The following is a 57671-nucleotide window of genomic DNA, read 5'->3' as shown; positions in this document are numbered from 1 at the left end:
TGTCATCACCGGTTTCCCGGGCCGTTGCCTGCAGATTGAAAATATCCGGCTGACCGCTGACGTTACCCTCGCCGGACACGGTAATGGTGTCGCGCTCTCCGGTGGCGGTGCCGCTGTCCGTGCCGCAGGCGCTCAGCCCCAGAACGGCCAGAGCGACGACGAAAAGAGCCGGTTTGTTGCGCATTGTGATACTCCCTTATTCATTGGTTATGAGGTAATTCCGGTTGCGACCTTGGTTGTGTTACCGGGGAACTTTATCATTCCTGGTTCATCATCAGGAGGTTCCATGGCGGAAGTCGAACAGGCGGTTAGACAGGTTCTTGGCGATTTGATCCCGGAAGATTTGCAAACCGACCTGATCAGCGCCGGCGCCCTGTCGGCGCTGCGGGTGGATCAGGATCAGGTGCGGCTGGAGATTACCCTGGGCTACCCCTGCGCATCGGTGCTGCCGGCGCTGCGCGAGCGTATTCGTGCCGCGGTGGAGGAGGTGATCGAAGGGCGTCGTCTGCTGCTGGCGGTAACAGTGGCGATCAAGCCGCACCGCGCCCAGGGTGGCATGCCGGCCATGGCTCAGGTGACCAATGTGATCGCGGTGGCGTCCGGCAAGGGCGGGGTGGGCAAATCCACCACCGCGGTGAATCTGGCTCTGGCACTGAGCCGGGAAGGCGCCCGCGTCGGTATTCTCGACGCCGACATCTTCGGCCCCAGCCAGCCGCTGATGCTGGGGCTGCCGGAGGGCACGCGGCCACAGGTGCGTGACGGCAATCGGTTCGTGCCGGTGGAGGCCCTCGGCCTGCAAAGCATGTCCATGGGCTACCTGATCACCGAGCAGACACCGGTGGTCTGGCGTGGCCCCAAGGCCAGCGGCGCGCTGACGCAAATGATGCAGCAGACGTTGTGGCACCAACTGGATTATCTGATCGTCGATCTGCCGCCGGGCACCGGTGACATCGTGCTGACGCTGGCGCAGAAGGTGCCGGTGGCCGGCGCAGTGGTGGTGACCACCCCCCAGGATATAGCCTTGCTGGACGCCACCAAGGGGGTGGAGATGTTCCGCAAGGTGGATGTGCGGGTATTGGGCATCATCGAGAACATGGCGGTGCACGTGTGCAGCCAGTGCGGCCACCAGGAGCATGTGTTCGGGGAAGGTGGCGCGCGGCGGCTGGCGGACCGTTATCACACCGAGGTGCTGGGGGCATTGCCGTTGTCGCTGAAGATCCGCGAGCAGGCCGATAGTGGCCGGCCCACCGTGGCGGCCGAGCCCGACGGCCCGGAGGCCGCGCTGTATCTGGCGGCGGCCCGGCGTCTGGCGGCGCGGCTGTCGCTCACCGAGGAAGGCAAACGAGGTTTCCCGAAAGTGGTCACCCAGCATTGAGGCCGAAGGGACTCCTTCTGTACCATTGGCCGATTCACCCCATCACTGGACAAGGCTTGTCATGAGTATTAAATCCGATCGCTGGATCTCCCGCATGGCCCGCGAGCAGGGCATGATCGAACCGTTCGAGGCCGAGCAGGTGCGCGTCGATGGCGAGGGCAACAAGCTGATTTCCTATGGCGTGTCCAGTTATGGTTATGACGTGCGCTGCGCCGACGAATTCAAGGTCTTCACCAACATCCATTCGGCCACGGTGGACCCGAAGCACTTCGACGAGAAGAGCTTCGTCGATATCAAGGGCGATTCCTGCATTATTCCGCCCAACTCCTTCGCGCTGGCGCGGACTGTGGAGTATTTCCGCATTCCCCGTAACGTGCTGACCATCTGCCTGGGCAAATCCACCTATGCCCGTTGCGGCATCATCGTCAACGTCACGCCGCTGGAACCGGAATGGGAAGGGCACGTGACCCTGGAGTTTTCCAACACCACCACGCTGCCGGCGAAAATCTACGCCAATGAAGGGGTGGCGCAGATGCTGTTCCTGGAATCCGACGAGGAGTGCGCGGTGTCCTACATGGACCGCGGCGGCAAGTACCAGGGCCAGCGCGGCGTGACGCTGCCGAAGGCCTGATGTTTGAAGTTCACCCTTTCCCCTCAAGGGAGAGGGTGAAAAAACGGTCAAATCCGGCGGAGCCTCAATTCCCGTAGTCGATCATGATCAGCTCGCCGCGCAGTAGCGTGCTTTCAATATGGCGGGCTTTCACCACCATGTAGTCCTTGGCCGGTGCCACCCAGAACAGGGTGCGGCGTTTCTCCTTGCGGTCGCCTTTGCGGCGCTTCTCCACGATCAGCGTGTCCAGTTCCCCCATGGGGGTGTCCAGGGTTTCCCGGTCAATGACGATGAAATGATGCTGGCGGATACGATCGCCGTAGACGCTGGTGGCGGTGTATTCCTTGTCGCCGGTGGCGAACACGCAACGGGCCCGCAGTAACATGGTCAGCTCGTCCAGGGCATCGGCGGGGATATCGAAACTCTCCTTGCCCTCCTTACTGTCGCTGTTGACCGCTCTGGGCGGCGACCAGGAAAAATCGGTGTGGTGATAGCGGTGCTTGCCGAATCCCTGGAACTCATGCACGTAACGTTCGGTGCGCGGTTCACAGTCGTTCCATTCGAACCAGCTCTCCTCGGTATTGGTGAGCATGAAGGAGTCCGCTTCGAACAGCATGCGGTAACGATCTTCTCCCGGCGCGGGTTCCAGCACCAGGGTCGCCTTGATGGGCGTCGGAATCTTGTTGACGTGGATGCGGTATTCGGCGGCGAACGGTGCCAGCGGCTCGGCCAGAGCAGCACCGCCAGGTAATGCCAGAGCCAGTGCCAGGAGCGCGGCACGCATCATGGTAGCGCTCCCTGCAGGGTCATCACGTGGCGGCCGTCCTCGTTTTCCTGCACCAGTTGCACCAGCGTATAGCCGTATTCCGGTGCGAACCACAGCCAGGTCTGCCGGGGGCTGTTGCCGCTGCGGTCGCGGCGTACCTTGACCGTGGTGACAGGCTTGCCGTCCAGACTCAGAGTTTCCTCGCCTTCGACCAGATAATGCTGGCTTTCCAGTTCCCGCTCATCGGCCACATGCAAGGTCAGATCCCGTTCGCCCCGGGCCAGCCGGCACTGCAGGGCCAGGGTCAGGGAAATTTTGTCAGTGACCGCCGCCGCCGGCACCGGGTATTGGCGATCCGCCTTGCCACTGCGCTTGGCGGTGGCGGTGGCGCCGCCGGCCGGGATACGGACTTCGGCTTCCTTGAGCTGGCCGAGTCCCTTGCGCCGGTAACCGTAGAAACGGCTCACCGGCGTGCACTCGTTCCAGACGAAACGGGAGGTCTCGCGAATTTCGCCGAGCACATTGCTGGCCACCACGTCCATCTGCCATTGTCCGTCGCCGAGGGCTTTCAGCGTCCGGTTGGCGGTGACCGCGAAGGGAATGCCCTGGGCCTTGAGCCGGTATTGCAGCTGGAACGGAGTGATTGGTGGTTCGGCGGCGATGGCCGGGACCGTCGCCAGGGTCAGCAGCGCCAGCAGGGCGCTAGTGAGAAGCCTCCGGCGCCCATTGCCGGCCTTGTGGGGGTAGGATTTCGCCATCCAGTGCCACTCCCTGTGTGGTCAGACGCAGACGACCGGCGGCCCGCCATTGCAGGACCTCCGGATAAAGTCCGTGCTCGTATTCCTGTACCCGTTTGGACAGGGTTTCCGGGGTATCGTTCGCCAGTATCGGTAAGCGCGCCTGAGCAATCAACGGGCCGCCATCCAGTTCCTCGGTGACGAAGTGGATCGAACAGCCGTGTTCACGATCGCCGGCTTCCAGCGCCCGGGCATGGGTGTGGAGCCCGCGGTGCAGTGGCAGCAGCGAAGGGTGGATGTTGATCAGCCGGCCGTCATAGTGCCGCACGAAGTCACTGGAAAGGATGCGCATGAAACCGGCGAGCGCCACGGTATCGGCGCCATGGGCATCCAGCTCGCGGATCATGGCGTGATCGAACGCGGGCCGGTCCGGGTAATCGCGATGATCGATCACCGCCGTGTCCACGCCAGCCCGGCGCGCCCGCTGCAGGCCGCCGGCATCGGCCCGGTTACTCAGCACCAGAGTAACGCGGGCCTCCAGGGAACCGGCGTCGATGGCGTCCAGAATGGCTTGCAGGTTGGTGCCGGAACCGCTGATCAGCACCGCCAGACGGTGGGTCACGGAGTGAGCCCCTCCATCACCACTTCCGGAGCGCCGTCGTGGGAACGGATGTCACCGATCAGAATCGGCTGTTCGCCGGCGGCTTCCAGCTCGGCCACCGCCTGATCCACGTGGTCGGCGGGCACCACCACCACCATGCCGATGCCGCAGTTGAAGGTGCGGTACATCTCCATTTCCGGCACTTGCCCTTGTTCCCGCAGCCACTGGAATACCGGCGGCCAGGTCCAGGTATTGGTGTCCACCACCGCGCGCGTGCCGTCCGGCAGCACCCGCGGCAGGTTTTCCGGCAGCCCGCCGCCGGTGATGTGCGCCAGAGCGTGCACCGGCACGGACTTGATCAGGGCCAGCAGGCTCTTCACGTAAATGCGGGTGGGTTCCAGCAGATGCTCGATCACCGGCTTGCCGTCCAGATCGGCGTTGGCGTCACCCTGTTCGAGAATGCGGCGTACCAGGGAGTAGCCATTGGAGTGAGGGCCGGAGCTGGCCAGACCGATCAGCTTGTCGCCGGCCTGGACGCGGCTGCCGTCGATGACGCCGTCGCGCTCCACCACGCCGACGCAAAAGCCGGCCAGGTCATAATCCTCGCCCTGGTACATGCCGGGCATTTCCGCGGTTTCGCCGCCCACCAGGGCGCAACCGGCCTGCACGCAGCCTTCGCCGATGCCTTCCACCACCCGGGCGGCGGTGTCCACATCGAGCTTGCCGGTGGCGTAGTAGTCAAGAAACATCAGCGGTTCGGCGCCGCCCACCACCAGATCATTCACGCACATCGCCACCAGGTCGATGCCGACGCTGTCATGGCGGTCGTGATCCATGGCCAGACGCAATTTGGTGCCGACGCCGTCGGTGCCGGCCACCAGCACCGGGTTCCGATACCCTTCCGGCAGAGCGCAAAGAGCGCCGAAGCCTCCCAGACCGCCCATCACTTCGGGCCGGCCGGTGCGCTTGGCCACCGGTTTGATTCGTTTTACCAGCTCATTGCCGGCATCGATGTCCACGCCGGCGTCGCGGTAGGTCAGCGGCCGTTTCTGTTCGCTCATGGGGCACTCCAGATGGTGAAGGCGCGTATTCTAGCAATCGCGGACCAGGAGTGGAAACGGGCCGACGGACGGTTCGCCAGCAGCGTTCGGATAGGGGATAATGGCGCGCCCAATCGAGGCCCGCTGGACCGAACTGATGACCCGATTACTGTGCTGCGTACTGTTATTGCTGGCCCTGGCGCCGGGCGCGGGGGCCGATACCCTGGGGCAGGTGTCGCTGCCCGTGAACGATGGGCCCGGTGGTGAGGCGCCCGGCGACGAGGCGCTCCGTGACGGACTGGAAAGACTGACCCGGCGCCTGACCGGCCGGGCCGAGGTGGCCGACCTGCCTGGCGTGGCCGGGGCTCTGGCCACACCGGATCGCTGGTTGCAGGCTTACCGCTATCAGCAGGCGGGCGATGCCACCCGGCTGGAACTGGAATTCGACGGCGCCGCCCTGCGCCGTTACCTGGCCAACCAGGGCGCGCCGGTGTGGCGGGGGGAGCCGCCCACGGTGCTGGTGTGGATGGTGGCGGGCAGCGGGCGTGGCAACGTGGTCAGCGCCGGTGATGATCTGGCCGATGCGATGACGGACGTGGCGGCGCAACGCGGCGTGACGCTGCGCTTCCCGGCTTGGGACGAACAGGACCGCGAAGGGCTCTCGGTGGCGGATATTCGTGGCCGTTTCGATGAGCCGGTGCTGGCGGCGTCGCGCCGTTACGGCAGTGATTGGGTAGCCACCGCGGTGCTGTACGACGGCCGCCAGGAGACTCTCAACTGGCGTTTGATGGAAGGCCGCGAAACGGTGACGCAGGATCGTGACAGTGGTGAACGCGGGGCCTTGCTCTCCGGCATGGTGACGGCGGTGGCCGATACCCTCAATGAGCGCTATGGCGATGAGATCCGCACCGCCGACGGCCAGCAAAAGGATCCGCCGACCGCGTTGCCCACCACGTCCGTTGGCACTGGGCCGGCGGTGGCCGGTGGCCCGGCGCCGTCCGCCACCGGGCCGGACAGTTTCGACGACATGACGTTGCTGGCGGTACGCGGTGTCAGCTCCCTGCGTGACCTGACCGCTTTGCGTCAGGCGCTGTCCCAGGCACCCGGCGTGGCGTCGGTGGAGGTTCGTTCCCTCGACGGCGATCAGGTGTTGATTCAATTGAGCCCCGCGGGGCTGGCGCCGGCCCGCGATGTGGCCGGCCTCAGCGAATGCGGGGAAAGTCAGGGGCGTGCCCTGTATTGCTGGCAACCATGACCAACCAGTTACCGCTGGCCCTGCAATTGCGCGAAGGGCATGACCTGGACAATTTTCACGCCGGTGATAACGGCCTCGCCCTGGCCTCGGTGAAAGCCGCGGCTCAGGGTGAGGAAAATCAGGTATTGCTGTGGGGCGGCGAGGGCCAGGGCAAGAGCCATCTGTTGGAAGGCGCGGTGCGCCACGCTCAGGCGCTGGGCCGTTCCGCCTGTCTGCTGCCGGCCAAGGAGTTGTTGCCGCTGGTGCCCGATGTCTTTGACGGCATGGAACAATTCACTCTGCTGGCGCTGGACGACGTTGACCGTTTCGCCGGCCAGCCGCGCTGGGAAGAAGCCCTGTTCCACCTGTATAACCGCGTCATGGCCGGTGGCGGCGTGCTGCTGTTTACCGCTTCCGCTTCACCGGCGGCCACGCCCTGGCAACTGCCGGATCTGGCCACGCGGCTGGCGGCGGGACCGGTGATCCGGCTGCAACCTTTGGATGAACAGGCGCTGACGGAATTGGTGGTGCGGCGCGCCGGCGAGCGTGGTCTGCGAATCAACGGTGAAGCCGCCCGTTATCTGGCCATGCGTAGCGAGCGCTCACCTGCGGCGCTGCTGGAGCGGCTGGCCACGCTGGATCACATGGCGCTGGCCCGTCAGCGTGCGCTGACCATCCCTTTCATCAAGGATGTTTTTGATTGGTGACCCCGGCAGGGATCCGCCTTTTTTCCTATACTAGCGAAACAGCACCGAACACCCTCGCGTGATCTCGTGATCACCACCAAGTCGATAAGGAGACGCTATGGATATCAGTTCCGGTTGGGATCTAGTCATCATCGGCAGTGGACCGGCGGGGGAGGCGGCGGCGATGCAAGCGGCCAAGGGCGGTCTGCGTGTTGCCATGATCGAGAGCCAGAACCGGGTTGGCGGTAACTGCACGCATTGGGGCACGATCCCCTCCAAGGCGCTGCGCCACCAGGTGCGTCAGGTGATCCGCTCGCAACGCAATCCGTTGCTGCGTGGCCTGATCAATCCGCGTCAGGTGCAGTGGCAGGACCTGATCCGCCGCAGCGGGGAAGTGATCGACTCCCAGGTGCAAGTGCGCACCGACTTCTATATTCGTAACCGGGTACGTTTATTTTCCGGGCTCGGTTATATCCAGGGGCCGGGCGAAGTGCGCGTGGACGATCCGGTTGGCCGTCAGTGGCTGTTGCGTACCCGCAATATTCTCATCGCCACCGGCTCGCGGCCTTATCATCCGGCGGACGTGGACTTCGACCATCCGCGCATATACGACTCCGACACCATCCTCAACATGGCGCATACACCCCGCAACATCATCGTCTATGGCGCTGGCGTGATCGGCTGCGAGTATGGCTGCATGTTCACCGGCCTGGGCATGCGCGTGGACCTGGTCAATAACCGGCAGCATCTGCTGGATTTCCTCGACACGGAAATTTCCGATGCGCTCAGCTACCACCTGCGGGATCAGGGGGCCACGATCCGTCACAGCGAGGAATACTCGCGGATCATCGCTGACGACGACGGCGTTACTCTGGAATTGCAGTCCGGTAAACGGCTGCGCGCGGATGCGCTGCTATGGTGTAACGGCCGCTCCGGCAACACCCAGGATCTGGGTATCGAGAATCTGGGGCTGGAAGCCAACAGCCGGGGGCAGTTGAGTGTGGATGAGCGCTACTGCACGGCGGCGGAGAACGTTTACGCGGTGGGTGATGTAGTCGGCTGGCCGTCCCTGGCCAGCGCCTCCTACGACCAGGGACGGTTCTGTGCCGAGGGTATCGTCACCGGCGGCCCGGTGAAGCAGGTGGAAAATGTGCCCACCGGTATTTACACCATCCCCGGTATCAGTTCGGTGGGGCAGACCGAGCAGGAACTCACGGAATCGAAGGTGCCCTACGAAGTGGGGCAGGCGTTCTTCAAGAATCTGGCCCGGGCGCAGATCACCGGTGAGCGGGTCGGCATGCTGAAAATTCTGTTCCACCGCGAGACCCTGGCGGTGTTGGGGATTCACTGTTTCGGTTACCAGGCGATGGAAATCGTGCATGTGGGGCAGGCGGTGATGCGCCAGCCGGCGCCGAACAACACCTTGCATTATTTCGTCGACACCACCTTCAACTATCCCACCATGGCCGAAGCCTACCGGGTGGCGGCGATCAACGGTCTGAACCGGGTAAGGCGGTGAAAAAAGCCGGAGGCCACTACGAAGCCGCTGTGGGAGCTTGCCTGCAAGCGAATCTTGGGGCCCGGAAGCCCACTCGCTTGCAGGCAAGCTCCCACAGCGACTTCGTAGCTCCTTCTGTGCCAGCGGTCGACCCGCCTACCTCTGCGCGCGGCTGCGCTCGTAGAAAAACTCCCGGTTTTTCTGTCGCGCGTCGCTGCTTTTCTTCAACAGCGCCAGGGTGACGCCGGCGCCGCCCTGATTCTGCGGCGCGCTATGGAAGGCCAGCACTTCCGGATACTCGGCCAGCCAGTGCAGCACGTAGCTTTTCAGCAGGCCGGGGCGTTCGCTGTGCTGGCCCTTGCCATGGCTGATTTGCACGGTGCGTAACCCCTGCGCCTGAGCCTCCTGGAGAAAGCGGAATACCTGCTCGCGGGCATCGAGCAAACGAACCCGGTGCAGGTCCAGATGGGCCTGAGTTTCGTACTTGCCCAACCGTAGTTTCCGGAACACCCCTTCCTGCACACCGTTTTTCTTCTGCCCGACGATGTCGTGGGGGCCGGCTTCCCGAACAAACTCCGGCAAGGTTAGCGGATTGCCGTCCCGGGCGGCCCGGGCGGTGGCGGCGGCGCGGCGTTGCTGCTGGGCCAGGCTGGGGGGCTGAGGGCGGCTGAGGCGCACGCGGCCATCGTCCTTGAGCGGTGCCACACCGGTCATTTCTTTGCGAAATAAGTCGTCGCGAAACAGATCGTCGTCATGGTCGTTCATGGCACCCTCCGGACACGGAACTTTATGGGGATAGTACACAAAGTAGGGGGCCGTGGCAGTGGCTGGATGGTCGTCGGCGATGGAGGCGCGTAGGGCGGAATTCGGGGAAAAGCACCACAGGGGGTATGCGAGCATACCCCTTGAGGACCGGGAGAAAAGGTCGATCAGTGCGAGGGACGCGGTGATCGGGGGCGACCGGGGGCTTCCAGAGCCTCGTCATCGGTTTGATGGCGATGCTTCTTGGCGTCCCGCTTGCGACGTTCCTTCGCTACCCGACTATGCTCTTCTTGCCATTCTTTGGCGTCGTAGTCATCAAAGTGGCGACGACTCATGTTCTGTACTCTCAAAAAAGATCCGTAATACAAACACTCGTAGTAACAGGCGCGGCAAAGCCGCAACACCTATATATCACTGAACCCGGCGGCGGAGAAGAGGCGCAACGCAATATTCATACGACCCTGTTCATACTGCCCGGGGCGCGGTATCGGGTTCCTGGTAGGCGTAATCCAGGTATTCCAGGATCGAAGCCGATTCATAACGCTCCTCGCCGGTGTTCGGATCCACCAGATACGGGATCGCCACCATGTCGGTGATGGTGATCAGACGCCGCCGGTTGCGCTGGCTGGGCCGGTAATTCAGGTTCAGGCGGTCGCGTACCGCCGGCAGCACCCAGTCCATCCACTGGTCCCGGCCGCACTGCCGGATCAGATACGGCAGTTGCATCTCACACAGCCGTTCCCGCACCAGGCGCGCGAACGGGCTGGCCTCGAAGGAGTACAACTCCAGCGGCCGTTCCGCCAGGCCCGCCGGGCGGGCGCGCAGTCCACGGCGGCCTCGGGGCACCGATGCGGTGAACGACGAGACGAGTCGCAAGCGGGAGGCCAGCCCGCGCCCGGGCGGCAGGCGGTCGCCGTATTCCCGGTGCAGGTAATCGATAATATCCTCGGACTCATAGAGCGCCGCGCCGGTGTTTGGATCCATCAGGAACGGGAAGCGGGTTTGTCCGCCGAGATTTTCCACCAGAGGTCGGTAACGGTTGCCGCCTTTGGGACAAGGGAAAATCAGTACGTCCAGATCCAGCTCGGTGAGCGTTTCACGCACCAGCCGGCAATAGGGACAGGCTTCGATGTCGTACAATTCCAAAGGCTCTTCCGGCTGCTTGTCACGCGGGCGGGTGGCAATGCCCCGGCCATTTTGCGCGGCGCTGGAAGCCAATGAGCGGACGATATCCAGATATGACATAAGGCTCCTCCTTGTTCCGCTCTACCTTGGCCATGACGCCACGGCGGAACAATGGCCCTGGCGCCGGTAGGATCATGAACAGGCTAAGGGGCGCCAGGAGCGATGCCGCCATCAGGCCGATTGTTGCCGCGGTGCCTGGGTCAGCGCTTCTTCGTACAGCCGGTTCACGTAGGGCCAGTTGACCACTTTCCACCAGGCGTCGATGTAGTCCGGGCGCTTGTTCATGTAGGTGAGATAGTAGGCATGCTCCCACACATCACAACCCAGAATCGGCGCACCGCGCACCTCGGCGGTGTCCATCAGCGGGTTGTCCTGATTACCGGTGGCGCTGATCGCCAGGTCTCCCTCCCTGGTAACCAAAAGCCAGGCAAACCCGGAGCCGAACTGATTGATGCCGGCGTTGGCGAAAGCCGTTTTGAACTCGTCGAAGGAACCGTACTTGGCCAGCAGAGCGTTCGCCAGCGCGCCCACCGGATCGCCGCCGCCATCCGGTGACATCACATTCCAGTACAGGGTGTGGTTGTAATAGCCGCCGCCGTTGTTGCGCACCGCCGGCGGGTGTTGGGAAACGCGGGCGAAAATGGTCTCCATTGGTTGTTGTTCCAGGTCGCTGCCACGAATGGCGGCAACGAACTTATCGTAGTAAGTACGGTGGTGGCGGGTGTGGTGCACGCGCATCGTGGTCTCGTCGATCACCGGCTCCAAGGCGTCGTAGGCGTATGGTAAGTCGGGGAACTCATGAATCATGATAACTACCTTCTAACGTTAAAAGACGTGTGGCGTCCTCCAGTGCCCGCTGCTGATGTGGATCGAGCGGTCCGGCGCCGGATTGATGCAAAGCCAGCAACCGTATTCTCAACCGGCCAAACTCGCCCAGCGCGCAGCCGCCGATACCCCGCGACAACGCTCCGCTCATCCACAGGGCCAAATGCAGGCAACCTTCCAGCAGGACATCCCGGATCAGCTCCGGCCGTTCGCGCCGGGCGTGGGTGTCGGCGAGGTTCTGAATGGCGATGGAATACATAATCAGGGCGTGGGTGTCGGCGGGGCGCCGGCATTGGAGGGCGGTTGCCAGGACGCTGATGGCCTGGCGGTAGCGGTCCTGAGCTTCGGCGTAGCGTTGCGTGGCGAAGGCTTCGTTACCTAGCCGGAGCAGGGCTTTGCTGTCCATTCCATAAATAGTAATGCGAATTACTATCATTTAAAAGCATGAAGAAAAGCAAAATGCTGTCTTTTTCGCTCAGCATCCGTGATCGCTCCCGTCATTGTGGCCGTTCCGGCCCTCGGGCACTCTGTTCGCCTCAATATCTGTTCACCTCAATAATTATCGTTACCCCGGAACGCCGAGCCTGCTCAGGCCGCGAGGGCGAGAGGAACGCTTACATGACCGAAGCCTATATTTACGATGCCATCCGCACCCCCCGTGGGCGCGGCAAGAAGGATGGCTCCCTGCATACCGTCAAACCTCTGGATCTGGTGGTGGGGCTGATCGATGAATTGCGCGATCGCTTCCCCAACATGGACGTCAACCGCATTGACGATGTGTTGCTCGGCGTGGTCTCGCCGGTGGGGGACCAGGGCGCCTGTATCGCCAAAACCGCGGCCCTGGCCGCTGGTCTGCCGGAAACGGTGGCGGGCTATCAACTGAACCGGTTCTGTGCGTCCGGCCTGGAAGCGGTTAATACGGCGGCCCAGAAAGTGGCGTCCGGTTGGGATGATCTGATTCTGGCCGGCGGTGTTGAAGCCATGAGCCGGGTGCCGATGGGCTCCGACGGCGGCGCCTGGGCCATGGATCCGATCACCAACTACGAAACCGGCTTCGTGCCTCAGGGTATCGGCGCCGATCTGATCGCCACCATCGAAGGCTTTTCCCGTCGCGATGTGGACGAATTCGCCGCCGAATCCCAGGCCCGTGCCGCCAATGCCTGGGAAAAAGGCTATTTCCAGCGCTCCGTGGTGCCGGTGAAGGACCGCAATGGCCTGGTGGTGCTGGACCGGGACGAGCATGTGCGCGCGGGCACTACCGCCGATGTGCTTGGCAACTTGAATCCGTCGTTTGCCGTCATGGGCGAAATGGGCGGCTTCGACGCCGTGGCGCTGCAGAAATACCACTGGGTGGAGAAGATCGATCACGTGCACACCGGTGGCAACTCCTCCGGCATTGTCGATGGCGCTTCGCTGGTGGCCATCGGTAACGCCCAGGTGGGCAAGGATTTCGGCATGACGCCGAGAGGGCGGGTGGTGGCCACCGCCATCAGCGGCGCTGATCCCACCATCATGCTCACTGGCCCGGCGCCGGCCTGCCGCAAGGTACTGAAGAAAGCCGGCATGACCATCGATCAGATCGACCTGGTGGAAATCAACGAGGCCTTCGCCTCCGTGGCCATGCGTTTCATGAAGGACATGGGCCTGAGTCACGACAAAGTGAACGTCAACGGCGGTGCCATCGCCATGGGCCACCCGCTGGGGGCCACCGGTGCCATGATCATGGGCACCGTGCTGGATGAGCTGGAACGCCGTGACCAGAAGTACGGACTGTGCACCCTCTGCGTGGGCGGTGGCATGGGGATCGCCACCATCATCGAGCGCCTGTGAGCCGGACGGAGAGAAAAGAATCATGAATGAGCAAACCTCTAACGACAAAGAAAGCACCATCCGCTGGGAACAGGGCGCGGACAATATCGTCACCCTGGTCCTGGATGATCCCAAGCAATCCGCCAATACCATGAACGAGCGCTATATGCGTTCCATGGCCGCCACCGTCGAGCGGCTGGAAAAAGAAAAGGACAACATCACCGGGGTGATCATTACCTCGGCGAAGAGCACCTTCTTTGCCGGCGGCGATCTGAACGATCTGATCCAGGTAACGCCGGAGCGGGCGGCGGAATTTTCCGCCGGTGTGGAAACCGCCAAGGCACAGCTGCGCACCCTGGAAACGCTGGGGATTCCGGTGGTGGCCGCGTTGAACGGCACCGCCCTGGGCGGTGGTCTGGAAATCGCCCTGGCCTGTCATCGCCGTATCGCACTGAACAATCCGAAGGCGGTATTCGGGCTGCCGGAAGTCACTCTTGGGCTGCTGCCCGGCGGCGGCGGTGTGGTACGCACCGTGCGCATGCTGGGGATTCAGAACGCTCTGATGCAGGTTCTGCTGCAAGGCCAGCGCCACAAGGTGGACAAGGCCAAGGCACTGGGGCTGATCGACGAAGTCGTGGATACCCCGGAAGCGATGCTGGAACAGGCCCGTGCCTGGATCAAAGCCAATCCCAAAGCCAAACAACCCTGGGACGAGAAGGGCTACAAGATTCCCGGCGGGGCGCCGAACAACCCCGGTTTCGCGCAGAACCTGCCGGCGTTCCCCGCTAATCTGCGCAAGCAGCTCAAAGGCGCCAATTATCCGGCACCACGCAATATTCTGGCGGCGGCGGTGGAAGGCGCCCAGGTGGACTTCGACAACGCCATCAAGATCGAGGGCCGTTACTTCGTTGAGCTGGCTTGCGGTCAGGTGGCGAAGAACATGACCACCGCCTTTTTCTTCAATCTGCAGGCCATCAACGCCGGCGCCAGCCGTCCCAAGGATGTGCCGAAATACACAGCGCGGAAAGTGGCGGTGCTGGGTGCCGGCATGATGGGCGCGGGGATCGCCTACGTTACCGCCCGTTCCGGTGCCGAGGTGGTGCTCAAGGATGTCTCATTGGAGAACGCGGAGAAAGGCAAGGCGTACTCCGAGAAGCTGTTGGACAAGGCGGTAGCCAAGGGCAAGATGAGCAAGGAAAAGAAAGAAGAAATCCTTTCCCGTATTACGCCCTCCGCTGACGTTAAAGATCTGCAAGACGTGGACTTCGTTATCGAAGCGGTGTTTGAAAACACCGAACTGAAGCACAAGGTGTTCCAGGAAATCGAGGACGTGGTCAACGCGGACGCGGTACTGGGCTCCAACACTTCGACGCTGCCGATCACAGGCCTGGCGGAAGGGGTGAAGAAACAGGACAACTTTATCGGCATCCATTTCTTCAGCCCGGTGGACAAAATGCCGCTGGTGGAAATCATCCGTGGCGAGAACACCAGCGACGAAGTGCTGGCCAAGGTGTTCGACTACACGCTGCAAATCAACAAGACCCCGATCGTGGTCAACGATTCCCGTGGCTTCTTCACCAGCCGGGTGATCGGCACCTTCATCAACGAGGCCATCGCCATGGTCGGCGAAGGGCAGAACGCCAACTCCATCGAGCAGGCCGCCACCCAGGCAGGCTATCCGGTGGGCGCGCTCAAGCTGATCGATGAGATCAACATGAAACTGTCCCTGAAGATCGCCGGTGAGTACAAGCAGGCGGCGCAGGCGCAGGGTGACAGTCCCCAGGCTCATCCCGCGCTGGCGGTGATGGAGAAAATGGTCAACCAACTGGAGCGCCCCGGCAAGCTGGACGGCAAAGGGTTTTACGACTATCCGGAAAATGGCAAGGCGCATCTCTGGGCTGGTCTGAAGGAGCAGTTCCCGGCCCGTGAAGCGATTCCGTTCAAGGATATGCAGGAGCGGATGTTGTTCGCCGAAGCCCTGGAAACGGTCAAGTGCTTCCAGGAAGGGGTGATCGAGTCTGTTGGCGACACCAACATTGGTTCCATCTTCGGCATCGGTTTCCCGGCCTGGTCCGGCGGTGTGGTGCAGTATATGAACCAGTACGAGGGTGGCCTGCGCGGCTTCGTGGCCCGTGCCGAGGAACTGGCCGACCGCTACGGGGAGCGTTTCAATCCGCCGCCGCTGCTGGTGGAAAAAGCGGAGAAAGGTGAGATCTTCAAATAGCCCGCTTTTGCGTGAGACACCAAAGCCCGGGTCGTTTGATCCGGGCTTTTTGCGTTATGGGGGCGGCGGTGCGCTCGATAACCATTCTGGTTGCGATTCGTTTCTCTGCTACCTGTAATCTAACTCTTTGAATTAAATGAAAAAATCTTCGGCGGGGCTGGCGCGCCGCAACAGGGCGCGTCATACTGCGCGCGTATTCCGGCTAGCTGTAATTCGAGGAGTTTTCCATGAAAGGCCACCCTGATGTGATCAAGTGTTTGCAGGAGCTGCTGCGCGGTGAGCTGGCCGCCCGCGATCAGTATTTTCTGCATTCACGCCAGTACGAGGATCAGGGGTATGGCCGTCTCTATGAGCGCATCAACCACGAGATGCAGGAAGAGACCGAACACGCGGATGCCATTCTGCGGCGGCTGTTGTTCCTGGAAGGCGTACCGGATATGACGCCCCACGCCATGTCTCCGGGCCGTACCGTCATGGAGATGCTGGAGGCGGATCTGCGTCTCGAATACAAAGTGCGGGAGGATCTGGCCAAAGCCATGGCATTGTGCGAGTCGGTGGGGGATTACGTGACCCGCGAAATGCTGCGCCAGCAATTGCAGGACACGGAAGAGGATCACACCCACTGGCTGGAGCAACAGCTCCGTTTGATCAAGCACATCGGCGAGGAAAACTACCGCCAATCGCAGATGTCCTGATCCGGCGTCATCGGATCGCCGGGCGGTGCCACGGCGATCGCTCGCTTCCTAATATTTGCACAAAGTCGGCACGGTGTTTGCGCATTACCGGCCCATCCTGGTTCCATCAAGAGGAAACAGGAGCCGACCATGAAAAGCCGCAAAACTCTCGCTCTCGCCCTTGTTGGCAGCTTGCTGCTGTCGTCTTCTCTGGCTTGGTCGCAGCCGGGTAAAGGACCTGATCAGCGGGCCCCCGCGGGCCATCACGGGCCGGCTAAGCAGGCCCATCAAGGTCCTTCCCATGGTGGTGAGCATCGTCCTCGCCACGCCGACTGGAAGGGAAAGCCGTTGCCCAAGCGCTACAGCGAACCTCGTTACGTGGTGAAGGAATACGGCCGTTATGGACTGCCGGCACCGAAGCCGGGCCACCACTGGGTAAAAGTGGATAATGACTTTCTGCTCACCGCCATCGCTACCGGCGTCATTGTCTCCATCATCGCCGGCTCGTAAGGGCCGGTTTGTCACCACTCCCCTGTTAATGGAATGATGTTAGTATTGTTCCATTAACTTGTGCTGAGGGTGGAAAAGGATGGCGGCAGCAAGGAAACCCACGCGTCGTAAAAAGAGCAAAGCGGAAGAGATTTCCGGAACCAAATTGGAGTTGACGCTGGCGGCGGAGAAGGTTTTCGCCATGAATGGGGTGCAGGGGGCTTCTCTGCGCCAGATTCGTGAGGAAGCCGGGCAGAAAAACGAATCGGCGATCCACTATTACTTTGGTTCCCGGGAAGCGATCATTGAGTCCATTCTGGCGATGCGCTCCAAGCCGATAGACGCGGACCGCCATGCCATGTTCGAGGAGGCCCGCCGTCAGGCGGCCGGTAAGCCTCTGTCCACGGAACAGATTATGCGCTGCGGGATGATGCCCCTGGCCCGTTATTTGTTTGGCACACAGGAACCCGGATATTACCTGCGTTTTTTGGTGCAATTGCGTATGGAGCGGAGTACCTGGCTTCACTTTAACGAAATGTATGGCGCGGGTATGGAAAAGTGTCTGGATGCGCTTAAGGAGGCCAAACCCTATTTGCCCAAGGCGATCGTCGAGCAACGTTTCCTCAGTATGTTATTCATGCACACCAATGGCATGGCGACGATTGAGCGGATTCAGTCGGAAAAAGGCGAGAGCTTTCGTCGCGAGGAGGCTTGGATTCGGATTGAGGACATCATTGCCTGCAGCGCTGCCATGTACGATGCGCCGTTATCGCCGGAAACACTGGAAGCGATTCGTGGAGCCTCCGAGTTGTATGACCTGCCTTCCTATACGGACATCGCCATGATACAGAAAGCCGGCACCGGCGACGATCAATAACGCCGCCGGTATCCCTACCCGTCAACCAATACCAACCCGGCGGCCGGGATAACCCGGGTCACCATCGTCGCCCAGCGCCTTTAGTGAGGCATTGGCGGCATCGGTAAAAATGCCTCTGGCCATCAGCGAGGTCTCCGCTTTGGCCCGTTCCTGATTCACCGCCGCGCGAACCCGGTGAGCCTCCTGATTATCCGGTTCCGCGCGCACCGCCATTTCACTGAGGTGGCCGGCCAGGCGCAGATCACCCTGGTCAAGGTATCTGGCCGCGGCCTGCGTCAGCGCTTGTGCTCCACCACAGAGCTCCGCCAGGGCGCCGCTTAACGTGTCCGGATGCGCTGGTTTCAGATGCGCCGGATTGCCATCATACCAACCGCCGTACAACCGCCAGACGTTGCGAATCAGAAACTCGGGGTCGTCGTAGGTGGGATGCAGGTAGGGTCTGTCAAGCAGGCCCTCGGGCAGAGTGACCTGTTGCACGATATCGGCCAGGGGCAAGCCCTGGTTCATGCCCTCCAAAGTCTGGTCATGGATGGTCTCCAGGAAAGTGGCGGTGTCGTCCAGTAACGTGGCGACACGGTCGGCACCGAACACCGCCGGTCCGTGGCCGGGCACCAGCACTTCCGGCTTCTTTGCCGCCATGGCGCGCAAGGCCTGCGCCCATTGGTGGGCAAAGCGCTGAACCTTTTGCGGGTTGCCGGCATTGGGCGCCGCCCAGATGATGAAATCCCCGGTGATAACGGTGCGATCTTGCGCAATCCAACTCCAGGTATGGTCGTCGGTTTCGCCCATGCCGTGGTTGAGTTCCACCTGGCAGTCGCCACATTCCAGAATCATCTGCTCTTCATAGAAGCGGTCCGGGTAGCGGTATTCTTCCGGCCAATGGAAGCCCGCCACCTTGAACTGCCGGCCGTTGATGCGTGCATTCCATCCAGCGCTGTTCTGATAGCGCTCGAAACGGCGGCGGATGTTGGCCTGGCCGATGACCTCGGGTTTGGGTTCCCCGGCCTGTTGCGCTTCCTGGTCGAACAGTGGTGTGCCAAAGGCGTGGTCCAGATGGCCGTGGGTATAGACGACATGACGGATGGGCTGGTCCGACCAGGCGCGGATCGCCTTATGAATGGCGGCGGCGGTATTGCGGCTGCCGCTGTCGAACACCACCAGGCCCTTTCCGGTATTGAGAACGGTAACGTTGCCCACCACGCCTTTGGACGCGATGTAAGCCAGGTGGTCGTTGATCGGTATGACCTGACTGCCATGCAGATGACGGTTCCAGTCGCGGCCGAAATCAAACCGCTCCCAGCAGGCATCGCCGATGGTTCTTAGTTCTTCGTTGATCACTTGAGGTCTCCTCCGAGGGTGAAAATCAGGAACAGAGTGTTACCTAAAGTAATGCCGGAACATTAGAAAAGATAGACAGAATTCATGTTCCCACATTATTTTTTTGGAGGGACGGCTTCAATCCAAAGGATAAAGACATGAGTCGAGATGCCTTCGAGGTGTGATTTTACGCGCCGACACCTGTGCGTTACAGGTGTCTTGTTATGTGGTTAAACTCAATAAAAACAGATGGTTATGGTTCGAAGGAAATGAGAATTTACATCTTGAACGGCCGTTCACCGATTCCTGAGGGAGTAGAATAGGGCAATGAATAAATTGTCATTCTTTCTGCGGTGATAACGACTATCTAATTGACAGTCATTAATTGGGCATGATCTGATGAGCACACAACAAAACCAAGGCGGACTTCGATGTCCGCGGGAGAGGGAGAGTGCTCACAGATTCAAGTCGTCGGCTTGGCCTGGCGATTGCCGTGGCTCTGGCCGCCATCAGTATTTATACGTCTCTTTTCGGAATCTTTGATCCGAGCTATCAGCGTCCGTTGACGTTCGCTGCGTGTATTCTCGTCGCCGTACTGGTCAAGCCGCTGGTGGTGGTGAATCCGCCACGTACCGCATTGATTCGCACCTTGTTCTGGCTCATCGACCTGGTCCTGGTCGGTGCGATTCTGTTGGCGGTTGCCCGTTTCCTGGCCTTCGCCGGTGATATGGAAAACATGCTGGTTGACTACAGCCGCACCGATCAGTTGATCGCACTGGTGGGCGTGGTGGCGGTCATTGAACTGACCCGACGGGAGTTCGGCCTCGGACTGTCCTTGTTCGCCGGTGTGACCTTGCTGTATTGCCTGTGGGGTGACCTGTTGCCTGACGCCTTGCGCCACGCCGGTTTTTCCCTGGATCAGATCATGCAGGGAATGTGGTACGGCTTCAGCGGCGTATTCGGCACGCCGGTGGCGGTGATGATCGAGTTGCTGTTCATCTACATCATCTTCGGTGTCATGCTTGAGGCTACTGGCGCCGGACCGGCGCTGGTGCGTATGTCCATTCGCGTCACTGGCCGTCTGCCCGGTGGTCCGGCCCACGCCGCGATCTTTGCCAGCATGCTGTTCGGCACCATGTCAGGCAGTGTCACCGCCAACGTGGCGGGGACCGGCGCGTTCACCATTCCGATGATCAAGAAACGCGGTTTCAGCCCCGCCTTCGCCGGTGCCGTTGAAGCCGCCGCGTCCACCGGTGGGCAGGTGATTCCGCCGGTAATGGGCGCCGCCGCGTTCATGATGGCGCAGCTTACCGGCACGCCTTATCTGCTGATTTGCGTGGCGGCGTTATTGCCGGCGGCGTTCTACGTGATCGCTCTGTTCGCGGCGGTGTACTACGAGGCTCGCCGGCTTGGCATCAAGCCCACTCCGGAACATGAATTACCGGTGCTGACCAAGGACGATTGGCTGCGGTCGTTGATGTTCGTGGCGCCGGTGCTAACGGTGATTCTGGTGTTGGCCGCGGGCCGCTCACCGGCCATGGCCGGGGTGTGGGCGACGCTGGTGGCAATGGTCTTTGGCTTCCTCAATCCGGAGATTCGCCGCCGTCCCTGGGCATTGATTGGCGCCTTGGCAAAGGGGGGCGTGGCCGGCTCGCGCATCATGATCGCGGTGGGGGCCATTGGTATCGTCATCGCCGGCATGGACCTCACAGGTCTGGGACTGAGCTTCGCGCAAGCGGTGGCCGGGCTGGGCGAGAGCAGCTTGCTGTTGAGTCTGATATTGACCGCCTTGGGCTGCCTGGTTCTCGGTATGGGCATGCCGACCTTGCCGGCCTACCTGATCATCGTTTTGGTCATGGGGCCGGCGCTGACCAGCTTTGATGTGCCGCTGCTTTCCGTGCATCTGTTCGTTCTTTATTTCGGGGTGCTATCCGCCATCACGCCGCCCGTGGCCCTGGCGGCCTTTGCAGCGGCGCCATTGGCCGAGGCCAACCCGATGAAAGTGGCCATGCTCTCCGTACGTCTGACTCTGGTCGGATTTCTGGTGCCGTTCCTGTTCGTATTCAATCCGTCGCTGCTGTTGATCGTGGAGGGCTTTGATCCATTGGATCTGGCCTGGGGCGTGGTGCGCCTGACTCTGGTGGTGTGGGCGGTAACCACGGGATTCGCAGGGTTTGGCGGTGAGCGGCTGGGCATGCTGGCGCGGATTCTGAGACTGGTGGTGGCGGCATTGCTGATGGCGCGCGGCACCTCGGTGGAACTGGTTGGTCTGGCTCTGGCGCTGCTTATCCTGTTGTTTGATTTCATGCCGCACCGCAGGCCGCGTTGGCTTGGTTGCGCACCGGCGGATAAGTGAAAGACAGATAAGTAGAAGAGAGAGGGGCTCGGAGTCCCTGGAAGTAAGGGGCTCAGCAGAGCCCCCAAAAGGAGAAAAGAATGTTTGGATTGAGAACGATAAAACGGGCGGCCTGTGTACTGACCGCCACCCTGGCGCTGGGCCAAGCCGCGCAGGCGCAGGAGAGCCATCTGCGTATGCAGACCGCCACGCCCGGCTCGGGATACTACGTTTTCTCCGTTACCTTGCAGTCGGTTCTGCAGAAGAAACTGCCGGTGAAGATCAATATGACGGCCGGCGTTACCGGGCCGCGTTCGCCGCTGGATGCGGCGCGCGGGCAGACGGATCTGTTTATCAGCAGCCCGTCCATCAATCATTTCATGCGCACCGGCACGGGTATGTTCGCCAAAATGAAAACGGCGCCAGAACTGTACAAGAACGTCAGACAGATCATGACGTTCCCGGCCGGTCCCTACCATATCGTGGTCCACGAAAAATCCGGTATTCGCTCCCTCGAGGACATCAAAGGGCGTCGTATCTTTCTCGGCGCGCCGGGTGGCGCGGCTACTCTGGTGGCCATCTCCATTGTCGAAGGCGCCACCGGCTATGAGGCTGGCACGGACTATGAGCTGGCAAAACTGGATTGGAACTCTGGTCTGCAGGCTTTCCAGGATGGACATGTGGACATGTTGGTAATGCCAACGCAGCTACCGTCCGCTTCGATGGAGCAGATGGCATTGCTTGAGAAAGTCCGTTTCCTGGGGATTCCCGATGACGCGTTCGAATCCGACCAGATGAAGAAAATCATGGCCCTTCCCGGGCGGACCCGGGCCACCATCCCCGCCGGTATTTACGGTGCAAATCAAACCAACGAGACGGACGTAAGAACCATCGGTTCCTGGGCTGGCCTGGGTACCCGCAAGGAGCTGGATGAAGAGCTGGTGTACCAGATCACCAAAACCTTGTTCGAGAACCTGTCTGCTTTCCATGGCGCCGCGAAGTTCATGGAAGAGATCACCCTGGAGAATGCTCTGACGGAGATGAGAACCCCGTTGCACGCCGGCGCGGTTCGTTATTACCGGGAGGCCGGCGTTGACCTTCCGGATCACTTGATTCCACCGGAGGCACGTTAATGAGCGCAGTATCAGAACACACTATCGAAGATCTGGATCGTCTGTTCCGGCCCCGCTCGGTGGCGGTCATCGGCGCCAGCGCCACGCCGACGAAAATCGGCGGCCTGCCGATCGCGTTCCTGCTCGCCCAAGGCTTCGAAGGGCCGATTTTCCCGATCAACCCGAAGGCCTCGGAAGTGCAGGGGCTTAAGGCCTACGCCCGCATCGGTGAAGTAGCCGGGCAAGTGGATCTGGCCATCGTCGCGGTGCCGGCGGCGCTGGTCGATCAGGCTGTGGACGAAGCCATTGCCGCCGACGTCAAAGGTATTGTCCTGTTTTCATCCGGCTTCGCGGAGATCAGCGAGGAAGGGCGCCTGGCACAGGAAGCCCTGATGGCTCGTGCCCGCGCGGCCGGTGTTCGTATTCTTGGACCGAACTGTCTCGGTTTCATGAATCTTTCCGAGAAAGTGTTCGCGACGTTCTCACCCGTGGTGGGGCAAGGCGTGACGCCAAAAGGGCGTATCGGCCTGATCAGTCAGAGCGGTGCCTATGGCGCCTATGCCTTTACCTTGGCCCGTCAACGCGGTTTGGGGTTGAGCTACTGGATCACCACCGGCAACGAAGGCAACGTGGATTTCGCCGATTGCCTGAGCTGGCTGGCGCGGGATCCGGACACCGATGTGATCCTGGGCTATATGGAAGGTTGCCGCGACGGCTGGAAACTGGAAGCCGCCCTGGCCGAGGCCCGCGCCGCTGGCAAGCCGGTGGTGATGACCAAAGTGGGGCGCACCGATATCGGTGCCCAGGCCGCCGCGTCTCATACCGCCGCGCTGGCCGGCGAAGATGCGGTCTTTGATGCGGTGTTCCGCCAGTACGGCGTGTATCGGGCTTATTCCATCGAAGAGTTTTTCGATGTGGGCTACGCCTTTTCCGTGGCGGGTATCCCGGGCGGGGAAAACCTCGGTGTGTTCACGGTGTCCGGCGGTGCCGGCGTGCTGATGGCGGACGCCGCCGCCGATGAAGGGCTGGCGCTGCCAGAGCTTAACCAAAAAGCTCAGGACCGCATCCGGGAATTGGTTCCGTTCGCCGCGCCACGTAATCCGGTGGACATCACCGGACAGATCACCAACGACATCGGTCTGTTCGAGACCAGCCTCGACATCATGCTCGAGCAAGGTGATTACCATCTGGTCGCCGCCTTCCTGGCGGCGGCTGGTCAAGGCCCCATGGGCGAGCACATCGCCGAGCAAATCGGCCGGGTTCGCGACCGGTATCCGGATCGGGTGTTCTGTGCCGTATCGGTATTCAAGGAGCCGGTGCGCGCCTTGCTGGAACGTAATCGCTGTCTTGCCTTCGAGGACCCGACCCGTGCGATTCGCGCGCTGTCCGCCCTGGCCTGGTTTGCCCGGCAACAGCAAAAACCGGCGGTGCCGGTGGATTCGCGCGGGGCCAGCGTAACGTTGCGCACCGGCAGTTATTCGGAGGCGGACAGCTTCCAACTGCTGGCCGACTTCGGAGTGCCGGTGCCGGAATCCCATCTGGTCGCCGATGGGGCCGAGGCCCAGGTCCGTGTCGCACAAGACTCCCGCGTCTGGGTGGCGAAAATCGCTTCCCCCGACATTCTGCACAAATCCGACATCGGTGGTGTGCGCCTGAACCTGCGTGGCGCCGAGGCCGTTGGCCAGGCCAGCGATGAGGTGCTCGCCGCGGCTCGCCGCGCCTGCCCGGAGGCACGCATCGATGGCGTGCTGCTCTCGCCTATGGAAGAACAGGGCGTGGAATGCATCGTCGGCGTGCAGCGGGATCCTGCCTTTGGACCAGTGGTGATGCTGGGGCTCGGCGGCGTACTGGTGGAAGTGCTCAAGGATGTCAGCTTCCGCAGCGCGCCGCTGAACCGGGACATGGCCATGGACATGATCAACGAGCTGCGCGGTAGAGCGATTCTTGACGGTGTCCGCGGGCAGCCGCCGGCGGACATCGGCGCCCTGGCCGATCTGCTGGTTAAAGTGTCGCACTTCGCCGTGGCCGCCGGGGACAGTCTGGAAAGTCTGGACATCAATCCGGTGCGCGTGCGTGCCGAGGGGCAGGGCGTGGTGGCATTGGATGCCCTGGTCATCGGGCGCTGATATAGGGCGCCCGGAATCAAGTAACAGCTAGATAAAACAACAAATCGGGAGATTGGAATGAAACTGAAACACCCTTTGATCCGCTGGGCGAGTGGTCTGGTACTCCTGGCAACCGCATCGCTGGCCAGTTATGCCAATGCTGATACCAACCTGCGCATGCATACCGCTCAGCCGGGATCATCGCCTTACGTCTTCTCGGTGACTCTGCAATCCGTGCTGCAAAAGCACCTGCCGGTTCGCATCAACATGACCTCCAGCATGGCGTCCACCCGCTCCACCCTGGACGCGGCGAAGGGGCAGGTTGATCTGTATATCGGCAGCCAGTCCATCAATCACTTCATGAGCACCGGCACGGGTATGTTCAGAAAAATGTCCAGCGCGCCGGAGCTGTTCAAGAACATTCGTACCATCATGAGCTTCCCGCTCGGACCGTACCACATCATGGTGCATGAAAAATCGGGCATCCGTTCTCTCAAGGACATCAAGGACCGTCGTGTCTTCATCGGCCCGCCGGGTGGCGCCGCCACTCTGGTCGCCTTGTCGATCATTGAAGGCGCGACCGGTTACAAGGCGGGTGAGGATTATGAGATGGCGAAGCTGGACTGGAACTCCGGGCAGCAGGCCTTCCAGGACGGTCAGGTGGATATGTATATCGGTCCGACCCAGTTGCCGTCGGCCTCCATCGAGCAAGTAGTGCTGCTGCAAAAGATTCGTTTCCTGGGGATCCCCGAGGAGGCTTTCGATAGCGAGCCGATGAAACAGGTGATGTCGTTGCCCGGCCGCACCGTTGCGGAAATTCCCGCCGGTATTTATGGCGAAAACCAGACCAACGAAGGCCCGGTTAAAACCGTTGGTACCTGGGTCACCCTGGGCACGCAGAAGGATCTGGACCCTGAACTGGGTTATCAGATCACCAAAACCATTTTCGAGAATCTGCAGACGTTCCATGACGCCGCCAAGTTCATGGACACCATCACGCTGGAGAACGCACTTAATCAGGTGAACACGCCGCTGCAGGCCGGGGCCTTGCGTTACTACCGGGAAATCGGCCTGGACGTGCCGGATGCGATGGTGCCGCCGGAAGCCCGTTAAGACACGCGGCAAAAATAACCTGGACATCCTCCCGGAGTCTTGCTGCCGGCATTGAGTCCGGGCGGTCTGGAGGTGCCCTTTGAAAAAGAGTAAGAGGAAGCAACATGAGCAGTGAATTTACGCCGGTGTCGCCGGCCGAGCTGAAGTCCGCCGCCAAGCGCGCGTACATCTACACGGTTCCGTTGGTGATCATGGAAACCACCCGTAAATGGCGCATGGGAGCCGGGGCCAACGTCTTCAACCATGCCCGCAAGCTGCTGACGCACCGCAGCCGCTGGGTAACCACGCCGAATAACGACACCCTGTACTCCGATGCCTGGCTGGATCTTTCCAAAGGGCCGGTGAAGATTACCGTGCCGGCCACCGGCGAGCGCTACTTCTCGCTGGCGTTCATGGACATGTACACCAACAACTTCGACATTCTCGGTACCCGTACCACCGGGAATAACGGCGGGGTTTATACCCTGGTCGGTCCACATCAGGCGGTGCCGGAGGACGCCACCAATGTGGTCCGCGCACCGACGCCCAGAGTCTGGGCGCTGGCGCGTATTCTAGTGGACGGTCCGGACGATCTGGCGGCGGCCTGCGCCGTGCAGGACGGTTTGTTCGTCCATGAGGGCGCGCCCTCCGAGGATGTGGCACCGGGGGATCCGGTACAGCGTTCTGCCGGCTGGCGTGAGTATCTGGCCACCGCCAATCGCCTGTTGCGCCGTGAGCCGCCTCCGGTCACCGACGGCCTGATTCTGGAGCAGATTCGTGCTCTGGGTATCGGCCCGGACCAGGTGTTCGACGCGGAGGCTTTCGATCAGGAGCAGGCGGAAGCGATTGAACAGGGTGTGGACGAGGCCAAGAACTGGCTGGTCCAGATCCAGCGCGCGCGCCGCAGCGCCATTGGCGGCTGGACTTATCCGAGCATGCGCAATGGCGATTATGGCCAGAATTATACGTTGCGCGCCGTGGTATCGGTGGGTGGCCTGGGCGCCTTACCGCTGGAAGAAGCCATCTATATGCGGGCCGAAGGGGACGCCGAAGAGGGGCTGTTCGATGGCAACCAGAACTACCGTTTGCATTTCCCCGCCGGCGCCATGCCGCCGTTGAATTCGTTCTGGTCCCTGACGCTGTACGAAGCCATGGACGACGGGCAGTTCTTTTTCGCCGATACCCCGTTGCGTCGTTACGCCGTGGGGGATCGTAGTCCCGGTCTGCAATACAACGAGGATGGCTCCCTGGATCTCTGGATCGGTGCGCGCAGTCCCGGCGCGGATCGCGAAAGCAACTGGCTGCCTGCCAACGAGGGGCCCTTCGCCCTGTTTTTCCGAGGTTACATGCCCAAGGCGGATCTGATGGAAGGCCGTTACAGGCTACCGCGCGTCGAGCGTCTGTAAACGCTGAATCACCAGTTTTCCCTTTTTCCAACGGCACCACCGGTGGCCGTTACGGGCGCCCCTGTGCCCGCCACCGGTGACAACGCAGGAGATATGTCATGACGGGCAACAGTAACAAGAAGGAATCGCCGATCCTTGGCGAATTTCTGCTCGCCAACAAGGACCTCAAGACGATCGCACCCGGTGTCCATTTGCTCGGAGGGCAGGGCAATAGTGTAGTGGTGGAAACCGCCAATGGCGTGGTGATCACGGACTCCGGCCCCGGCGGCAAGATCACCCGGGCGATGATCGAACACGTTCGCCAACTGACTGATAAGCCCGTGCTGGCCATTGTCTATAGCCACGGTCATCTGGGTTACAACCACGGTGCGCACAGCTGGCTGGCGGACGCCGCCGAGCGCGGTCATCCGCGGCCGAAAATGGTGGCTCAGGCCAACCTGCCGTGCCGCTATGACCGCTACCAGGAGACCTGGGGCTTGCAGGCGCATCTCAATGGGCTGCAGTTCAATTCCCAATTTCCGGAAACCGCGCCGGAAAAATGGTTCACCTATCCGGACATCACCTTCCGCGAACGCCACGTCATCGATGGTGGTGACCGTCAGGTGGAGATCCTGGAAGCGCCTTCGGAAACCGACGACGCCATGGCGTTGTGGTTGCCGGAGGAGAAGATCCTTTATGCCGGACCGGCCTTCATCAAATCCATTCCCAATATCGGCACACCCTTGCGCACGCTGCGTGATCCGGTGCGCTGGGCGGAAACCATGGAAAGGCTGCTGGCGCTGGAGCCGGAAATGCTGATTCCCGAATTCGGCAGGCCGATTGAAGGCCGGGAAGCCGTTCGTGAAGCCATGACCCTCACCATCAAAGCTTTGCGCTATCTGCGAGAGGAAACCGTGAAGCGGATGAATCGCGGTATGACCGAAGCGGAGATCCTGCACGACATCGCCTACCCGGATGAGATCTTTGGCCATCCGTTGATGAAGCCCAGCTACGGCATGCCGGAGTACATCGTGCGCGATATCTGGCGCTCGGAGAACGGCTGGTGGGACCGCAATGCCACCCAACTGCATCCGGGGGAGCCTGATGCGGTGGCGGCCGCGCTACGCGAGGCAATCAGTGACCCCGAACAGGTGCTGACGGTGGCGCGGCGCAAGCGGGAGGAAGGCCAGCCGCAACTGGCTTTGCATGTACTGGATCTTCTGTCTCCGGAGCGTAGCCAGGACGAAATCGGAGCTCGTGCCCGCGCACTGAAGGCGGAAATTCTGGAACAGCTGGCGGAGGCCTCTCCGTCTTTTGTCTCCGCGCAAATCTATCGTTCGGTGGCGACGCGACTAAACGAGAGATAACCCCGGGTTTTGACCCGTACTAATGAAACAACAAACAAATCGCCGGGAGCGATTTTTGACGCCGCGCCAGCGGCGGCCCGCAGGGTGGTCGCCATGGACGGTGGACCACAAAAAACGATTCGAGGAGAAACTAATGACAATCCGTCCTCTTTTCACTGCGGCAGGCTCCGGTCTGCTGATGGCTTTGCTGCCACTGTCAGCACAGGCTGCGGATATTCAAGTTCTGGAAGACGTTATTCATCCGGAACAGGCGATTAAAAAGAAAATGGAGTTGTATGGGGCGCTGCGCATGTCGGTGGACTACGTGGACTCCGATGTCAGTGATGCGCAAGCGGACACCTCGCCGCTGCTTTCCGAAGGCGGAATCGGTGTCTCCAGCAACACCACGATGATTGGCTTTCGCGGTGAGGTGCCTTACAACGAGGATTATACGTTCCTCTGGCAGTACGAGCAGCAGGTTGACATGGATGACACCGACGGTAATGACGTCTGGACCACCCGTGACAGCTTTCTGGGATTGGGTACACCAGTAGGTACTTTCCTGGTGGGACGCATCAACACGCCATTCAAGAACCTGGGAGTGTCGTATCTCGGTTATTTCAACACCACGGTGGCTGACTCCCACGCTATTCTCGGCGCACCCTCGGCGGGCGCCGGCGGCCGACTGGATTTGTTCGGCGCTAACAGCCTGAACTGGAAGTTCCGCCTGGCTGGTGTCAACGTGGCTTTGCAGTATGCGGCTGATCAGGCCGGCTCTGTTAATGGCGCGGATGATAATGATCGCGACAGTTCAAGCATTTGGTTGGACTGGAAGGGGGGCGGACTGCAGTTGAGCAGTGCCTATATTCATTACTCCGATTTTGCGACCACGGGGAGCCTCGATGCTTGGCGTGTGTTCGCCAAATATAAATTCTCGGCTTTGACTCTTGGTGCTATCTACGAGGATATCAGTCCGGATGATTTCGCTTCTCTTGATCGTGAAGCCTATGGATTGCAAGCCCAATATACGGTAGTGCCACGTTGGAATCTGGCTGCGCAATGGAATCATGCTGAAGAGTCGGAGGCCGGAGACGATGAAGCGGATCAATACAGCGTTGGTGTATTCCATTCCCTCAGTGATTCGGTACTGCTGCATGCCATGTACACGGTGACTAAAAACGGTGACAACGCCGCCTACCGAGGCGTGGATTATGCCCACGGCGACAAAGTGGGCACGTTGGCCGGGCGAGATCCGTGGGCTTTGTCCATCGGCGCCCAGTTGAAGTTCTGAATGCCGTTGTCCACTGGATGCGGTGTGTTCTCCGGACATCCTCCACGTTGTCCGGGCGGTGTCGAGACTCTCCGGGGCGAATGCTCTCCCCATTGCCGGAGTAGTGTCGAATGTAGTGCCGATGATGACACCGCCTGCCGTGTCCTTTTTCGCGCCGGCCCTTGGCCGGCGTTTTTTTATGACCGCCGTCCGTGGCGGTCACCCTTCGGGCAGTCGCGGAGCAACGTTAAAAATTGCTCCCGGCAATTTTTAACCCTCCAGGGCAGACGGGGCAGTTCAGTGGCCCCAAACCCCGTAAACCATCAACAGGAGTGCTTGAAGATGACGGATCTGAGCCGATCGGAGGAAATCCGATTCCGACAGGAGATTCGCGAGTTCGTGGCCAGTGAAGTGCCAGAGTCTATTCGCCTGAAAGTGGCGCAGGGCAGGGACGTCAGCCGTGACGAGACGATCGCCTGGCAACGCAAGCTGGTTGCCAGGGGCTGGGGCGCGGTGCATTGGCCGAAACGCTGGGGTGGCACGGACTGGAGTCTGCAAAAGCGATTTGTCTTCGAGGAAGAGATGGCTTTGGCCGGAGCGCCATCCATACCGCCTTTCAATACCCGCATGCTGGGGCCGATCTTGCTGGAATACGGTACCGAGGAGCAGAAGGCGCGTTTTCTGCCCGGTGCCCTGAATATGGATCAATGGTGGTGTCAGGGGTATTCGGAACCTTCCGCCGGGTCGGATCTGGCGGCACTGCGGACCCGGGCGGTTCGTGAAGGGGACTACTATCGCGTTAACGGCGGCAAGATCTGGACCAGCTATGCCCACTATGCCGACTGGATGTTCTGTCTGGTTCGCACCGATCCCGAAGCCAAGAAGCAGAAAGGTATTTCCTTCCTGCTGCTGGATATGCGTAGCGAAGGGGTCAGTGTCGAGCCCATCCATCATTTCTATGGTGCGCACTTGCTCAATCAGGTGTTGCTGGAAGATGTAAAAGTGCCGGTGGAGCAACGTATCGGCGAGGAGAACACCGGTTGGACCACGGCCAAAGCTCTGCTGGAACACGAGCGGCTGGCCACCTCCCGCCACGCCGAGGCGCGGCGCAAGCTGGGGCGTCTGCTGGCGTTGGCCAAAGCCAACCAGGACGAATCCGGAGCGCTTTATCAAAGAGCTGATCTCAAAGCGCGCATCGCCGAGGTGGCGGTACAGGTGAAGGCTCTGGAATTCGCCACTCGCCGCGGTTTGGAAATGCTGATTCGCGATGGCCGTATTGGTGTCTTCGCCTCATCACTCAACCTGAAAGGGGTGGCCATTAACCAGGCGGTGGATGAAGCGATCATGGATATCGCCGGTATCGATGCGCTCGCCGCCGATGCCGCCTATGACGGCTTGCCCCGGGACCTGTTGAACGATGGCGGTGATGCCCGCTATGTGGCGGAGTCCCGCTACTACCTGCGAGGGCCGGCCATCGCCGCCGGCTCCAATGAAGTGCAGCGCAATATCATCGCCAAGCACGTGCTCGATCTGTGAGGTATCCCATGGAATTTATGTTGACCGAAGAGCAGCAACTCATCGAAGACACGGTGGCACGGTTGCTGGAAAAGCAATGGGACCCGCGCCGGGATCAGGCGCTGCTGTCCGCCGACGTGGCCCGCCTGCCCTTGTGGCATGAGCTGGCTGAGTTGGGTCTGTTGGGGATCGCGCTACCCGAGGAGCACGGCGGTGGCGGTATGGGGCCGGTGGAGCTGACGGTGTTGTGCCGTCGTTTTGGCCGGGACCAACTGCGCTCGCCTTTTCTCTCGTCGTTGATTCTGGCCGGCACCGCGTTGACGTGCTCGCCGAGGGGTGCCTTGCGGGATCAATGGTTGCGACGGTTGGCCGCCGGCGAGGCAACTCTGACACTGGCCACATTGGAAGATGGGGCCGGGTATGACCACCATCACACGGCAATAGAGGGGCAGCGATGCCAGCCGGGCTATATGTTGAATGGCCGAAAAAGAGCGGTGATGGATGCCGCTGGTGCCGACGCGTTCATCGTTTCCTGCCGGTTGGATGGTGAGCTCGCGCTGGTGCTGCTGGCGCCGGAGACAGAAGGAATGGCGGTGGCGCCTTACGCGGCCTTTGACGGCAGCAGCCTGGCGACGCTCACCTTCAATGATGCTTTGCTACCGGAAGAGGCGGTGCTGGCCCGCGGGGCGGAGGCGCGGGCGGCGCTGGAAGCGGCGCTGGCGCAGGGTGCCCTGGCCGCGGCGGCGGAAACTCTGGGCGCGTGCGAGGGCGCCCTGGAACGTACTCTGGACTATCTGCGATTACGCGAACAGTTCGGAACCAAACTGGCCCGCTTTCAGGCTTTGCAACATCGTGCCAGCGATCTGCATGCGGATCTGGAAATGCTGCGCTCGCTGGTGTCCGGTGCGGCACAAAGTCTGATCCACGAACCGTCCCACGCCGACGCCTTCGCGGCAATGGCGCTGGCGGTACCCGTGGGTGATCGCGTATGCCGGGAGGCGATTCAGATGCACGGCGGCATCGGCATGACACTGGAACTGGGGATCGGCCGTTATCTGTTACGCGTGAATGCACTGAGCCGGCTGCTCGGTGACGCCACGTATAACGGTCAGCTTTATCTCGAACGTATGGAGGCCTGAGACGATGACGGAACAAGCGGTATTGATGGAAACCCGGGAAGCAGTGGCGGTGGTCACCATCAACGCCTATGCCATGCGAAACTCCATGGGCGCGCCCGGCGTGCGTGAGGGACTGTTGGAAGCCATGGAGCGGTTTGAAAACGACGATAGCCTGCGCGTCATGGTGTTGACCGGGGCGGGGGGTGTGTTCTCCGCCGGCGGTAACCTGGATGCGCTGCGCCGTATCCGCGACGTGGAAAAAATCCGCCAGCGTCTGGAAGCGGGCGGCCCTTTGCTGCAACGCATATTGACGTCGGAGAAACTGTATATAGCAGCGGTGGAAGGTCCCGCTTTCGGTGCCGGTCTGGGGCTGGCCGCCTGTTGTGATTTGATGGTGGCCGCGGAGGGCGCCCGTTTCTGCGCCGCGCAGATTCGTGTTGGCGCGGCGCCGGATGGCGCCCTTTGGTGGGCGCTGCCTTTTCGCGTTGGCGCTGGTCGGGCGCGGAGGATTCTGCTCACCGGTGAGGAAGTGTCACTGGACGAAGCGATTCATATCGGTCTCGCTGACGTGCGCGTGGAGCAGGGCGCGGCTCTGGAAGCCGCACTGAAACACGCACGCCGTCTCGCCGCCGGGCCGCCGTTGGCTCAGGCCACGATCAAGCGGTTGTTCACCGCGCTGCCGGTGGATCTGGTGGAGCGCCTGCGGGTGGAGCGGGAAACCGCGGCGAAAACGTTCGCCTCCGAGGACTTCGTCGAAGGCGCCAGCGCCTTTCTGGAAAAACGCCGGCCTCACTTTAGAGGATGTTGAGCGGCTGGACGTGAAAGCATCGCGCCCCTTTCTCAATGTGAGGGGCCTCTATTTTTCCACAAAATTCGGGTGGCTTCGGTGTTTGCGCGCTGCATTCGCTGGCAAGTCAGCTTCCCACGGCGGCTCCGTAGCTCCAGCCTGTGGGAAGCTGCCTTGGCAGCGAATCGGCGTGCAAGCGGCTTGCTGCGCTGCCCTGAAAAGAAAAACCAGGCCTCCAGCCAGGGCGTGGCCGTTACCTTGCTTTGGGGTAGTGTCCTGTCTTTGACCCAGAGGTTCGCCAAACAACCAAGAACCTTCGACTTGACCTTTATAGCAACTGAGAATTATTCTCATATTCTGAATTGGCTATAGCGTACCAACGACGGAATCCCGCAGGGGAGGGGCGAACGGATGGGGGCGACGAGCTACCTGAAACGCGATCTGGTGGCGGTGCTGTACAGCGATCACCACGGCTGGCTGCTGGGTTGGTTGAGAAAGAAACTGGGCTGTTCACAGCACGCGGCGGATATGGCCCATGATACCTTCGTAAGAGTGCTGACCTCCTCCTCGGATCTGCAGGGGGTGCGTGAGCCTCGGGCCTTTCTTACCACCATCGCCGGCCGTCTGATCATCGACGACGCCCGGCGCAAAAAGGTGGAGCAGGCGTACCTGGAAACCTGGATGGCGCTGTATGGGGATTGCGCCGCGGCACCGTCGTCCGAGGAACTGGCGACGGTGGTGGAGCTGCTCACGGAAGTGGCGGGCTGGTTGGAGAGCTTGCCGGAGAAGCCCCGTCAGGCCTTTATAATGAGCCGGCTGGACGGGCTGTCCCATGCGGAGATCGCCGAACGGCTCGGCGTCTCGGTAAGCATGGTGAAGAAATACGTGGCGCAGGCGTTATTGCACTGCCTGGCTCTGAACGAGACCGATTGAAGCGTGACCGTGGAAGACGAAGGGCCTTTTTTGCGTGAGGCGGCGGAATGGATCGCCACTTTGCACTCCGGGGCCGTCACCGAGGAAGAACGGGAAGCCTGCCGCCGCTGGCGCCGGGCCGACGTCCGTCATGAGCGTGCCTATGTGCGCGCCGAATCCCTGTGGCATCGTCTCGAACCGGTGTCCGGGCGGCATCGCCCGGAAGCCGGCCCGGTGCTGGGTAAAGTGCTGGGGCCGGTGCGTCGCAACCGCCGCGCCAGTTTGCTGGCGCTGGCCGGGCTGCTTGGGCTGGGCCTGGCCTGGTGGCCGCTATGGTCCTTGAATCTGACTTCCGATTACCACGCTGCCGTTGGGGAACAGCGTCAGGTGACCTTGCCGGACGGCAGTTCACTGATACTGAACAGCGGCGCCGCCGTTGATGTGGATTACGATGGTGACGAGCGTCGAGTGATTCTGCGCGATGGCGACGTCCACGCCACGGTGGCGCCAGACCCCGACAGACCCTTCGTGGTGGCCACCGGCCTGGGGTCGGCTCGTGCCCTGGGCACCCGTTACACCGTCAGTTTGCGTGACCGGAACATGGCGGTGGTGGTGACCGAATCCAGCGTGCAACTGTGCGCTGCCGCGCCGCCACCGCCGGCCCGCCACGCCTGCGTCGATGCTCATGCGGGGCAGCGCACCGCCACCGACGGAAAGAGCATCAAATCACCGCGCGGCGTCGATGTACGCCTGGCCACCGCCTGGCTAGACCGGCGTCTGGTGGCCGACGACCAGCCTTTGACGACGGTGTTGGAGGAATTGGCGCGTTATCGATCCGGGCTGTTGCGATTCGACGATCTGGAACTGGCGGGGTTGCGTGTGTCCGGTGTCTTCCCGCTCGACGATACCGACCAGGCCTTGGCGCTGCTGGCCGACTACCTGCCGATTCAAGTGACCAATTACACCCGCTGGCTGACCGTGATCGGCCGTCGCTGAACGGCTTCGTAGTCCAGTCTGTGGGAAGCTGCCTGGGCAGCGAACTGGCGTGCCGAGGTGCCATTCCACAATTATGGGGCAGTGCTGGTCCGTGGACTGCTCGCGCAAAAAGGTCTGGCGTCCGAGCAAAATTTTCCCCAATCACTGTCCCTTTCCCGATCTCGCCCGTCATCACAGATGAACAAGGATGAGAATGGGAATTGATATTAATGCAGCGCTGTCTCCGACCCCGCTTCGCCATGGGCATCCTGGCGGCGGTCTTTCTGCTTGGCGGCCCCGGCCAGACCCGGGCGCAAGCCGAGGCGTCATCCGTGACGCAAAGGCACTATCAGATACCCGCTGGCGCGCTGGCACCGGCGTTGAATCGCTTCGCGCTGGAAGCCGGAGTGGTGATGTACTTCGATCCCGGTCTCACCGAGGGCAAACACACTCGCGGACTGCGCGGACACTATTCAGTGCCGGATGGCTTCGCCGCGCTGCTGCTCGGGACCGGTCTCAGCGCCGAGCCGGAAGCGCGGGGGCAATATGTATTGCGCCAGGAAGGCGGGGAGGGCGGCGACCACGCCAACCCGTTGCCGCGGGTGACCGTCACCGGTGAGCTGGATCCGCGCGGGCGGGCCTATCGCACACCGGGGTCCATGACGATCATCTCCCGGGACCAGATCGACCGGATGCCGCCGCGCAATACCTCCGACGTGCTGGCGGCGGTGCCCGGCGTGCATACATCGCAAAGCCGTCAGGATCCAGGGGTGTCGGTGAATATTCGCGGCCTGCAGGATTTCGGCCGCGTCAATGTGATGATCGATGGCACCCGCCAGAACTACCAGCAAAGCGGCCACGGCAGTAACGGCCAGGTCTACGTGGATCCGGAACTGCTGGCCGGCGTGGATATCAGTAAAGGACCCAGCTCCGGCGCCGGCGGCGCGGCGGTGATCGGCGGCATGGTCAATTTCCGCACCCTGGATGTGGACGATCTGCTCGAGCCGGAACAAAGATCGGGCGGGCGCGTCAACGCCACCACCGGTGACAACGCCTACCACTTTTCCGGCAGTGTCGCCGGCGCCGTACGCGCCAGTGACAATGTGGATCTGATGGCGGCGGTGAGCCGCAAGAACGTGGGCGCGTTCAAAAAAGGCGAACGGGGTGGCAACAGCGGCGGCTATTGGCACGGCACCAGCCAGTTCACCGGCCAGGAACAGTGGTCCGCGCTGCTGAAAAGCACCTGGCGCTTCGCCGACAACCACTCCCTGAAACTCAGTTATATCGGCCTGCGAGCGGATTTCGATGAAGGCAGCAATACTGCGCCCGGCAGTGACGCCACCGATGAAAACCAGATCCACTCCGACACCTTCCTGATCAACTACGCCTTCTATCCCGGCAGCCGCTGGTGGGACCTGGACGCCAGCCTCTATTACACCCGCACCCGCAACGACGAGTATCGCCCGGACGATCCGGACGACGACTACGGCGAGTTTGATCTGCGCTACGAAACCAACACCGTCGGCGGCACCCTGGTGAACCGCATGGAGGTGCCCGTCGGCGATTGGCGCGGCTCTCTGGACTTAACCTATGGCGGTGAGTTCTACCACGACTGGACCCGGCCGGATAACAGCGGCGATGAGCGTGGCGCAGATTGGTTCGCCGGCCCGACGCCGGAAGGGGAGCGCTCCGTGATCAGTGCCTTCACTACGGCGCGCCTGGCCCATTATGACGGCTGGGAATTGACCGGCGGTGTGCGTTACGACTGGTTCCGGCTCGAAGGCGACGGCGAGATGTTTGTTGGGCGGCAGGAGAACGAAGACGGCGTGCGCCCGCCCTACACCCTTCTTTACAGCAAGTTCGACGTGGCCCGCCACGATGGCTTTGTCTCGCCGACTTTGAAAGCCGCCTGGCAGGTGGCCAATCCATTGCAACTGTTCGCCAGCTACGGCCAGGGCGTGCGCCCGCCGGCCATCACCGAGTCGATCATGTGGGGCGCCCACATCGGCAATACCTTTCCGTTCTTTCCCAATCCCGGTCTGGAACCGGAACGTTCTCGTACCTGGGAAGTGGGGGCCAATCTCAACTGGCAATCCTTGTTCAAGAACGGTGATCGCCTGCGCATGAAGACCGCCTGGTTCGACACCCGCGTCAAGAATTACATCACCCAGGGCTTGGTGGTCGGGCCCGCCTCCGAAAACGGGGAATCCCAATCCCTGGCCTTCGTCAATCTGCAAGATGAAGTGCGTTTCTACGGTTTGGAATGGCAGACCGAGTATGACGCCGGCGGTTATTTCCTCGAAGCCAGCTGGACGCGGACCCTGCACGATTTGGGGCGAGGTGGTTACGACCCTTACCCGCTTGGCTGCTTCACCGGTTGTCCGCCGACTGGCCATGGCGACGCCAACGGCGGCGGCATGTTCTATCTGTTGCCGCCGGTGAAGAAAGGCACCTTGAGCGTCGGTCTGCGGCTGCTCGATCGCAAACTCACGCTCGGCGCCCGGGCCCGCTACGAAGACAACGATGGCCGCGGCGGCAGCGCCTACGAAGACGTGGTGGACTGGACCGTCTACGACGCCTGGGCCAGCTACCAGCCCAATGATCGCCTCACCCTGCGGCTCGCGGTGGACAACCTGCGCGACCGCAACTACGCCGAACTCAACGGCCTCTCTTACTGGATCGCGCCGGGCCGCACCGTTACCGGCACGGTCTCACTGAAATTTTGAAGGAAGGAGTGTTTTGATGACATCGCATTCATTAACAAGTCCCCGTCCCTGGTTGGCGGGATTGGGCCTCACCCTGTTGCTGGTGGCGGCGCCAGCTCTGGCGGATACAACGCCACGTGTGCTGCATGTATTTTCCAATACTGGAGCCAAAGAGCCGCACGCTCCGCCGATCTATTTGCACGGTGTAGAACAACCAACCTTGGCTGGATTGACACCATCTGGCAGTGAAGGATTTGGTCACTACTATTCCCTGGATTTGTCTTCTCCAGAGGTTGCGTTCAGTTCCGAATCGTTCCCGGCGTCAGGCTACGTCGGACTCTATACCGGCTTGGCGGAATTGTTCGATGGTACCGTGCTGCTAGGCTCGACCCCATATGCGGCGGCCGACCCGACTGTATTCCGCTGGACCATGGGGGAGGCGCCCGGGAATGCGGTAACGACTCCGGAAGATCCGACTGACGACACCACGGGCTTCGGGTCTTCGTTTCGGCCGCGCGGTCTGTTTGCCGTAGATGCTGATGATAATACATATTTTGGCGGTGGCGGCGCGGCGAACGGCAATACCTTGTTCCGGCTTTCTTCGTCCGGTGAACTGGTTGCGTTGGTGGATTTTGAGAACTACCGGGACGGGACCAGTACCCGTTACGCCAAGGGACAATATCCGGCGGCGCTTGTCGTCGATGATGAGAGTAATCGGCTTTACGGTATTAACGTGCGCCATCAGTCGGACCAGTCCGGTGATCCGGACGCCGTGCCTGAAGGCGACGAAACGGCCGGCACTCTGTTTGAGGTGGACCTCTCTGTTGCCGCCACTGATGGCACGACGCCAGTAACGGTCTTGCATACTTTTGCCAGGCAGGCGGAAGGGGAAATCATCGCTTCCGATTCCGGACTGCAGGCTTTGGCGAAGGCCGGTGAATGGCTCTACGGCACCACCAATAAAGCGCTCTGGCGCTATCGACTGGGCGTCTCCGAAAGCTTTTCCCTGCTGCATATTTTCGGGGAAGAACTGGGAGACGGCATCACGCCTTGGGGACCACTGGTGGTTGCCGCCGACGGTAATGTATACGGCACCGCACGCCGTACGGTAACAGAGGAAGGCCAACCCCGTGGTGCTGGCATTCTGTTCCGTGTGGTGATCGGGAAAGCCGATGATCATGCGGATGATCAATACGAAATCCTGCATCGCTTTGACGTAGAAGCGGACGGCGCTTTTCCAGTGGGGCTCTATGCCGGACCCGTGGAAGGACAGACTCAAACCCTGTACGGCGCCACCAAGCGCGGCGGTAATGAAGGCGATACGGTGAACGCCAACGATGCCGATGGTTTCGGCACTGTTTTTGCCGTCGATATCGAGCTGCCGGTAACCGCCGACATTCAACTCAGCGCCGATCCGCAAAACCTCACCTTGAATGAAAGCACTACCCTGACCTGGTCGGTAAGCAACGCCGACAACTGCTCGGGGGAAGGCGACTGGGCCGGCGTCAAAGCCACCGAAGGCAGCGAAACCATCACGCCTTCCGTGGACGGAGAACTCACTTTCATCCTGGCCTGTGTGGATGCCAGCAATGAACGGGTGGAAACGAGTGTCACCGTGACCGTGGCGCCGGCAGAGGATGGCGATAACGGCGATGACAGTGGCGGCGGCTCTTCCAGCGGCGGTGGAGGCGGCGCTTTGTCCCTGTTATGGCTGTCCGCTCTGGTGTTATTGACGGTACGCCACCGTCGCCGCTTCTCTCTCTGATTTTTGTCGGCGGGTGCGCCCCGCCGGCCAAGGAGCAGCCGAACGCCAGCCGCGCCGCCAGCCTCGGACGCCCCGCTGCAAAAGAACGCGGCGGGTCACCACCCCGTAACGGGGCACATTAAACAGAGCTAAAGGAGTACCTGTAATGAGCGTAACCGTAACTTACTCAGCAACGTTCGGTAATTATAGCGGCACTTATGGGCCTGACGGGATTAACGGTTGGAATGGTACCGATGGCCTTTTCACCGATGACTCCACGACAACGGTCTTCAGTGAAGAGAACGGCTTTCTTCCCGCTTTCAACCGCCTTTTCCAGATCGCCGATCACAGTGAAAACCCGGGTGCTTTTGCCGGTGATGAGGATCCTGATCCGATCGTGGATCTGGGCTTCTGGGGTTCTCTGGGCACTTTCTCGGGTACCCAGTATGCCTCTTCCGGCGAGTACGCAGGGCTGGATCTGGGCTTTATCGTCGAAGCGGCGGACGGTTCTTATCTGAACTACACCTTCTTCGCCAGCCCTTCCCACACGATCTATGGAGAAATCGGATCCATCACCTTCGGACTGGGCCTGCAGCAGGATAGCAACGGCCTGTACTACTTCGACGAGGAACTGGTGACCATCGATGATCTCGACACCATTGGCCTCAACGGCGGCGTGGATGGCAACGGTGACGTCATCGACCGCGCCACTGGTCTCAACGATACCCACAACATCGTCAATGGCCTCAAGGATGGGGATGCTTCCGCGCTTTGGGCCGCGTTGGACGCGGCTGGTGTGAGTTCCTCCACGGCGGAGGTACTGGGCGTTTCCGAAACCACCGAAGCCGAACTGGAACTGACCGCCTGAGTATAAGGGCCTAATTGACCGGTGTTCGCTCTTTGGTGAGCGGACACCGTTTTTTATAGAGCAGGAATGAATACATGCGACGGTTAGGACTCTGTTTGCTCTCGCTTTGCGCCTTGGTACTGGCGGGCTCGCCGGCCAGTGCGCTGGAACCCACTATCCTGGCCGCCAACGGAGGTCCCAAACCGAACGGTTATGAAGGGGTGGGGCCACCCCGTGTGCCGCCATTGTTGGCGCGGAACGGGCGCCTTTATGGCATTGACGGCTACGATAATATTTTTTCGCTGGAAAATTACGTTAACCATTCCCGGCAGGTGGTCGACCTGACTGAGTTGGGGTTGGAGACGTTCAGCGGCGGCCTGGTGCAAGACAACCGGGAGGGGAAAGGGGAAATGTATGTGGCGGGCTTCCGTCCGGAAAGTCTCTTTAATGAGCTCGACAGCGGCCGACTGCTGCGTCTGGACTTTGATGGCAGCCACCCGCGTACAGTGGTGGAATTGCTGGAGCCCAACGGCATTCTGGTGATCGATGGTGGCCGTATCTATGGATTGGATAAAGGGCCGGAAGGCAACGGGCGCTTGTTCGCCGTCGATCTGGACGCGGCGCAGCCGACACTGGAGACCGTGCACATCTTTTCCGCCGGTCCTCAGGGACAACGCCAGTATCCCAACGGCATGATTCTGGGCTCCGACGGCTGGCTTTACGGAGTGACCGCCTATGTGCGGGGTGTGCCCTACGCTCCGGGAACGCCGTCTTCGCCCGCCACACCCACCGGCACGGTGTATCGAATCGATCCACGGCAAGGTACGGCGTCGTTCGAGGTGCTGCATACCTTTGTTCTTGATGATGGAGAAATCCCCTGGCAGACCCGCTACGGGGAAACCTACCATCGTATGGCCGTGAACAGTTCTAACTCTATTAGTTACATCCTCAGTGGGCTGGTGGAAGGGCCGGAGGGCTATGTGTACGGTAATCTTTCCCTTGGTATCTGTACCACCATGGGCACTCAGCCGGAAGGGCTGGGACACTTTCTGGAGGCGTTGCCATTATGCGATGGGCAGGAAGCCGCGGCGGATGACCGCCTGAAGTGGTACGCATCCGATCCGCCCCATTACGACGGCCCCAATCTCCATGGGTCGATCTACCGTGTTGCCATGAGCGGGGACGATTTCGCCATTGTGCATCGTTTCAGCGGCGGTGACGGCGGCAGCCAGCCGCGGGGACCCATGGTGCTGGCCGGGGACGGCAATATCTACGGCACTACTTATGCCGGCGGCCGTCTCAGTGGCCGCGGGGCTCCGCCGGGAGAGCCGGTGGATCCGCCGGCCGATGACGAATGGTTCCATGGCGGAACGATCTATCGCATCAATCCGGACCAGATCCGCATCGGCGACTCCGGGCAGGTGGAAAACGATGGATTCGAGCTGGTATATGCCTTTGTCGACGGCATGGATAAGCAAGGTAATGTGCGCTACGACGGTGTGCAGCCGGTGGGCCTGTCGCTGGGATCGGACGGCCGCATGTACGGAGGCAACCGAAGCGGGGGAGGTTATTTCCGCACGTCCATCAGTAACAAGGTGCTACGGCGCACCGGTACCCTTTACCGGCTCAGTCTCAATCCGGACGATGAGCAATCCCGCGTCACCATCACCGTCACCCCCGGCGAGATCGAGGAAGGCGGCACCGCCTTGCTGGAATGGAGCTCGGTGGACGCCTCCAATTGTACCGCCAGCGGCGGTACTGAAGGCGATGGCTGGGCGGGGCCCAAGGACGACACGGGTTATATTGAGGTTAGCCCCGAACCGGGTACCTATTATTACACTCTGACGTGTGAAAGCACGCTGACCGGCGGCCAGGTCGGCGACGTGGCCTCTCTCGGTGTCGGCGCGCAGGACCGCACCACCGACGAACAAACCCGAGAGTACGGCAACGGCGGCGGCAGCCCGTCCTGGTGGCTACTCGCGGGCATGGGGGTGTTGCTAGCGGCCCGTTCCAAGCGGAGCGGCCGGCGATGAAAAAGACCAGGGACGACCTGCGCGTGGCGCTGGCGTTGCAGCGCGGCACTTTCGTTTCCGTCGGCGTGTTCAGCGCGGTGATCAATCTGCTGATGCTGGTGCCAGCGCTGTATATGTTGCAGGTCTATGATCGGGTGCTGGCGTCCGGTAACGGCGTGACGTTACTGATGCTGACGGTGATCGCCCTGGGGCTGTACGCGCTGATGGCCGCGTTGGACTGGTTGCGTGGTTTGCTGGTGATTCGTGTCGGCGAAGCCCTGGACCAACAACTGGGCGAGCGTGTTTATGACGCTGCCGGCCGGCATGGTTTGCAGGGCGGCAATCTGTCCTCGGCCCAGGCCTTGTCGGATCTGAATCAGCTGCGCCAGTTCTTCGCCGGCAGTGCTTTGTTCGCTTTCTTCGACGCGCCCTGGGCGCCGCTCTATTTGATCGTGCTGTTTCTGTTTCATCCGCTACTGGGGGCCTTGGCGTTGCTGGGCGCTCTGGTATTGCTGGCGCTGGCGTTCGTCAATGAACGCTGGTCCCGGGCGCCGTTGAACGAAGCCAGCGCCTTGTCCATCAACGCCGGCCGTCTGGCGCAGGAGCATTGGCGCGGCGCCGCCACGATCAAGGCTCTGGGCATGGGCGGCCGTTTGCGCCGCCGTTGGCGTGAATTGCAGGATGGCTATGTGGACCATCAACACCTGGCCAGCGAACGCAGTGTGTTGATCAGCGCGGTGACGCGGGCGCTGCGGCTGGCGCTGCAATCGCTGATGCTCGGCGCCGGCGCCTGGCTGGCGATCCACGGCCAGATCAGCGCCGGCATGATGGTGGCCGGTTCGATTCTGGTGGGCCGGATGCTGGCGCCGGTGGAGCAGGTGGTGGGCGCTTGGCGTCAGTGGAGCGGTACACGCATCGCGGTGAATCGCTTACAGGCTTTGTTGCAGGCGCATCCGAGGCCGGAGCGGGGGTTGAGTCTGCCGCGTCCGCAAGGCGCGCTGATGGTGGAAGGGCTGACACTGATGCCGCCCGGCGCGGAACGTCCCAGTCTGGCCAATGTGCGTTTCGAGCTGACGCCGGGAGAAGTGCTTGGCGTGGTCGGGCCTTCCGGTTCCGGCAAGTCGTCCCTGGCGCGGGCGCTGGTGGGATTATGGCCGCCGCGCGCCGGCAAGGTGCGGCTGGACGGCGCGGACCTGCACGGCTGGCCGGCGGACGAATTGGGCCCGGCGATCGGCTATCTGCCGCAGGAGGTGGATCTGTTCGCCGGCACCGTGGCGGAAAACATTGCCCGCTTTGGCGAACTGACCGGCGGCGCTCAGCAAGCGGTCATCGATGCGGCGCGTCGCGCTGGCGTGCATGACATGATCCTTCGTTTGCCTCAGGGCTATGACACCGTGCTTGGCGAGGATGGCGGCGGCTTGTCTGGCGGCCAGAAACAGCGGGTGGCGTTGGCGCGGGCGCTGTACGGCGAACCGGCGCTGTTGGTATTGGATGAACCCAACGCCAATCTCGATGATGTTGGCGAGGCGGCGCTGGCGGAAACCCTGAAAGCCTGGAAGGCGCAGGGCCGCACCGTGGTGTTGATCACCCACCGGGCGGCGGTGCTGGCGGTCACCGACAAGGTGCTGGTGCTCAAGGACGGCGTGATGCGGAAGTTCGGTGTTACCGCCGAGGTGATGGGGCAGCGCCGGCCGGCGGCGAAACCGGCACCCCGTGTGTCTTACAGTTTCGGCGCCGAAGGGGGTGGGGCATGACTGCGCGCATGGAGCCGCCGATCGAGGCCTTGCCGGGCGTGGGTTTGCGCCGCCGTGGTCAGCGCAAGCTGGTGTTATGGGGAGGCGTGATATTGCTGGGCGGGTTTGCCGCCTTTCTGCTGTGGGCGGTGTTGGCACCGTTGGATGCGGGTGTGGCACTGGAAGGCACGGTAACCGTGGATGGCTACCGCAAGCGCATTCAACATCCCGCCGGTGGTGTGGTGGCAGAGGTACCGGTGACGGAAGGAGAGAGCGTCAGCCAAGGTCAGACGTTGCTGAAACTGGACGCCCGGGTGGCGCGGGCGGAGCTGGATTCCGCGCGGTTGCATCAGGCCATGGCGGTGGCCGGTATCGCGCGCCTGGAAGCGGAAAGCCAAGGGCTTGAGACCCTGGCCCTCGATCCGGCTCTGACGCAACAGGTTACTTCCGATCCGATACTGGCCTCGGCGCTGGAGGCACAACGGCAGCTTTTCCGCAGCCGCCGTCTGGCGCTGCAAACAGAACGCGCCGGCCTTGAGCAGGCGATGGCCGGTGCCGAGGCGCGCTGGCGGGGTGAACAGGCACGGCAATCCAGTTTGCGGCAACGTCTGGCCTTGCTGGATCAAAGGCTGGCGGCGTTGCGGCCGTTGGCGGAGCAGGACTATGTACCTCGCAACCGGGTATTGGAACTGGAAGAGGAGCGGGCGCGCCTGAGTGGAGAGTTGGCCGCCAGCGACGCTGCGGCACGGGCGGCACGGGCCGGTTTGGGCGAAGCGCGGGCCAGGCTGGATGCTCTGCGTGACAACCAGAACCGTGACGTGGAGCAGGCGCTGGCCGAACACCGTTTACGGGCCGCCAGTGAAAGCGAGCGGCTGGCCAACGCCCGCTTCCAACTGGAGCACAGTGAGATCACCGCGCCGGTATCCGGCCGGGTGGTGAACCTGCAGGTGCTGACCCGGGGCTCGGTGATCCGTCCCGGTGACGTGGTGATGGAGCTGCTGCCGGCGGACGAGCCGTTGTGGGTGGATGCCAGGGTGCCGGTGGATCGTATTGACTCGGTGCACGCCGGCCTGCCGGTGGAGTTGATGTTCACCGCCTTTAATCGCGCCAGCACACCCCGCATTCCCGCCACGGTGGCGCGGGTGTCACCGGACCGGCTGGAGGATCCGCACAACGGCCAGCCTTATTACGCCGCCCGCCTGCGGGTGGATCAGGAGGCTCGCGCCGCGCTCGGGGACCTGGTGGTGCAGCCGGGCATGCCGGTGCAGGCGTTCGTGCGTACCGGTGAGCGTTCGCTGATGAGCTATCTGTTCAAACCCCTGGTGGACCGTATTCCGCTGGCGCTGGAGGGGCAATGATCAAAACGCCAGTCCGTTCAGGCTCGACAGCTTCCCTCGGACAGAACCACGAAGCCACTGTAGGAGCTTGCCTTGCAAGCGAATTGGGCCCTCGGCCCCGGTCAGAGATTCGCTTGCAGGCAAGCTCCTACATCAACCTTGTAGCTGAGCAGGGTTGGATGCGGCGGGCCGGATGGCTGCTGCTTTTGCTATGCATGAGCCCGCTGGCGTCGGCGCTAACGCTGGAACAGGCGTTCGATGCGGCGCTACGCCATGAGCCGGAATTCCAGGCGGCGATTCACGACCGCCGCGCCGCCGGTGAGTTCAAGGTACTGGGCCGCGCCAATCTGCTGCCGACCTTGGCCTACAGCTATTCCTGGGGCAAGAACTGGTCCGAGGTGGAACAGGATTCCCTGTTTGGGCCGGTAACGGAAGAGCGGGACTATCGCAGCTACAGCTCCTCGTTGAGACTGGAACAGCCACTGTTCGATTACAGTGCCTGGGTGGCGCGAGATATAGGCCGCCTGCGCGCGGCGCGGGCGGAACTGGAATTCGAGGCCCGCTTGCAGGAACTGGTGGTGAAGGTATCGCGGGCCTACACCGACACTCTGGTGGCCTGGTCGCGGCGCCGCTGGGCGCGAGAACAGACGTCGGTATTGAAGGCGTTGCTGGAGCGTAATGAGGCATTGCGGAAAGCCGGCGAAGGCACTCTGACCGAGGTACTGGAAACCCGTTCCCGCCTTGCTCTGGCCCGGGCCGAGCGGCTCGCCGCCGAGGAGCAGGCGAAGGTGGCCGAACGCCGTTTGACGCAACTGACCGGTGTGGATCTCAGCGGCTGGCAACCGCGGATGCAAGACGCGGTGTCGCCGTTGCCGCTGGACGGCGATCTGGCCCGCTGGCGCGAACAGGCCCTGCGTCACAGTCCGGTGCTGGCGGTGCGGCGTGAAGACGTGGCGTTGGCGGAGCGGGAAGTGGACCGCCAGAAAGCCGGCCATTGGCCCACGGTCAGTCTTTACGCCAGCACCCGGCGCACCGATTCCGACAGCGAGAACACCTACGGTCAGCACTACGATACCGACAGCGTCGGCGTGCAGGTGCAGGTGCCGCTGTACGCCGGCGGCGGTGTGGCGGCTGCTCGCCGTCAGGCCGCCGCCCGCCATGATGCCGAGCAGCAAAGGCTGCTCTCCGCCCGGCAGCAGCTGTTGTTGGCGGTGGAGCAACGCTTTCGTGACTGCCGCGGCGGTGCTTCCCGCCTGGAAGCACTGGCCGAGGCGGTGACCAGCGCCGAGCAATTGGTGGAAGCCACCCGCCAAAGTCTGCGCGGCGGTGAGCGGAACAACCAGGACCTGTTGGAAGCGCGCCGGCAATTGCACGAGGCTCGTCTGGAATGGCTCGGCGCCGGTTACGACTATCTCAACGCCTGGCTGGAACTGCATCAGCAAAGCGGGGTTCTGGGCGTGCGCGAACTGAAAACCGTGGACGGGGCACTGTCCTTTTCGCCGTCTCACTCGTCATAGCTTATAGAAGCCTCTTTTATCGGCACCCCTCATTGGCATCGCATATAGGAATCACCATGACTCAGGCCGACACCGTGGATACTATGGAAAAACCCCTGTCCTTGTGTCTCAAGGAAGGCACCCACCGGATCCATGAAAACCTGGATAACCGTTTGTCCGGCTTCGCGCCGTTCGCCGACGAACAAAGCTATCGCCGCTTCCTGCGCATGCAGTTGCGGCTGCAATGCGCCACCGCGCCGCTATATCAGGCGGAGGAACTGCAGAAGCTGTTCCCCGGCCTGGCGGCACGGTCGCGCTTGTTGGAAGTGGAAGCGGATTGCCGTGATCTGAACGTGAGCGATTCCGATCTGTCCTTCGATCGCCTGGCGGGTACCACCGCCTTGATCACCGGCATGCCCGCGGCGGTGGGTTGGTTATACACCAATGAAGGTTCCAACCTGGGCGCGGCTTTCCTGTTCAAACTGGCGCGGGACAAGCTGGGACTGAGCGAAAGCCATGGCGCCCGGCACCTGGCCGGCCATCCGGACGGGCGCGGCCTGCACTGGAAGCGCTTCAAGGCGCAACTGGATGCGCTGGCATTCACGGAAGAGGACAAAGCGCAAGCGGTGCGTGGTGCGCGGGATGCCTTCGCCTTCGTCAATTCGGCGGTGGAAGAGCTGATGGCGGATTTGCCGCGCCCGGCGTGAACAGCATGCGCATTCTGCTATGGCGGACGCTGGCGTTACTGGCGCTGGCCACCGCCATGCTGGGGGTAATACTGCCTGGCTTGCCGACGGTGGAGTTCCTGCTGCTGTCGGCCTGGGCCGCCGGGCGCGGCTGGCCGGCCCTGGAACGGTGGCTGCTGGCCCATCCCCGTTTCGGGCCGCCGATCCGCCGCTGGCGCGAATACGGCGCTATCTCCCGTCACGCCAAATGGATGGCGACGGTGAGCATGTCCATTGGGGTGATATTGATTCTGATCTCCTCGCTGCCACACTGGGCCAAAGGTCTGCTGCCGCTGACCATGGCGGTGGTGCTGCTGTGGCTGTGGAGGCGACCGGAGCGGGGCGGCCCCGCTGCCTAGCTGATAGTGGACAGTTGACAGCAAAAAAACAAAAAAATCGCCGGGAGCGATTTTTGACGTCGCCTTGGCGACGGCCCACAGGGTGGCCGCCATGGACGGGGGCCACAAAAAAGACATTCTTTAGCCGCTGTAGGAGCCTGCCCGCAGGCGAAGGCTTTTGGGGTCACCAACGTCGAAAATTCGCCTGCGGGCTGGCTCCTGCAGGGGGGGCGAATACGATTGTGAGAGCGATGTTCAGGACCAGGCCGGATCCGGCGCCAGCCCGGCAACGATACGCAGCGCTTCCGGCAGAGCCGCGCTGAACATGTCTCCGTGACCGAGCCCCGGATACAAGCGGCGGTGCACTTCGACTCGCGGGATGCGATCGAGGTTGTCGGCGAAGAGACGGAAAGCGGTATTGCCTTTGTTTTTCCGTTGCTGGATTTGCTCCGCGTTCATTGCCTTGGTGATACGCACTTCCTCATCTCCACGGCATATCCAGACGGCTGTGTTCCGCTCCGGCGGTTGGGCCGCCAGATGATCCAGGGAGTGTTGCAATAGATTATCCGCCCAACCCAGGGAAGGGCTTACCGGCAAATAAATACGAAAAGCCCGGGGCCGGGTGCATAGCGTGAACAGCGTGAAAAGACCACCGAAGGAATGACCCCAAAGTGCTTTGCGATTTGGATCCATTCGGGTCCTGCTGGCCACCCAGGGTGTGATCGCGGACTCGATCCGCTCGATAAAGGCCGCGGCACCGCCGCCTTCCCGTTGCGGTCTACGGGCGTCCCGCACCGAGTTCCGTCCGTTTGGCGCCGGTGTGTAGTCGTAGTGACGAGCATCGCCATCGAACAGCAGATCGGTGTCGTAACCGATCATCACCAGTACCGGTGGCGTGTCTGTGCCAAGCGTTGTCAGCCATTCGGGCCGTAGCCGGTTTAACACCGCATTGCCATCAAGCAGATACAGCGCCGGGAAACCGGCCGACGGCGGCGTTCCCTCGGGAATCGCCAGCCACACACGATGGTGGCGCCGACCTTCGGAGCCGGGGAAAACACGGCTTTCAAAGCGGTAACCGGGGACGCCGGTGTCCGCCAGCGTGGTACCCATGGTGCGGGTCATGTCCGGGCGCGCCGCCGCCGTGCCGGGTAGTACCAGCAGTCCGGCGGCGGCCAGCAGAGCCTGGGAAAGACGGCGTCGCTGCCGGTCCATCAGAAGTCCACCACCAGGCCGGCGGTATAACGGCGGCCATCGAGCACCATTTCATAGTCGGCGTTGGTGACTTGCCGATCCCCAACGTTGTAAACGCCGGCTTTCAGCGTGAGGTGTTCGCTGGCGCGGTAGTTCAGGCCCAGATCGACCATGGAATACCCGGGAGTGCCGTCGGCCATGCTGGTGCGCGACTGGTAGTCCGAAGTACGGCTGCGATGATTGACCCGTACCCAGCTTTGCAGGCGATCGGTGGTTTGCCAGTCGATACCGGCGTTGATCATGTGGCGCGGAATTTTATTCAGCGGCTCGCCTTTGAACTCGCCGGTCTTCTGCTCGGAGTCGGTGAAGGTGTAGCTGGCGTTCAGCAGCACCGCCGGTGTCAGATGCCAGGCCAGCGTCGCCTCCACGCCTTGCATTTGCGCTTCGTCCACGTTGATGCGGTCGCTGACGAACATATAGGTCTGGCCTTCGTAATCGCAACTCCAGGTACTGGGATCGTTGCGGTCGCCGCCGTTATCGCACTCACGGTATTCGGTGATCTTGTCCTTGAAGTCGGTCTGGAACAGCATCACGCTGGTGGCGAAGCCGGACGGCAGATCCAGTGCCAGGCCCATTTCATAGTTGATGCTGGTTTCCGGATCCAGGTCTGGATTGCCCTTGATGATGGCGCGCGGATGGCCGGCCGGGTAGCCGCCGCCACCGGTGATGCTGCCCCAGTCATCCGCCGCTTCACGCAGGGAGGGTTGCCGGTAACCGGTGGAGACGCCGCCCTTCAAGGTCAAGGCCGGATTCAGGTGGTACACCGCGTACAGCCGTGGTGACACATGATCGCCGAAATTTTCGTCCTGATTGAAGCGCAGTCCGCCGGTCAGCGACAGATCATTGGTCAGACGCCATTCGTCCTCGAGAAACACCGCGTACTGCCAGCGGCTGATCTCGGTGCTGCTGCTGGTGGGCAGACGGTTGGTGGCGTAGTCGGTGAGTTCCTCGTCCTTGTACTGCGCCCCGGCGGTGATGATATGGCGCTCGCCGAACCAGGTGGCCTGGGTGTTGGCGGTCAGAGTTTCCAGAGTGATGCCGTTACGCAGCTCACCGACGCGGTCCGGGTTCTCGGTTTTTTCATTCTGGATGTAGGAGTCGGTGCTCCAGTTACCGAAGTTGCCGTTGTGAGTGAGCGCCGCCACCTCTTTGTCGAAGCGGCGATTGGAGGGCTCCGAACCTTCTTCGTAGTACTTGCCTGGTGAGCCGTTGCGCTCCTGGCGGGTTTCCTGATAGGACAATCCGATTTCGTTGCTCTGATCCGGAGTGAACACCAGCTTGGCGCCGCCGCCGCGCACTTTCTGTTCCTCGAAGCCTTCCAGGATCTCATCTTCATCACGGTGGCGAACCTGGCCGTTCACCTGCAGGCCAAGTTTGTCCTTCAGTAACGGGCCGGCGAGATAAAGATCGGACTGACGGGCATTACCGGACTTGGCATTGTCCTGCAGGGTGGCCTCCGCGCCGAAGGAACCGAGCCATTGTTCTGGCACTTTTCGGGTGATGATATTGATCACCCCACCCATGGCCTCGGAACCATAGAGGGAGGACATCGGCCCGCGAATCACCTCGATGCGTTCGATGGCGCGCAACGGCGGCAGATAATTCTGCTCCAGACCACTGTCATTGCCGTTGGCGGTGGCCTCGCGGCCGGACAGCCGGCGGCCATCCACCAGAATCATGGTGTACTTCGGCGACATGCCGCGCAGACTGATGTCCTGGCGAGAGCCGCCGCCGGTGACGGTGACACCGGGAATGTCCTTCAAGGCATCGGTGACATCGGTGTAGCTCTTGGTTTCCAGTTGCTCCCGGTCGATCACCGAAATCGAGGCGGGGGCGTCGGCGATGTGCTGTTCGAAACCGGCGGCGGACACCACCGTCACGGCTTCCAGCACATGGGGGCTCTGTTCCTCGGCGAGGGCGTGATGGGCGACAAGGGTGGCGGTGCCGGCCAAAACGGCGCGGGGAAGGGCACCCATAGAGAATCGAAGTGATGACAACACGGGCAAACCTCTCGAAAAAAATGACAAACCTGCGAATCGGGCGTTTTTTAATGTCACCTCCGTGACGGCCCGAAGGGTGGCCGCCATGAACGGCGACCATAAAAAAATGGCTCTCCCCTGTGGAAGGAGAGCCGGCGAAAGGGCCGGATGACGGCCTGATTGAATGCACTTTATATAGTAATGGTTCTCATTTGTAAATGAGGTTTAGTATCATATGTGATTCGAGATGCGTTGAAACGTGCCACCCGCACAGGTCGTTTTTGGCAATGGTCTTGATCGCGGGAATCGGCAATGCTGCTGCTTTCCATATGGCGGGAGGCATGACAGTGAGCCTGACTGACGACTTCAAGTGGGTGATGAATGCGCCGTTTCTCAAGCTGCTCGGCCTGGAAGCCGTTGGCGTGGAAAGCGGTAAGGTGGTTTCAAGATTGACCGTGCGCGAGGATCATCATCAGCAAAACGGCTACGTCCACGCCGGCGTGGTGGGTACCATGGCGGATCATACCGCCGGCGCCGCGTCCGCCACGGTGATGGAAGAAGGCTTCATGCCGCTGACCATAGAGTTCAAGGTCAACCTGTTGCGTCCGGCGGTGGGGCGGGCCCTGGTGTGTGAGGCCAATGTACTGAAAGCCGGCAAGGCGGTGACGGTGGCGGAATCGGAGGTGTTTGCCGAGGACGACAACGGCGAACACAAACTGGTGGCCAAGGCCACGGTCACCCTGGCGGTGGTGCCACGGCGGTAACCGGGAGCGGTAGGCTACGAAGCCGCCGTGGGAGCCAGCCTGCTGGCGAATGAGCCCTTCCGAACGATGGAAAAATTCGCCAGCGGGGTTGGCTGCCACAGGATGTTGCCCTGGTGTGCCAGCCAGGGCGTGGCATTCAATCCAGCCGTTTATGCACCCGCGCCACCGCGACAACCAGCAGGGCCGCGGCGAAGACGGCCAGCGCCAATAGCTCCGGCCACAGATCGTCAAGTCCGGCACCGCGCAGCATGATGCCCCGCGCCAGACGGATGAAGTGTGTCAGCGGCAGGACCTCGGCGATCCATTGCGCGGCCTTGGGCATGCCTTCATAGGGAAACATGAAGCCGGATAGCAAAATCTGCGGCAGGAAGGTGAAGATCGCCGCCTGGATCGCCTGGAACTGACTGCGTACCAGGGTGGAAATAAAGATGCCCAGCGCCAGGCTGGCGATGATGAACAGCAAGGCCGCCAGATAGAGTTCGAGCGGCGAGCCCCGCACCGGCACCTGGAAAATCCATTTGCCCAGCAGCAACACCAGTGAAGTCTGGATCAGGCCGATGGCGACGAAGGGCAGTACCTTGCCGAGGGTCAGTTCCGCCGAGGACAGCGGCGTGGTGATGAGGAATTCCAGGTTGCCCTGTTCCCGTTCCCGCACCAGGGCGATGGCGGTGAACATGACCATGGTCATGGTCAGGATCACGCCGATCAGACCGGGCACGGTGTTCAGCGGCGCGTTGCGGTGTGGATTGTAGTAGGGCAGAACTTCCACCGAGGCTGTGGTCGTGGTGCCGCGCAAAGGGAATTGGGCGATTTGTCGGGCGGCTTGTTGTACCACCTGGTCGGAACCGTCGACGATCAGTTGCAGCGGTGGCCGTTGGCCTTGCAGGCGGCGCTCGAAATCCGCCGGAATGATCAGCACCGCCTTCACTTCTCCGCGCCGCAACATGGCCTCGCCGGTGCCCGCATGATGGAGGGCGCGATTGAAATTGAACACCCGCGATTGCTGCAGTTCCTCCACGACTTGCCGGCTTGTTTGTGTCTGTGCCTGGTCCACCACGGCGGCGGGCAGGTGGCGCACATCCATATTGATGGCGTAGCCGAACAGGATCAGCTGCAGGGTGGGGATGCCGATGATCATGCCGTAGGTAAGGCGGTCCCGGCGCAGTTGGCGCAGTTCCTTGATCACCACCGCGAGCAGGCGCGCAAAGCTGAAACGATCGCTCACGATGCTCCCTCCGTGTGACCGTGGGTGGCGGCGACGAAGACGTCCTCCAAATTGACATCGGTGATGTCCACTTTCCCTTCGATACCTTCCTTCCGCAGCGCGTCGCGCACCGCCGGTAACTGATCCGGGGACGTCACCAGCACCCGCAGGCTGGCACCGATTTGCGCGCAGGAACGTACGCCATCCAATGCTTGCAGTACCGTTTGTGCCTTTCTTGGGGCCGCTGTCACCACCAGCAGAGGGGTGGCGCCGACATCGGCTTTCAACCGCTCGGGGCTGCCCTGGGCCATCAACCGGCCCCGTTGCAGAATCGCCAGTTGATGGCAGCGTTCCGCTTCGTCCATGTAATGGGTGGAGACCAGCAAGGTGGTGCCGGCGTCGGTGAGGGCGAACAGTTCGTCCCAGAAATCCCGCCGCGATTGCGGGTCCACGGCGCTGGTGGGCTCGTCCAGGAACAACAGCTCCGGTTGGTTCAGTACCGCCGTGGCCAGGGCCAGGCGCTGCTTCTGGCCGCCGCTGAGCGTACCCGCCAACTGGCTGGCCAACGCCTCCAGTTGATAGCGGTGGCAGAGCTCCTCCACGCGCTGCCGGGTGCGCTGGCGGCTCAACCCGAACAGGCGGGCGACGAATTCCAGGTTCTCGCGCACGGTCAGATCCCGGTACAGCGAAAACGTTTGCGTCATGTACCCGGCCCGGCGTTTCAGCGCCTCGGCCTGTTTCGGAATGTCCAGATCGAGCACGCGGATATCGCCCTCACTGGGCAACAGCAGGCCGCAAAGCATACGGATGGTGGTGGACTTGCCACAGCCATTGGGGCCGAGAAAGCCGTAGACCTGACCGCGCGGCACGCTGAGATTCAGGTGATCGACGGCGGTGAAGTCGCCGAACCGGCGGGTCAGATCGTGGGTTTCGATGGCGTTATCAGTGCTCATCGTCTTGCTCTGGCCAGACCTGGCAGGGGATTCCCGCCGGCAGGTCGCGGGCGGCATCTCCGTGCAGCGTCAGCTCCGCCATATAGGACAGCCGGGCGGCATCGTCGCCGCTGAGCGCGTAGTAGGGGGTGAAGGCGGGGTCCTGACGGATGCTGCGTACCTCGGCATCGAAGGGCGTGTCGATGCCATCCACGGCCACACGAAAGCGATCGCCGGGCTGGATCGCCGCCCGGCGCGGTTCCGGTATATAGACCCGCGCGTAAGGGGCCTCACCGCCGAGCAGGCTGACCAGTACCGCGCCCTGGGCGGGTTGGTCGCCAAGCCGGTGGGGCAGGGCGTCCACCCGGCCGGCGGTGGGGGCCACCACGTCCAGTCGCTGCCTCTGACGCCGCAGTTCCGCCACGGATGCCCGCGCGGCCTGTAAGGCAGCGCGGGCTTGATCCAGATGTTCGGGGCGGGTGCCGGCGAGCAATTCGTCCAGTTGTGCCTGCCGGGCATCCACCTGAGCGCCGAGACTGTTCACCCGGGCGCGGGCGTCATCCAAATCGGCGCGGGCCACGCTGCCGCGTTCGAACAATGTTTGTGTCCGCCGCAGGTCCTGCCGCGCCAGAGTCTGTTCGCTGCGCGCCTGGGCGAGCCCGGCGCGGGCGGCGTCGATGGTTTCCCGCCGGGGGCCGCGCTGCAGCTCGGCGAGCCGCGCCCGTTGGCCGGCCAGATCCGCTTGCGCCGCATCCAGCCGTGCCTGGATCCGGGTCGGGTCCAGGCGCAGCAACGGCTGGCCCGGAGTGACTGCCTCACCTTCCCGTACCGACAGTTCGATAACCGGCTCCGAGGCTTCGGCCAGCACCGCCACGCGATCCCATTCGATGGTGCCGAGCAGCGGCTGGGGTTGGTCGCTGCAACTGAATAGCAGAAACAACAAAGGTGCGATAACAACAGAACGCATCATGTGGACCTCGTCAGGGTTGCGTTCACGCCTTTATCCGCCGCTCAGACCGCTGCTCAGCAGTGCCCGGACATGGCGGATCAGGGTGGCGGTATCGATGTCCTGGTTGCCCGGAAAACGGGACCACAGGGACCGGGTGGCCAGAGCAAAGATAGTCAGACCAATCACCGATATTGGCACCAGGCGCGGTTCGATATCCGGATTCAACAGGCCTCGCCGCTGGTCCCGTTCGATCGCTTCGGTGATGGCGCCCGTGACCCGTGGAGCTACCTCCCGTATCAGCATCTCGCGCAGCTGGCCGCCTTCGGTCAACACTTCCCGCACCCACAGTGGCGGTAGCCAGGGGGCCGCCGACACGGTTTCCAGCACCGTGGCGACAAAGCGGTCCAGGAGGTGGCTGGCGCCGTCACCCGGGGAAGGTTGGGTAACGCTTTGCAGGGCTGGGGCCATCAATGCCAGCACGCGTTCGCGAACCACGGCATCGACCAACTGATCCTTGTTGCCGAAGTAATAGTGCAGCAAGGCGGGAGTGACCCGGGCTTCGCGGGCAATACGGCTCAGTGGTGTACCGCTGATGCCGTGTTCGCTGAACTGTTGCACCGCCACGTCCAGCAACTGCGAGCGCTGATCGGGGCCGGTGCTGTTTTCCGGGCGCCCGGGACGGCGGCCTCGGGAAGGACTCATGGCGGATCTCCCTGGTGTCGATGTTCTCTAATTTAATTAATGATTAATTTAATTACCAGTTTTATCGAAACGGCCTGCGTTTGGCGTTGAGGATGACGCTGCCGCACGCCGGGCCGGCGGGATCACCATGCCAATCGACGGCGCTTTTATTTATGATTGGGCCTTTCCCGGGGATGGCCGGGGCAGGCGGCTTTTTCCGTCGCGGCGCGAGCCGCCGTCCCCATGTTCAGGATCGCGGATGAATCAACGAAGAACCATCAATGTGCGGCGAGTGGTCAAGGTGCTGCAGGGGGCGGCGCGCAGCGGCGTGAGTATCCCCGAGTTGCTGGACCAGTGCGGTATCGAGCGGCGGGTTCTGGAGCAGCCGGACGCCCGCATCGAGCGGGACACCTTTATCCGGCTGATGCTGCTGGTGATGGAACAGACCCAGGATGAGTTCCTCGGCTTCGGCCAGGGCCGCAAGTCCAAGCCCGGCACCTTCTCGATGATGGCCCACGCGGTGATCAATTGCCCGACCCTGGATGCGGCGGTGCGCCGGGGAATCCGCTTCTATGAGCTGTTTGACCTCAACATGCGCACCTGGCTGCGGCGCGAAGGCGACCAGGCCCGGCTGATCACCGAAGTCGATCCGCGCCTGGATTTTCGTGATGTGATCATCGATGCCATGCTGTTTCTCAGCCTGCGCTTCATGAGCTGGCTGGTGGGCAAGGTGGTGGAGCCCCAGGCGGTTTACCTGGATTACCAGCCGCTCAAGGAGGACGATGAGCACCGCTTCATGTTCAACTGTCCGACCTATTACAATAGCGGCGTCAATCAGGTGGTGTTTCCCGTCCACTACCTGGATCTGCCTCTGGTGAGAAATGAGCTGTCATTGTCCCATTTCCTGCGCGAGTCGCTGGCGCAGTTGTTCGAGGGCAACGTGCATAACGTGGGTTTGCCGGCGCGTATTCGCGGCTTGCTGTCCGAGGATTACGGTGGCCATTTCCCGGACTTCGGTGAAGTCTGCCGGCGTTTGCAAATGACACCGCAGACCCTGCGCCGCCGTCTCAAGGATGACAACACCAGCTATCAGGAAATCAAGGACTCGATCCGCAAGGACGCCTCGGTGTATTACCTGTCCAAAGCGGAACTCAGTATTGACGAAATCGCCCTGTTGATGGGCTTCAGTGAAGCCAGCTCGTTTCACCGGGCGTTTAAGAAATGGACCAACATGACCCCGTCGGCGTACCGGCGGACCCACTTTGGAGAAACGAATGAGCACCCCTGACGCCGCCACCGCGCGGCTGCTGGTGACCTGCCCGGACCAGCCCGGCATCATCAGCGCGGTTTCCACCTTCTTCTACAATCACGGCGCCAATATCACCGACCTGGATCAGCATTCCAGTGATACCCAGGACGGAACCTTCTTTCTGCGCCTGGAATTCCAGACCCCGGATCTGGACTGTTCCCGGGATGCCCTGGAGAACAATTTCCGCAAGCGGGTGGCGGAACGGTACGGCATGCAATGGCACATCAGCTACGCCGCCGAGAAGAAGCGCATGGCGATCCTGGTATCCCGTCATGACCATGTGCTCATGGACCTGCTGTGGCGGGTCTCACGCGATGATCTGTCCGCCGACATCACCATGGTGATCAGTAACCATGACGATCTGCGCGCCGAAGTGGAGCGCTTCGACATTCCCTACCATCACATTCCGGTGACCCGGGAAAACAAGGCGGAAGCCGAGGCCCAGGCGCTGGCGTTGCTGGAAGGCCAGGTGGACGTGATCGTGCTGGCCCGTTACATGCAGATTCTCAGCCCGGAGTTCGTCGCCCGGCATCCCCATCGCATCATCAATATTCACCATTCTTTCCTGCCCGCCTTCGTCGGCGCCAATCCCTACCAGCAGGCCTGGGACCGTGGCGTCAAACTGATCGGCGCCACCAGTCACTATGTCACCGAGGAGCTGGACCAGGGGCCGATCATCGAACAGAACGTGCAGCGCGTCTCCCACCGCCACTCGGCCAGCGAACTGCGCGCCCTGGGGCAGGACGTGGAGCGCCAGGTGATGCAGCGCGCGGTGCGCTGGCACCTGGAAGACCGGGTCATCGTCGACGGCAACAAGACGGTGGTGTTCGTCAAGTAAAGGCAATGAATAGTGGACAGTTAACAGGGAATAGTTAACAGGGAATAGTTGCGCGACAACGGGACGGAGTGTGGAGTGGCCCCAAAAAAGTAGACACCTTCATTGACGAGGAAGGTGTATGCAATTTCGCAGCAAGCGTCGGTTTAGTGACGCGTTCAAACGCGAG

Annotated in this window: 51 protein-coding genes (1 of these 51 running past the window's edge); 34 read left to right on the top strand and 17 right to left on the bottom strand. The window is 61.8% G+C overall.

The window, feature by feature from the left end; translation table 11 throughout:
* A protein-coding gene (locus tag CRO06_RS07735; protein WP_022996480.1) for an SIMPL domain-containing protein crosses the window boundary here: on the bottom strand, positions 1-184 show its 5' portion. Its footprint begins 515 nt before the window's first position; the window shows 184 of its 699 coding nt (coding positions 1-184); the start codon lies at positions 182-184; its stop codon lies beyond the left edge, outside the window.
* A 102-nt stretch (positions 185-286) separates the two neighbouring features.
* Here CRO06_RS07735 and apbC point away from each other — a divergent pair, with 102 nt between their 5' ends.
* Both apbC and dcd read left to right on the top strand, forming a co-directional pair.
* On the top strand, positions 287-1375 hold the full coding sequence (gene apbC / locus CRO06_RS07730) for an iron-sulfur cluster carrier protein ApbC (protein ID WP_022996481.1): 1089 nt from the start codon (positions 287-289) through the stop codon (positions 1373-1375).
* A 61-nt stretch (positions 1376-1436) separates the two neighbouring features.
* Complete coding sequence (gene dcd, locus CRO06_RS07725; protein WP_014995252.1) at positions 1437-2006, top strand: dCTP deaminase; 570 nt, start codon at positions 1437-1439, stop codon at positions 2004-2006.
* A gap of 64 nt (positions 2007-2070) precedes the next feature.
* On the opposite strand, the gene CRO06_RS07720 is transcribed toward dcd, so the two are convergent.
* The 4 genes from CRO06_RS07720 to purM are packed head-to-tail and all read right to left on the bottom strand — an operon-like array spanning position 2071 to position 5150.
* On the bottom strand, positions 2071-2772 hold the full coding sequence (locus CRO06_RS07720; protein ID WP_022996482.1) for a DUF3108 domain-containing protein: 702 nt from the start codon (positions 2770-2772) through the stop codon (positions 2071-2073).
* Entirely contained in the window at positions 2769-3509 is a 741-nt protein-coding gene (locus CRO06_RS07715; RefSeq protein ID WP_097058156.1) for a DUF3108 domain-containing protein, read from the bottom strand. The genes CRO06_RS07720 and CRO06_RS07715 overlap by 4 nt, the downstream gene beginning before the upstream one ends.
* Complete coding sequence (gene purN / locus CRO06_RS07710; RefSeq protein WP_022996484.1) at positions 3454-4110, bottom strand: phosphoribosylglycinamide formyltransferase; 657 nt, start codon at positions 4108-4110, stop codon at positions 3454-3456. The genes CRO06_RS07715 and purN overlap by 56 nt, the downstream gene beginning before the upstream one ends.
* Positions 4107-5150: a phosphoribosylformylglycinamidine cyclo-ligase gene (gene purM / locus CRO06_RS07705; RefSeq protein ID WP_022996485.1), complete on the bottom strand. Its 1044-nt coding sequence runs from the start codon at positions 5148-5150 to the stop codon at positions 4107-4109. The genes purN and purM overlap by 4 nt, the downstream gene beginning before the upstream one ends.
* Before the next feature lie 100 nt (positions 5151-5250).
* Between purM and CRO06_RS07700 the strand changes: the two genes are divergently transcribed.
* The 3 genes from CRO06_RS07700 to sthA all read left to right on the top strand — a co-directional run bounded on the left by CRO06_RS07700 (position 5251) and on the right by sthA (position 8568).
* A complete protein-coding gene (locus tag CRO06_RS07700) occupies positions 5251-6384 on the top strand; it encodes a DUF2066 domain-containing protein (protein ID WP_097058155.1) in 1134 nt (377 codons plus the stop codon).
* The gene (gene hda / locus CRO06_RS07695) at positions 6381-7070 is read left to right on the top strand and encodes a DnaA regulatory inactivator Hda (protein WP_097058154.1); all 690 of its coding nucleotides are present in this window, start codon (positions 6381-6383) and stop codon (positions 7068-7070) included. The genes CRO06_RS07700 and hda overlap by 4 nt, the downstream gene beginning before the upstream one ends.
* Positions 7071-7167: 97 nt before the next feature.
* Positions 7168-8568: a Si-specific NAD(P)(+) transhydrogenase gene (gene sthA / locus CRO06_RS07690; RefSeq protein WP_022996488.1), complete on the top strand. Its 1401-nt coding sequence runs from the start codon at positions 7168-7170 to the stop codon at positions 8566-8568.
* 135 nt (positions 8569-8703) lie between these two features.
* Here sthA and smrA read toward each other — a convergent pair whose 3' ends face one another.
* From smrA to CRO06_RS07670, 5 genes are all read right to left on the bottom strand, one after another.
* Positions 8704-9312, bottom strand: coding sequence for a DNA endonuclease SmrA (gene smrA, locus CRO06_RS07685; protein WP_022996489.1), 609 nt, complete (start codon positions 9310-9312; stop codon positions 8704-8706).
* Positions 9313-9476: 164 nt separating this feature from the next.
* A complete protein-coding gene (locus CRO06_RS20040; RefSeq protein ID WP_155854813.1) occupies positions 9477-9644 on the bottom strand; it encodes a hypothetical protein in 168 nt (55 codons plus the stop codon).
* Positions 9645-9774: 130 nt separating this feature from the next.
* Positions 9775-10554, bottom strand: coding sequence for a glutathione S-transferase N-terminal domain-containing protein (locus CRO06_RS07680; RefSeq protein ID WP_035450928.1), 780 nt, complete (start codon positions 10552-10554; stop codon positions 9775-9777).
* A gap of 111 nt (positions 10555-10665) precedes the next feature.
* Entirely contained in the window at positions 10666-11301 is a 636-nt protein-coding gene (locus CRO06_RS07675; protein ID WP_055099283.1) for a superoxide dismutase, read from the bottom strand.
* Entirely contained in the window at positions 11291-11725 is a 435-nt protein-coding gene (locus CRO06_RS07670) for a hypothetical protein (RefSeq protein WP_097058153.1), read from the bottom strand. Before CRO06_RS07670 ends, CRO06_RS07675 begins: the two co-directional genes overlap by 11 nt.
* 212 nt (positions 11726-11937) lie before the next feature.
* On the opposite strand from CRO06_RS07670, the gene CRO06_RS07665 reads away from it, so the two are divergent.
* The 5 genes from CRO06_RS07665 to CRO06_RS07645 all read left to right on the top strand — a co-directional run bounded on the left by CRO06_RS07665 (position 11938) and on the right by CRO06_RS07645 (position 17392).
* Positions 11938-13149, top strand: a complete 1212-nt coding sequence (locus tag CRO06_RS07665; RefSeq protein ID WP_022996494.1) for an acetyl-CoA C-acetyltransferase — start codon at positions 11938-11940, stop codon at positions 13147-13149.
* Positions 13150-13171: 22 nt separating this feature from the next.
* A complete protein-coding gene (locus CRO06_RS07660; RefSeq protein WP_022996495.1) occupies positions 13172-15352 on the top strand; it encodes a 3-hydroxyacyl-CoA dehydrogenase NAD-binding domain-containing protein in 2181 nt (726 codons plus the stop codon).
* Between the two features lie 227 nt (positions 15353-15579).
* A complete protein-coding gene (gene bfr / locus CRO06_RS07655) occupies positions 15580-16047 on the top strand; it encodes a bacterioferritin (RefSeq protein ID WP_022996496.1) in 468 nt (155 codons plus the stop codon).
* 129 nt (positions 16048-16176) lie between these two features.
* Positions 16177-16536, top strand: coding sequence for an RcnB family protein (locus CRO06_RS07650; protein WP_026949092.1), 360 nt, complete (start codon positions 16177-16179; stop codon positions 16534-16536).
* Between the two features lie 79 nt (positions 16537-16615).
* On the top strand, positions 16616-17392 hold the full coding sequence (locus CRO06_RS07645; protein WP_055099290.1) for a TetR/AcrR family transcriptional regulator: 777 nt from the start codon (positions 16616-16618) through the stop codon (positions 17390-17392).
* A gap of 21 nt (positions 17393-17413) precedes the next feature.
* Here the strand turns inward: CRO06_RS07645 and CRO06_RS07640 are convergent, their stop codons facing one another.
* Positions 17414-18730 (bottom strand): alkyl sulfatase dimerization domain-containing protein, encoded by a 1317-nt coding sequence (locus tag CRO06_RS07640; protein ID WP_026949090.1) that lies wholly within the window; start codon positions 18728-18730, stop codon positions 17414-17416.
* 430 nt (positions 18731-19160) lie between these two features.
* On the opposite strand from CRO06_RS07640, the gene CRO06_RS07635 reads away from it, so the two are divergent.
* The 21 genes from CRO06_RS07635 to CRO06_RS07535 all read left to right on the top strand — a co-directional run bounded on the left by CRO06_RS07635 (position 19161) and on the right by CRO06_RS07535 (position 47619).
* The gene (locus CRO06_RS07635; protein WP_097058152.1) at positions 19161-21065 is read left to right on the top strand and encodes a TRAP transporter permease; all 1905 of its coding nucleotides are present in this window, start codon (positions 19161-19163) and stop codon (positions 21063-21065) included.
* Positions 21066-21145: 80 nt separating this feature from the next.
* Positions 21146-22177: a TAXI family TRAP transporter solute-binding subunit gene (locus CRO06_RS07630; protein WP_063140454.1), complete on the top strand. Its 1032-nt coding sequence runs from the start codon at positions 21146-21148 to the stop codon at positions 22175-22177.
* Positions 22177-24282, top strand: a complete 2106-nt coding sequence (locus tag CRO06_RS07625) for an acetate--CoA ligase family protein (RefSeq protein ID WP_097058151.1) — start codon at positions 22177-22179, stop codon at positions 24280-24282. Before CRO06_RS07630 ends, CRO06_RS07625 begins: the two co-directional genes overlap by 1 nt.
* Before the next feature lie 57 nt (positions 24283-24339).
* On the top strand, positions 24340-25374 hold the full coding sequence (locus CRO06_RS07620; RefSeq protein ID WP_097058150.1) for a TAXI family TRAP transporter solute-binding subunit: 1035 nt from the start codon (positions 24340-24342) through the stop codon (positions 25372-25374).
* Positions 25375-25478: 104 nt separating this feature from the next.
* Positions 25479-26759 (top strand): DUF1254 domain-containing protein, encoded by a 1281-nt coding sequence (locus tag CRO06_RS07615; protein WP_097058149.1) that lies wholly within the window; start codon positions 25479-25481, stop codon positions 26757-26759.
* A gap of 98 nt (positions 26760-26857) precedes the next feature.
* On the top strand, positions 26858-28105 hold the full coding sequence (locus CRO06_RS07610) for an alkyl sulfatase dimerization domain-containing protein (protein WP_097058148.1): 1248 nt from the start codon (positions 26858-26860) through the stop codon (positions 28103-28105).
* Between the two features lie 133 nt (positions 28106-28238).
* The gene (locus tag CRO06_RS07605; protein ID WP_063140449.1) at positions 28239-29375 is read left to right on the top strand and encodes a porin; all 1137 of its coding nucleotides are present in this window, start codon (positions 28239-28241) and stop codon (positions 29373-29375) included.
* Between the two features lie 321 nt (positions 29376-29696).
* A complete protein-coding gene (locus CRO06_RS07600) occupies positions 29697-30890 on the top strand; it encodes an acyl-CoA dehydrogenase family protein (RefSeq protein ID WP_179746516.1) in 1194 nt (397 codons plus the stop codon).
* Positions 30891-30898: 8 nt separating this feature from the next.
* Positions 30899-32008, top strand: a complete 1110-nt coding sequence (locus CRO06_RS07595) for an acyl-CoA dehydrogenase family protein (protein WP_026949084.1) — start codon at positions 30899-30901, stop codon at positions 32006-32008.
* A 4-nt stretch (positions 32009-32012) separates the two neighbouring features.
* Positions 32013-32795, top strand: a complete 783-nt coding sequence (locus tag CRO06_RS07590) for an enoyl-CoA hydratase/isomerase family protein (protein WP_097058146.1) — start codon at positions 32013-32015, stop codon at positions 32793-32795.
* Positions 32796-33185: 390 nt separating this feature from the next.
* Positions 33186-33707 carry a sigma-70 family RNA polymerase sigma factor gene (locus CRO06_RS07585; RefSeq protein WP_063140444.1) on the top strand — a complete coding sequence of 174 codons (522 nt, stop codon included), beginning with the start codon at positions 33186-33188 and terminating at the stop codon, positions 33705-33707.
* Positions 33708-33710: 3 nt separating this feature from the next.
* Positions 33711-34682, top strand: a complete 972-nt coding sequence (locus CRO06_RS07580; protein ID WP_097058145.1) for a FecR family protein — start codon at positions 33711-33713, stop codon at positions 34680-34682.
* A 209-nt stretch (positions 34683-34891) separates the two neighbouring features.
* Positions 34892-37387 carry a TonB-dependent receptor gene (locus CRO06_RS07575; RefSeq protein WP_097058144.1) on the top strand — a complete coding sequence of 832 codons (2496 nt, stop codon included), beginning with the start codon at positions 34892-34894 and terminating at the stop codon, positions 37385-37387.
* Positions 37388-37448: 61 nt separating this feature from the next.
* The gene (locus CRO06_RS07570) at positions 37449-39131 is read left to right on the top strand and encodes a hypothetical protein (RefSeq protein WP_218839881.1); all 1683 of its coding nucleotides are present in this window, start codon (positions 37449-37451) and stop codon (positions 39129-39131) included.
* Between the two features lie 145 nt (positions 39132-39276).
* Positions 39277-39978 carry a heme acquisition protein HasA gene (locus CRO06_RS07565; protein WP_097058142.1) on the top strand — a complete coding sequence of 234 codons (702 nt, stop codon included), beginning with the start codon at positions 39277-39279 and terminating at the stop codon, positions 39976-39978.
* A gap of 74 nt (positions 39979-40052) precedes the next feature.
* The gene (locus CRO06_RS07560) at positions 40053-41990 is read left to right on the top strand and encodes a choice-of-anchor tandem repeat GloVer-containing protein (RefSeq protein ID WP_143247728.1); all 1938 of its coding nucleotides are present in this window, start codon (positions 40053-40055) and stop codon (positions 41988-41990) included.
* Entirely contained in the window at positions 41987-43723 is a 1737-nt protein-coding gene (locus tag CRO06_RS07555) for a type I secretion system permease/ATPase (RefSeq protein ID WP_097058140.1), read from the top strand. Before CRO06_RS07560 ends, CRO06_RS07555 begins: the two co-directional genes overlap by 4 nt.
* Positions 43720-45060 (top strand): HlyD family type I secretion periplasmic adaptor subunit, encoded by a 1341-nt coding sequence (locus CRO06_RS07550; protein WP_097058139.1) that lies wholly within the window; start codon positions 43720-43722, stop codon positions 45058-45060. Before CRO06_RS07555 ends, CRO06_RS07550 begins: the two co-directional genes overlap by 4 nt.
* 158 nt (positions 45061-45218) lie before the next feature.
* Complete coding sequence (locus CRO06_RS07545; RefSeq protein WP_179746513.1) at positions 45219-46556, top strand: TolC family outer membrane protein; 1338 nt, start codon at positions 45219-45221, stop codon at positions 46554-46556.
* A gap of 56 nt (positions 46557-46612) precedes the next feature.
* On the top strand, positions 46613-47242 hold the full coding sequence (locus CRO06_RS07540) for a biliverdin-producing heme oxygenase (protein ID WP_022994572.1): 630 nt from the start codon (positions 46613-46615) through the stop codon (positions 47240-47242).
* Between the two features lie 5 nt (positions 47243-47247).
* Positions 47248-47619 (top strand): YbaN family protein, encoded by a 372-nt coding sequence (locus tag CRO06_RS07535; RefSeq protein WP_026949074.1) that lies wholly within the window; start codon positions 47248-47250, stop codon positions 47617-47619.
* Positions 47620-47853: 234 nt separating this feature from the next.
* Here the strand turns inward: CRO06_RS07535 and CRO06_RS07530 are convergent, their stop codons facing one another.
* Together CRO06_RS07530 and CRO06_RS07525 are read right to left on the bottom strand one after the other, a co-directional pair.
* Complete coding sequence (locus CRO06_RS07530) at positions 47854-48810, bottom strand: alpha/beta hydrolase (protein WP_022994574.1); 957 nt, start codon at positions 48808-48810, stop codon at positions 47854-47856.
* A complete protein-coding gene (locus CRO06_RS07525) occupies positions 48810-50825 on the bottom strand; it encodes a TonB-dependent receptor domain-containing protein (protein ID WP_026949072.1) in 2016 nt (671 codons plus the stop codon). The genes CRO06_RS07530 and CRO06_RS07525 overlap by 1 nt, the downstream gene beginning before the upstream one ends.
* 350 nt (positions 50826-51175) lie before the next feature.
* On the opposite strand from CRO06_RS07525, the gene CRO06_RS07520 reads away from it, so the two are divergent.
* A complete protein-coding gene (locus CRO06_RS07520) occupies positions 51176-51592 on the top strand; it encodes a PaaI family thioesterase (RefSeq protein ID WP_080531173.1) in 417 nt (138 codons plus the stop codon).
* Between the two features lie 136 nt (positions 51593-51728).
* Here CRO06_RS07520 and CRO06_RS07515 read toward each other — a convergent pair whose 3' ends face one another.
* From CRO06_RS07515 to CRO06_RS07500, 4 genes are read right to left on the bottom strand one after another with little or no spacing between them, the layout of a single operon-like run.
* Complete coding sequence (locus CRO06_RS07515; RefSeq protein ID WP_097058137.1) at positions 51729-52817, bottom strand: ABC transporter permease; 1089 nt, start codon at positions 52815-52817, stop codon at positions 51729-51731.
* Entirely contained in the window at positions 52814-53749 is a 936-nt protein-coding gene (locus CRO06_RS07510) for an ABC transporter ATP-binding protein (RefSeq protein ID WP_022994578.1), read from the bottom strand. Before CRO06_RS07510 ends, CRO06_RS07515 begins: the two co-directional genes overlap by 4 nt.
* Positions 53739-54698, bottom strand: coding sequence for an HlyD family secretion protein (locus tag CRO06_RS07505; RefSeq protein ID WP_097058136.1), 960 nt, complete (start codon positions 54696-54698; stop codon positions 53739-53741). The genes CRO06_RS07510 and CRO06_RS07505 overlap by 11 nt, the downstream gene beginning before the upstream one ends.
* A 30-nt stretch (positions 54699-54728) precedes the next feature.
* Positions 54729-55379: a TetR/AcrR family transcriptional regulator gene (locus tag CRO06_RS07500; protein WP_022994580.1), complete on the bottom strand. Its 651-nt coding sequence runs from the start codon at positions 55377-55379 to the stop codon at positions 54729-54731.
* Between the two features lie 238 nt (positions 55380-55617).
* On the opposite strand from CRO06_RS07500, the gene CRO06_RS07495 reads away from it, so the two are divergent.
* The gene (locus CRO06_RS07495; protein ID WP_026949067.1) at positions 55618-56646 is read left to right on the top strand and encodes an AraC family transcriptional regulator; all 1029 of its coding nucleotides are present in this window, start codon (positions 55618-55620) and stop codon (positions 56644-56646) included.
* A complete protein-coding gene (purU, locus tag CRO06_RS07490; RefSeq protein WP_022994582.1) occupies positions 56633-57505 on the top strand; it encodes a formyltetrahydrofolate deformylase in 873 nt (290 codons plus the stop codon). The genes CRO06_RS07495 and purU overlap by 14 nt, the downstream gene beginning before the upstream one ends.
* Positions 57506-57671: the final 166 nt, after the last annotated feature.

The sequence above is a fragment of the Alloalcanivorax xenomutans genome (assembly GCF_900217905.1).
GTDB lineage: Bacteria > Pseudomonadota > Gammaproteobacteria > Pseudomonadales > Alcanivoracaceae > Alloalcanivorax > Alloalcanivorax xenomutans.
This window is presented reverse-complemented; position numbering and strand designations above follow the sequence as displayed.

Coding starts and splice junctions, on each gene's coding strand:
- apbC (WP_022996481.1), top strand. CDS start 287: ATGGCGGAAGTCGAACAGGCGGTTAGACAGGTTCTTGGCGATTTGATC.
- dcd (WP_014995252.1), top strand. CDS start 1,437: ATGAGTATTAAATCCGATCGCTGGATCTCCCGCATGGCCCGCGAGCAG.
- CRO06_RS07720 (WP_022996482.1), bottom strand. CDS start 2,772: ATGATGCGTGCCGCGCTCCTGGCACTGGCTCTGGCATTACCTGGCGGT.
- CRO06_RS07715 (WP_097058156.1), bottom strand. CDS start 3,509: ATGGCGAAATCCTACCCCCACAAGGCCGGCAATGGGCGCCGGAGGCTT.
- purM (WP_022996485.1), bottom strand. CDS start 5,150: ATGAGCGAACAGAAACGGCCGCTGACCTACCGCGACGCCGGCGTGGAC.
- CRO06_RS07700 (WP_097058155.1), top strand. CDS start 5,251: ATGGCGCGCCCAATCGAGGCCCGCTGGACCGAACTGATGACCCGATTA.
- hda (WP_097058154.1), top strand. CDS start 6,381: ATGACCAACCAGTTACCGCTGGCCCTGCAATTGCGCGAAGGGCATGAC.
- sthA (WP_022996488.1), top strand. CDS start 7,168: ATGGATATCAGTTCCGGTTGGGATCTAGTCATCATCGGCAGTGGACCG.
- smrA (WP_022996489.1), bottom strand. CDS start 9,312: ATGAACGACCATGACGACGATCTGTTTCGCGACGACTTATTTCGCAAA.
- CRO06_RS20040 (WP_155854813.1), bottom strand. CDS start 9,644: ATGAGTCGTCGCCACTTTGATGACTACGACGCCAAAGAATGGCAAGAA.
- CRO06_RS07680 (WP_035450928.1), bottom strand. CDS start 10,554: ATGTCATATCTGGATATCGTCCGCTCATTGGCTTCCAGCGCCGCGCAA.
- CRO06_RS07675 (WP_055099283.1), bottom strand. CDS start 11,301: ATGATTCATGAGTTCCCCGACTTACCATACGCCTACGACGCCTTGGAG.
- CRO06_RS07670 (WP_097058153.1), bottom strand. CDS start 11,725: ATGGACAGCAAAGCCCTGCTCCGGCTAGGTAACGAAGCCTTCGCCACG.
- CRO06_RS07665 (WP_022996494.1), top strand. CDS start 11,938: ATGACCGAAGCCTATATTTACGATGCCATCCGCACCCCCCGTGGGCGC.
- CRO06_RS07660 (WP_022996495.1), top strand. CDS start 13,172: ATGAATGAGCAAACCTCTAACGACAAAGAAAGCACCATCCGCTGGGAA.
- bfr (WP_022996496.1), top strand. CDS start 15,580: ATGAAAGGCCACCCTGATGTGATCAAGTGTTTGCAGGAGCTGCTGCGC.
- CRO06_RS07650 (WP_026949092.1), top strand. CDS start 16,177: ATGAAAAGCCGCAAAACTCTCGCTCTCGCCCTTGTTGGCAGCTTGCTG.
- CRO06_RS07645 (WP_055099290.1), top strand. CDS start 16,616: ATGGCGGCAGCAAGGAAACCCACGCGTCGTAAAAAGAGCAAAGCGGAA.
- CRO06_RS07630 (WP_063140454.1), top strand. CDS start 21,146: ATGTTTGGATTGAGAACGATAAAACGGGCGGCCTGTGTACTGACCGCC.
- CRO06_RS07625 (WP_097058151.1), top strand. CDS start 22,177: ATGAGCGCAGTATCAGAACACACTATCGAAGATCTGGATCGTCTGTTC.
- CRO06_RS07620 (WP_097058150.1), top strand. CDS start 24,340: ATGAAACTGAAACACCCTTTGATCCGCTGGGCGAGTGGTCTGGTACTC.
- CRO06_RS07615 (WP_097058149.1), top strand. CDS start 25,479: ATGAGCAGTGAATTTACGCCGGTGTCGCCGGCCGAGCTGAAGTCCGCC.
- CRO06_RS07610 (WP_097058148.1), top strand. CDS start 26,858: ATGACGGGCAACAGTAACAAGAAGGAATCGCCGATCCTTGGCGAATTT.
- CRO06_RS07605 (WP_063140449.1), top strand. CDS start 28,239: ATGACAATCCGTCCTCTTTTCACTGCGGCAGGCTCCGGTCTGCTGATG.
- CRO06_RS07600 (WP_179746516.1), top strand. CDS start 29,697: ATGACGGATCTGAGCCGATCGGAGGAAATCCGATTCCGACAGGAGATT.
- CRO06_RS07595 (WP_026949084.1), top strand. CDS start 30,899: ATGGAATTTATGTTGACCGAAGAGCAGCAACTCATCGAAGACACGGTG.
- CRO06_RS07590 (WP_097058146.1), top strand. CDS start 32,013: ATGACGGAACAAGCGGTATTGATGGAAACCCGGGAAGCAGTGGCGGTG.
- CRO06_RS07585 (WP_063140444.1), top strand. CDS start 33,186: ATGGGGGCGACGAGCTACCTGAAACGCGATCTGGTGGCGGTGCTGTAC.
- CRO06_RS07575 (WP_097058144.1), top strand. CDS start 34,892: ATGCAGCGCTGTCTCCGACCCCGCTTCGCCATGGGCATCCTGGCGGCG.
- CRO06_RS07565 (WP_097058142.1), top strand. CDS start 39,277: ATGAGCGTAACCGTAACTTACTCAGCAACGTTCGGTAATTATAGCGGC.
- CRO06_RS07560 (WP_143247728.1), top strand. CDS start 40,053: ATGCGACGGTTAGGACTCTGTTTGCTCTCGCTTTGCGCCTTGGTACTG.
- CRO06_RS07555 (WP_097058140.1), top strand. CDS start 41,987: ATGAAAAAGACCAGGGACGACCTGCGCGTGGCGCTGGCGTTGCAGCGC.
- CRO06_RS07550 (WP_097058139.1), top strand. CDS start 43,720: ATGACTGCGCGCATGGAGCCGCCGATCGAGGCCTTGCCGGGCGTGGGT.
- CRO06_RS07545 (WP_179746513.1), top strand. CDS start 45,219: ATGCGGCGGGCCGGATGGCTGCTGCTTTTGCTATGCATGAGCCCGCTG.
- CRO06_RS07540 (WP_022994572.1), top strand. CDS start 46,613: ATGACTCAGGCCGACACCGTGGATACTATGGAAAAACCCCTGTCCTTG.
- CRO06_RS07535 (WP_026949074.1), top strand. CDS start 47,248: ATGCGCATTCTGCTATGGCGGACGCTGGCGTTACTGGCGCTGGCCACC.
- CRO06_RS07530 (WP_022994574.1), bottom strand. CDS start 48,810: ATGGACCGGCAGCGACGCCGTCTTTCCCAGGCTCTGCTGGCCGCCGCC.
- CRO06_RS07525 (WP_026949072.1), bottom strand. CDS start 50,825: ATGGGTGCCCTTCCCCGCGCCGTTTTGGCCGGCACCGCCACCCTTGTC.
- CRO06_RS07510 (WP_022994578.1), bottom strand. CDS start 53,749: ATGAGCACTGATAACGCCATCGAAACCCACGATCTGACCCGCCGGTTC.
- CRO06_RS07505 (WP_097058136.1), bottom strand. CDS start 54,698: ATGATGCGTTCTGTTGTTATCGCACCTTTGTTGTTTCTGCTATTCAGT.
- CRO06_RS07500 (WP_022994580.1), bottom strand. CDS start 55,379: ATGAGTCCTTCCCGAGGCCGCCGTCCCGGGCGCCCGGAAAACAGCACC.
- CRO06_RS07495 (WP_026949067.1), top strand. CDS start 55,618: ATGAATCAACGAAGAACCATCAATGTGCGGCGAGTGGTCAAGGTGCTG.
- purU (WP_022994582.1), top strand. CDS start 56,633: ATGAGCACCCCTGACGCCGCCACCGCGCGGCTGCTGGTGACCTGCCCG.